The following is a 55,348-nucleotide window of genomic DNA, read 5'->3' on the forward strand; positions in this document are numbered from 1 at the left end:
GCATGATGACATTCGGCTGCTTTTTAAGCTGCGATTCCCTCAGCCTTTCAAGAACGGCCAATCCATCGAGGTGAGGCATGATAATATCCAGCACAAGCACATCGGGCTCCTTGTCTTTAAACAACGAAAGGCATTCCTGTCCGTTGTACGCGACACCAAGTACTTCCATGTCGCTTTGTCCCTCGATATATTCGCTTAATAGGCCGACAAGCTCCCTGTTATCATCAGCAACACATACTTTAATTTTCTCCACGTTTCTTCCTCCCCAATGTGTATGTTGATAAATTTCATCATTCTTTTTCTAATATGTTTAATTCGACAGCACCACTTTATTCCCTTTTTTTAAAAAGGATTTTTCCAATAATAGTGGTATCTCTCGCTTTTTCTCTGTTTTTTTCTGATTTTCTCGATTTTTCGACTCGAAATGCGACTTGACAAACCGGGGAACGTGAATTTGTCGAAAAATCTTTTCTTCTTTCATTTTAACGCACAACGCGCAAGAAAAAAAGACGAAATCAAAAACTGCCGGAGGAATCCGGCAGTCAGCTTGCTTTTTCTTTTTTATAAATATCGATTCCCGCTTCAGACAGCATCCATTCAATATGCACGCCGTATCCGCTCGTCGGATCATTGACGAAAACGTGAGTTACGGCGCCAATGATCTTTCCGTTTTGGATGATCGGGCTTCCGCTCATCCCTTGAACGATGCCTCCTGTTTTGCTCAACAGCCTCGGGTCGGTAATTTTCAGCACCATCCCTTTTGTAGCCGGAAACTTCTGAGGTGTCGTACTGACGACCTGAATATCGAATTTCTCGACTTTGTCGTTTTCGATAACCGTTAAAATTTGGGCCGGGCCTTCTTTTACTTCATCTGAAAATGCAATCGGAATGGCTTTGTCAGCGATGCGGTTTTTGATTGACTCGTGAAGCGTCCCGAAGATCCCGAATGGACTGTTTCTGTTGATATCACCAATCACTTTTCGTTCTGATGCGAAACGGGCCAGTTTCTCTCCGGGATTTCCGCCTGTTCCTTTTTCAATCGAAGTGACGGTCGATTTCACGATTTGCCCTTTTTCAACAACGATCGGTTTTTTCGTATCCATGTCTGAAATGACGTGACCAAGCGCTCCGTATTTTTTCGATTTCGGCTCGAAAAAAGTCATTGTGCCGATTCCTGCGGCAGAGTCCCTGATATATAAGCCGATTCTGTATTTATCTTCAGCCTGGTCTTTTTTCGGAATGAGCTTCGTTTTGATTTCTTGTTTATCTCTTTTAATCGACAGATGTAAGGTTTCTCCTGTTTTCCCGGCCTTTTGAATAAAAGGGGTAATGTCATTCATTTTTTCGATTTTCGTGCCGTTGATTTCGGTGATAATGTCGCCTACCGCGATTCCGGCTGCTTCACCGGGCGATTTTTTGCCTTCAGAGGTATTGATTTGATGAAAACCTACGACCAATACGCCAACGGAGTGAAGCTTTACACCAATAGACTGCCCGCCGGGGACCACTTTCAAATCAGGCAGGACATTTACTTTCGTTTTTTTAACTGGGAATCCGGCAAAATCATAGACGAGTTCTGCCTTTCCATTCTTTTCACCTTTTATTTCTACTTCACTTTGATTTTCTTTCAGTGTGAATGCTTCCGATGATCCATCTTTCGAAGCACTGACGGATAAGCTCGTTTCAACCGCACGGGTACCCGTCTCAAAAATGTTCAAGTTTTTTGGGATTACAATGTATTCTTTCACCGGTTTGTAAAACCCTACACTTATTAAAGAAACAAGGAGAATCATACCCACAACTTTTCTGATTTTTTCAACATCCACCTTTTCACTCTCCTCGCACCTAACCCACACCATATAAAATTTCTTTCGCTACATTCATTACTTTTGCCTTTCGGACAGCGATTTATAACTGCGGACGGAAGAAAATCATTGGATAAAATGATAAGAATGAGTTTGTATAAGAAAATGCCGACAAAAAAATAAGCTGTTCAGGATGAACAGCTTATCCGGTAGTTTTAACAAGCTTAGCTTGGTTCAAAAGTTCTTTCGCATGGCGCTTCGTCAGATCCGTTACTTCGACTCCGGCGATCATCCGGCCGATTTCCGCTATTTTTTCCTGTTTTGTCAACGGCGTGACGCTTGTCGTCGTTCTCCCGTCTTTCGACTGTTTCGTAATCAAAAGATGGGTGTCAGCCATCGCGGCCACCTGCGGCAAGTGGGTAATGCATAAAACTTGAGAGCCGATCGAGACGCGGTGTATTTTTTCGGCGATCGCCTGCGCGACTCTGCCGCTTACACCCGTATCCACTTCATCGAAAATGATCGATGTAACATCCTGCTGAGCAGAGAAAATGCTTTTCATGGCCAGCATGATTCTTGACAGCTCTCCTCCAGATGCAACCTTTGACAAAGATTTGAGCGGTTCTCCCGTGTTTGTTGAGATTAGGAAATGGACGGTATCAATGCCGTGCTTTGTGAGCTGAACCGGCATACCGTTGACGACGGGTGCATCATCATCCCGTTCCGCTTTTTTCACCTGGAATTCCGTATCGAATGTCGATTTTTCCATATACAGATCTTTCAGTTCCTGCTGAATCTGTTTGGCCAGTTTTTTCGCCCATTTTTTTCTGATTTCGGACACATTGGCGGCTTCAATCGCCACATCCTTGCCGATTGATTCGAGGCGGGATTTTAATGCCTGCAAGTGGCTGTCCCGGTTTTCGATCCGGTCGATCTCTTCCTCTATCTTAGCCGAATAAGCTTGGATATCTTCGACAGTAGCGCCGTATTTGCGTTTCAGCTGTTTGATTTCGTTTAATCGCGATTCGATATAATCGAGGCGCTCGGGGTCGTATTCGAGTTCATCCAGCATATTTCTGATCTGAAAAGTTGAATCTTCGAGAATGTAGTATGCGTTGGCTACGGATTCAGATACTTTATTGAGCCCTTCATTGATGCCTGAGACGTTTTCAAGCTCGCTTGAAGCCATGCCGACCCAGTCAAGCCCAGCCTGCTCGTTGCGTAGCGCATTATAGGCATTTTGCAGAGCTTCGTATATTTTTTCGAAATTAGCGATTTGACGGCGCTCTTCCTGAAGAAGTTCGTCCTCTTTCGGCTCAAGGTTTGCAGATTCGATTTCATCAAGCTGAAACTGTATTAAATCGAGTCTGTGAGCCATTTCCTGTTCGCTTTCAGAAAGCTCTTTCACCTTTCTCATGACGTCCATGTAGCGGCTGTAAACTTCCTGATACGCTTTTAGAGCATGCTCGATTTCTTCTCCTGCAAACCTGTCCAGAAGCTGAAGATGGTGCTCATCCTCCATCAGCAGCTGATTGTCGTGCTGCCCGTGTATGTCAAGCAGCAGTCTGCCGACTTCCCGCAAAGCGGCAATGGTGACAAGTTTTCCATTGACGCGGCAGATGCTCTTGCCGTTTGCGTTAATATCTCTCCTCATGACGATCATGTCATCCGAGGCTTCAATCCCGAGTTCTGTGCACAAATCAAAAACCGGATGGCCGCTGTCAAGGAGGAAAAGCCCTTCCAATTCGGCTCTTTTTTCGCCATACCTGACATATTCGGACGAGCCGCGGCCTCCGACAAGCAAAGAGACGGCGTCGATGATGATCGATTTTCCGGCCCCGGTTTCACCGGTCAGAACCGTCAGCCCTTTTTCAAAAGAAACGGTTAATTCTTCGATAATGGCAAAGTTTTTGATCGATAATTCAGCTAACAAGCTTTCATGACACCTCTTTTCAGGCCTTCGTTTATAAAAGCTCCAATATTTTCTTCTGTACGATTTTGGTATCATCATGCGTCCGGCAGATGATCAAAATGGTATCATCTCCGCAGATCGTTCCCATGATTTCTTCCCAATCCAAATTGTCCATCAGCGCCCCGATCGCCTGCGCGTTGCCCGGCATTGTTTTTAAAACGATCAGATGGCTGGCTGAGTCGATTTTGACAAATGCGTCCATCAATGATCTTTTTAATTTGGAAAGGGGATTAAAGCGCTGATCAGCAGGCAGGCTGTATTTGTAGGAACCGTTGTTTGTCGGCACCTTGACCAAATGAAGCTCTTTAATGTCCCGCGAGACGGTGGCCTGCGTCACATTATAGCCGTCTTTCTTTAAAATATCGACAAGCTCATCCTGCGTTTCAATTTCATTAGCGGTGATAATCTCCCTGATTTTAATATGCCTTTGACCTTTGTTCATTTCACACCTCGTTTTATACACAAATTGTGTATGTTTATACATTTATGTTAAATGATTTTGTCGGAAAAGTACATGTTTGCAGTAAAAAAGGAATAATAGCCCACTATTATTCCTTTTTGCGTGCCGGCCACCCTCGCATTCGCCGTACGACTCTCAAGGGTTTTTAATCACGCGGATCCGTTTTTTTCGCTTTTAATGTCTTGTGAGCTTCTTCGACAATTTGATTGATCGTTTCTTCTGCTATCGGCGTGCCAGGTTGCTCTTCTCCGTCCCAATGCAAATGGAGAAGGAATTCGATGTTGCCGTCGCCGCCGGTAATCGGCGAAAACGAGACGTTTCTGCAGTCATATCCTTCCCGAGCCGCAAACCGGCTGATGTCATCAAGCACAGCTTGATGGACGAGGGGATCGCGGACGATCCCTTTTTTCCCAACGGATTCCCGCCCTGCTTCAAACTGCGGTTTGACGAGAGCGATGCAGTCGCTTCCCGGAACTAAAATGCTCTTAAGCACAGGCAGGATGATTTTCAGTGAGATAAAAGAGACATCGATCGTCGCGAACTCCGGCAGTCCTTCCGTAAAATCGGCAGGTGTGCAATACCGGAAATTCGTGCGTTCCATCACTACAACCCGCTCATCCTGTCTCAGCTTCCAGGCGAGCTGATTATACCCGACATCAACGGCATATGAGCGGAGAGCGCCGTTTTGCAGCGCGCAGTCTGTGAAGCCGCCGGTGGAAGAGCCGATGTCAATCATCAGCTTGCCTTGAACGGAAAGCTGAAACTCTTTTAATGCTTTTTCAAGTTTTAATCCGCCTCTTGAGACGTATTTTAACGGGTTTCCTTTAACGGTCAGCGGAATCGTGCGGTCGACCTTTTCGCCCGGCTTGTCCAGTCTGTTTTCATTCGTATAGACGATGCCGGCCATGATGGCTCTTTTCGCTTTTTCCCGCGTTTCCATTAACCCTCTTTCTACTAATAAAACGTCGAGCCGTTCTTTTTTTCCTGTCATGATCCAATTCCTTTATGAGTCTTTACGGGCGTCAATAGTCTTATTCGTCTGATGACGTCTTCTTTTGTCATTCCGATCTCTTCCAGAAGCTTGGCGACGCTGCCGTGTTCAATAAATTGATCAGGTATCCCCATTCTATCAATGATCGGGCTGTATGACTGATGTTCATGGGCATACTCAAGGATCGAGCTGCCGAATCCGCCTTGGAGCACAGCCTCTTCGATCGTTAAAATCGGAAGCCCTTCGTTCAGGATTTCCATCAGCATGTTTTCGTCAAGCGGCTTGATAAAACGGGCGTTAACCACTCTGACCGAACGTCCTTCTTTCTGCAGCTCCTCCGCGGCAGCAAGCGCCATCGGAATGGTGGTGCCGAATGTTAAAATGACCGCGTCTGTCCCGGGTCTCAGCACTTCCCACGTTCCGATCGGGATCGTTTTCAATTCTTTATCCATTTTGACGCCGAGTCCGTTTCCGCGCGGAAAGCGCATGGCAATCGGGCCGTCATCGTATTTGACAGCCGTGTTGACCATGTGCTGGCCTTCGTTTTCGTCTTTCGGCATCATGAGAACCAAATTCGGAATATGCCGTAAAAAAGCAATGTCAAACACGCCCTGGTGTGTTTCCCCATCAGCGCCGACTAGGCCCGCTCTGTCAATGCCGATAAATACATTTAGGTTTTGCCGGCAAATATCATGGACAACCTGGTCATAAGCGCGCTGAAGAAATGTCGAATAGATCGCCAGAAACGGCTTCATATTCTGAGTCGCGAGACCAGCCGCCATCGTTGCCGCATGCTGTTCCGCAATGCCGACATCAAACATGCGCTCCGGAAACTCGCTCGCAAACCCTTCAAGTTTTGAACCGACAGGCATGGCCGGAGTAATGGCTACAATCCTTTCATCCTCGCGGGCAAGCTTCCTGACCGTTTCGCTTACGAGCGCGCTCCATGATGGCGCAGCGGCTTTCGGCTTAACAAAATCACCGGTATCGATTTTATATGGGCCGGTTCCGTGCCATGTGCCGGTTTTATCGGTTTCCGCAGGCTTATAGCCTTTTCCTTTTTTCGTAATAACGTGGAGGAGTACCGGGCCTTTCGTCTTTTTCGCATACTGCATGTTTTCAAACAGTTCATCATAGGAATGACCGTCTACAGGCCCTAAATACGTAAATCCGAGCTCTTCAAAGAACATCCCGGATACCAGCAGGTATTTCAGGCTGTCTTTGATCCGCTCGGCTGTAGCGGCAAGCTTCCCGCCAACAGCAGGAATCCGCTTGAACAAATACTCAAGCTCATCTTTGACCCATTGGTATTTTCCGGCTGTGCGCAGCCTTCCGAGCATGGAATGAATCGCTCCGACGTTTGGAGCGATGCTCATTTCGTTGTCATTCAAAATGACAATCATGTCTTTTTGCTCATGGCCTATATGGTTAAGCGCTTCAAGAGCCATGCCGCCGGTCAGTGCACCGTCTCCGATGATCGGGATGATATATTCGTTTGTCCCTTTCAAGTCTCTCGCAGCTGCCATCCCCATCGCACCGGAGAGAGAAGTCGAACTGTGGCCCGTTTCCCAGACATCATGTTCGCTTTCATTCCGCTTTGGAAAACCGCACAGTCCTTTATGCTGACGCAAGGTGGCGAAGTCCTTTCCGCGGCCGGTCAGCAGTTTATGGACATACGATTGATGCCCCACATCCCACAAAAACTTATCTTTCGGGCTGTTAAATTCTTTATGCAATGCAATGGTAAGCTCGACAACGCCGAGATTCGGACCAATGTGCCCTCCGGATTCAGAAAGCGTTTCAATTAAAAAACGGCGAATTTCAGCGCTCAAGCTTTCCAGTTCTTGATTTGAAAGGTTCTTCAAAAATGCAGGGTCCTTTATCGATAACAGATCCAATCGGATCAACTCACTTTCAGCATGATTTCTGCAAGTATGCGCCTTGCTTCATTTTAAGTTTCAGCTTGAATTATTATATGACGAATTCATCCCCATGCGCAAACTTGCATATGCGGACGCTTCGTTTGAAAAAACAGCCGCTAACACAACGTGATAACGGCGCGGCGTTTTAGAGTTCAACTCTTTATATTTTAGCATAATAAGCCTTTGATGCTCAAATGGAAGCCCTGTATCAATGATCCCTTGCGGCAATCATATCGCAAAACTCGTACATAAGCTCTTTTTCAAGCGGAAGCTCTGAAATCAGCCGTTTTGCTTTTTCAATATGTTCATCAAGCTTTTTGTTGGCGCCCTCAAGCGAAAGGAGCGACGGATAGGTCGATTTTCCGTTTGTCTCGTCAGATCCGATCCGTTTGCCGATTTTATCCTCTGATCCTTCAAGGTCGAGAATGTCATCTCTGATCTGGAAGCCGATGCCGATATGATGGCTGAATTCGCGGAGCTTTTCGATCTCTTTTTCAGATGCATCTGCTAGAATCGCCCCCGCGATGACGCTGAAGCTGAGGAGTTTAGCCGTTTTTCCTTCGTGAATCCGCTGCAGTTCATCAAGAGAGACAGACTTTGATTCCGCTTCCATATCTAAAATCTGACCGCCGACCATGCCTTCAGCCCCCGCTGCCGATATCAGCTCATTCACCAGTCTGATGCGTTTTTCAGCAGATACATCAGAAGGCATATTGGAAGTGATCATTTTGAAGCTTTCGGTTAATAAGGCGTCTCCGGCGAGAATGGCCGTCGCTTCCCCGTATATTTTATGGTTTGTCGGCTTTCCCCTTCTGAGGTCATCGTCATCCATACAAGGGAGATCGTCATGGATTAATGAATACGTATGGATCATTTCAACCGCGCACCCTACCGGAATTCCGGCTTCTTCGTCTTTTCCGTACGCATGAAGAAGCGCAAGTACCAAAATCGGTCTCAGCCGTTTCCCTCCGGCTTCCAATGAGTACAGCATGGATTCCTTAAGGATGGACGGCGCTCGCAGGTCTTTAATATACATCGGAAGGCGTTCTTCAATTACTGTTTTTCTCGATTTTAAAAATCCGTCAAGTTTACCGGTCACCTTTTTCCTCCTCCCGAACACTGAAAGGAGCTAATTCCCCATTTTCCCGCAAAATGTAGTCCATCTGCTTTTCGACATTTTGCAGTTTTTCGTGGCACATTTTCGAAAGAGCCATCCCTTCCTGGAAGTAGTCGATCGCCTTTTCCAAAGGCACATCCCCTTCTTCAAGCTTTGATACGATCTGTTCCAGACCTTTCATCGCCTCTTCAAATGTCAGGTCTTCCCGTTTTGTTTTGTTTTCTTCAGCCATTTGTTTCGCCTCTCTTTTGCAGTACCTCACAGGTCAGCGTCCCATCGTTTAATGTGACGCGGATCTCGTCTTTTTCATGAACCTGTTCAATACTTTTAATCAATTCGTTTTCTTTATATGTCAAACTGTACCCTCTTTCCATCACTTGGAGAGGGCTTAATGCATTCAGTTTACCAAGAACCGTTTGAAACTGCGAGTGAATCTGCTTAAGCTGCACATCCATATTCCGCTTCAGCCGGACTGTCTGCTCTTCATGCCTCTTTCTCGCTTGTTTAAGCTGCTCCTCGGGATGAAGCATCTCCAGCTTGTATGTCTGTTCGTTCAGTTTTTGTTTTTTGCGTTCAACGGTCATCGCCAGCTGTTTTTGGAAACGGTCGAATATCAGGTCGAATTCCTGTTCCTTTTGGGCATACAGCCGTTTCGGGTAGCGGAAGGCATAAGAGGACTGGAGGGTTTTCACGCGCTCCTGCCGCTTTCTTAAATCCTGCTTCATCGATTTTGCAATTCTCGCTTCGAGCGTTTTCAGACGCTCAAGCAAATCAAGCATATTAGGTACGGCCTGTTCGGCCGCTCCCGTCGGGGTCGCCGCGCGCAAATCCGCAACAAAATCGCTGATTGTAAAATCCGTTTCATGCCCGACGGCGGAAATGATCGGAATGTCGGAAGAAAAAATGGCCCTGGCGACAGCCTCTTCATTAAATGCCCACAGCTCTTCGATCGATCCCCCTCCGCGTCCGACGATTAATACATCGCATAACTCTCTGCGGTTAGCCTCTTTGATGCTGCTGACGATGGACTCGCCCGCGTTTACTCCTTGAACGAGCGTTGGAAAGACGATCACTTTTACAAGGGGGTATCTTCTTTTAATGGTGGTGATCACATCGCGTACAGCCGCTCCGGTTGGAGATGTGACAACACCGACGACGGATGGGAACGCGGGGATGGGTTTCTTATGTTTTTCATCAAACAAACCTTCTTGCGACAGCTTTTTCTTAAGTTCTTCATACGCGAGATGAAGCGCACCTATGCCGTCAGGCTGTATTTCTTTCGCATAGAGCTGATAATTGCCGCTCGGTTCATATACCGAAATGCCGCCTCTCACCAATACCTTCATCCCGTTTTCAGGGGTAAAGGCGAGATTTCTGTTTTGTCTGGCGAACATGACGGATTGAATGCGGGCGTTATCATCTTTCAGTGTAAAATAAATATGGCCTCTGCTATGTATTTTAACATTTGACAGCTCGCCCTTGATCCAAATATCTTCAAGATGGGGGTCCACGTCAAATTTGCGCTTAATATATTTTGTCAAAGCCGTGACCGTGACAAATGAAATTTCACTCATGGCACAGTCTCCTTTCTAAGAAGGCACAAGCACGTTCATCCGCCGGCGCGAGACCAGGCGGATGAACGGCTGTACATTAAAGTTAAATTGTACGCTTCGCTGATTTAACCGTGTTATGGGCCAGCATTGTAATCGTCATCGGACCGACACCGCCCGGTACGGGTGTAATATAGGAAGCTTTTTCCTTCGCTTCTTCAAAATCGACATCACCGACGAGCTTTCCGTTGTCAAGGCGGTTAACGCCGACATCAATGACAACGGCTCCCTCTTTCATTTGATCCGCTTTGATGAAATTCGCCTTTCCGACAGCGACAATCAGAATGTCGGCTTTTTTTGTGTGCGCCGTAATGTCGGCCGTTCTTGAATGGCAGTACGTAACGGTTGCGTTTTCGTTCAAGAGCAGCTGCCCTACCGGCTTTCCGACGATATTGCTTCGCCCGACGACAACAACCTCTTTTCCCGACAGATCAATCTCGGTTTTCTTTAAAAGCTCCACGATGCCCGCAGGCGTGCAAGGTAGAAATGTATCTTCGCCAAGCAGCATCTTTCCTACGTTTAATGGATGAAAACCGTCAACATCTTTGTCAGGGGATATTCTTTCAATCACCGCTTGTTCGGAAATATGATCCGGAAGAGGCAGCTGGACAAGAATTCCGTGAAAGTCGTTATTTTGGTTGTACTGGTCAATTACTTCAAGAAGTTCCTGTTCAGAGAAACTTGCATCGAAATGATCCAGCTGAAAACGAATCCCCATGGCTTCAGCTGCTTTTTTCTTTCCCCGTACATATGAAAGAGACGCCGGATCATCACCAATTAAAATAACGGCCAGTCCCGGGGTCACTCCTTGTTTTTTCAGCTCTTCAACTTCCTTGGCCAGCTGCCCGCGCTTTTCCTTTGCTGTTTCTTTCCCGTCGATGATGGTTGCTGTCATTTGCTCTCCTCCTAGATTATTCAAGATCGGATTTAATGTTAGAAAGAACACCGTTTACAAACTTCGCCGACTTGTCATCTCCAAATTGCTTGGCCAGTTCAATCGCTTCATTCATAGAGACGTTGACAGGTATGTCTTCTAAAAAAATCATTTCGTAGGCGGACAAACGCAAAATCGCGCGGTCGACATTCGCCAGCCTGTCAAGCTTCCAATTGACGAGATGCCGTTTGATCATCTCATCGATTTTCTCTTTGTTCTCTAAGACCCCGTAAACAAGCTGCTCGAAAAAAGCGTCGCTTTCCTGCCCGTCCAAGGCGTGCTGCATCGCTTCATTCGGTTCTGTATCACTGACATCAATCTGGAATAGTGACTGCAAAGCCTTTTCTCTTGCTGTTCTTCTTTTCATTCTTTCTTTTTCTCCTTTAACCCTCTTTGCTGCTTGCCGTTTAAGCCACAAAGAGATCATATCATATTTTTAGTCTTTCCGCATGCAAAAATCGCGGTTTTATCGTCAATAACCGAATAATAAGAAACAAACATTTGTTATCATTCGTTTTTCGAACTTCTTTGCAAACTTTCCGGTTCCTCTTATTTTTGGTCGATAACAGCGGAAAGATGCTTTTAAACGTCATTTTTAAAACGGAACATGAAAAAACCAAAGGGCCGTCATTCCCCTTGGTTCTTCCACTTCACCGCACTACATCTCTTGATCGACTTCCACCTCGTGCGTTTTTGAATCGAATTGAATGCCAACGATGTGAATATTGATTTCATTAATCGAAAGAGCTGTCATATTGAGAAGCGTCTGGCGGATATTATCCTGAACGGCATTTGCAACTTTAGGAATCGAAACGCCAAACATCATCACGCAATAAACATCAATGATAATTCCGTCATCTGACAAATCAACTTTGACGCCTTTGCCGTGATTCTTTTTTCCAAACCGTTCCACGACACCTGTCGCAAAATTGCCGCGCATTTCAGCTACGCCTTCAACTTCGGAAGCTGCGATTCCGGCAATGACTTCGATGACCTCCGGAGCGATTTCCACTTTTCCTAAATGATTGTCTTCATGGCTCATTTCCAATAAGCTGTTGTCGTCTTTCAATATGTTCACCTCCGTTAAAATTACGACCCCATTACATCATATATTTCTAAAAACTTCGTATTGAATTCTCCGCTTACGAATGTTTCGTGCTCGAGCAGTTTCAGATGGAACGGTATCGTCGTATGAACGCCTTCGATGACGAATTCGCTCAACGCTCTTTTCATTCTTGATACAGCTTCTTCCCTCGTCTTCCCGTATGTGATGACTTTTGCAATCATGCTGTCGTAATAAGGAGGAATCGAGTATCCCGGATAAGCCGCAGAATCCACTCTGACGCCGAGCCCGCCCGGAGGCAGATACATCTCGATTTTTCCCGGAGAAGGCATGAAGTTTTTCTCAGGGTTTTCCGCATTAATCCGGCATTCGATGGCCCAGCCGTTAAAAGTGACTTCATCTTGGGTGAGGGCTAATTTTTCACCTGACGCCACTCTGATCTGCTCTTTAATCAAATCAACGCCCGTCACCATCTCTGTTACCGGATGCTCAACCTGAATGCGCGTGTTCATTTCCATAAAGTAGAACTTCTGCTCGCGGTAATCGTAGATAAATTCAACTGTTCCCGCGCCCGTGTACTTAACGGCTTCAGCCGCTTTGACAGCCGCCTGCCCCATTTGCTCCCTGATTCCTTCATCAAGCGCAGGTGAAGGAGTTTCTTCAAGCAGCTTTTGGAGCCTTCTTTGGATTGAACAGTCGCGTTCACCCAAGTGAATCGTATTTCCGTGTGTGTCCGCAAGCACTTGGATCTCGACGTGTCTGAAGTCTTCAATGTACTTTTCAATGTACACACCCGGGTTGCCGAAAGCGGTGGCCGCTTCCTGCTGAGTGATTTTAATGCCGTTGATCAGTTCTTCTTCCGTACGGGCGACCCTGATTCCTTTTCCGCCGCCCCCGGCAGTTGCCTTTATAATGACAGGATACCCTATATCGCGCGCTAATGAAACCGCATCTTCAATATCTTCAATAATTCCTTTGGAACCCGGTACGATCGGAACGCCAGCCTGCTGCATCGTTTCCCTGGCAACATCCTTTGTCCCCATCTTAGAGATCGCGTCTGCTGTCGGACCGACGAAGGTTACGTTTACCTCTTCGCAAAGCTCGGCAAAATCGGCGTTTTCCGCCAGGAAACCGTAGCCCGGGTGAATCGCATCAGCGCCGGTCATTTTGGCGACGCTGACGATGTTCGTTATATTCAAGTAGCTGTCTTTTGATAGCTTAGGTCCGATGCAAAATGCTTCATCAGCCATCTGAACATGGAGCGCCTCTCTGTCGGCCTCGGAAAAGACGGCTACTGTATCGATCCCCAGTTCTTTACAAGCTCTGATAATTCTGACAGCAATTTCTCCCCTGTTCGCAATTAATAGCTTTTTGATCATCTTATTGCTCCTTACTCTGCTTTTACTAAAAATAAAGGTTGTCCGTATTCAACCAGCTGGCCGTTTTCAACCAATACTTCAACGATCTCGCCTTTCACTTCGGCTTCGATCTCATTAAAGAGCTTCATTGCTTCCACAATGCAGACGACAGAGGATTCTGTTACCTTCGAACCGATTGTTACGTAAGGGTCGGCTTCAGGCGAAGAAGACGCATAAAACGTTCCGACCATCGGAGAGGTGATTTTGTGGAGGTTTCCGCCGTCTTTTGCGGCTTCTTCTGCTGCAGGCGCATCCTGAACTTGCGCTTGCATCGCGGGAGCTTCCGGAGCCGGTGTTTGAACAGGCGCCGCAGCCACTTGCTGGATGGTTTGCACGGTTCCGCTTTGTTTTTTCAGTTCAACCTTCGATCCTTCGTTTTCGTATGTAAATTCATTTATCGAAGATTCATCAATTAATTTTATCAACTGTCTGATTTCATCAATGTTTAACATGCTATCGCACTCCTAATGAAAAAGATTTTACGCATTTATCAGTTAGTACTAAAAGTACATACTATATTCATCTTACAGGAGAGGAATGCCGAATTCAACTACAATCATGAGCGCCCTGCATCAACAGGGGCCTCAAGCATAAAAAAATCCCGCTTTTTGCAAGCGGGACATGTTTACTCTGCTGGCTCGAACGTCACAGCCACATCGTTTAAGTTTTTCACTTCTTTTGCGACGATGTCGATGATATCGGTGGCAGCGGCCTTCGAGTGCTCCTTCGCCTTCACCGTAATATTGACTTTATCGCCGTCGGCATTGACCAAGGCGTCTTTATAGCCTTTTGTTTTGATCAGCGTTTCAAGCGTCTTTTCCGTTCCTTCAGCTTCACTTAGCTCTGTCATCTTGTCGTAAGCTTCGCTTTTTTCTTTTGCCGTCGCTTTATCGCTTCTGACGATTTCGGTTAATTCCTCCCTCTCCCTGCTGCGCTGATCGTCCATTTCCATGCGGTATGTTGTGAATAAATCTTCATCACCGGATGATTCTTTTGTTACAACTTCTCCGTTCTGCTCACTCGCAGACGTTTCTTTATCTTTTGTGTCTTTCCCTTCAGTTTTGTCTTTAGCAGGCGCGGTGTCTTCTTTGCCATCTTTGGCAGGCTCTTCTTTCATCGGTTTTTCTTTTTCAGCAGCGACTTGTTCTTTGTCATCCACCGTGACGACATTTTCTCCTTCAGGCGACATAATGTAGTAGACACTCAGCACAACGACGAGACTTAACATGGTTAAAAGCCAAACCGTTTGTTTTTTCAGCATCATTTATGAATCCTCCTTCATTTTTTTAGGGGCAACAGCGACGCGGTGGCTCGGAACATCAAGAACCCTTGTCACTGCTTCAATGATGGTCTTTTTTATTTGAACGTTGTCGACTCCTTGAGCGACAACGAGAACACCCCTGATATCGGGCTTTTTCGTCTGAACGACGACAGGCGTCTCTTTATCTCCGTTTTTGATGATGACAATTTCTTCGTCAGAAGACATTTCAGACACCGTTCGCTTGCCTCCCTGTTTATCTGTCTCATTCGTTGAAGTCTCCTGGGTTTTTCTATTTTTCTCGAATATTTTCAATGAGGTTGCATCAACATTGACGACGATTGATACGTCTTCCACGCCGATAATCGTTTCCAATATGTCTTTGAGCTGATTCTCATATTCCTGTTCGTAATCTTGGATCGAGTCCTTCGGTTTGTCATCTGAGGCGGGTTTGAACACTTCTTTTTCACCTTCACTGCTCTGTCCGGTGCTTTCAGACGAAGCTTTTTGTGAAGCCGACGGCTGATCTGCCGCTCGATCTTGAGAAGGTTCGGAAGAGAAGATTTGACTGACGAGCATGAAGGAAACGCCGAGAACAAAAAGCAGCAGAAAATAGTGATATTTCGTCAGCTTTTTTCCGTTTTTCTCGTCTTTGGGTAGCAGGTGGCCGATCAGCTTTTCGATCCAGGTTCTTTTATTCATTGCCGCTTCGTTCTCCCCCTTCAATATGAACTGTAATCTTGTCGGGGCTTATTTCCCATATGCCTGCAAGCTGTTCTCTGACTTCCCCCGTCTCTTTCTTTTCTCTTTCTCGCATTGGCTGGTAGCCTCGATCCGTATTGATTTCGACAGGAGCGACGGCTTGGACCGTTTTTTCGGATGCCGGTTCTATGAATACCGAGACTTCCGCATGCTTACTGAGATCTTTCTCTGTTTTCAGCTGGCCGTCAGAAGAGACCGCGACTCGGTCAATCTTGTATTTGTCGCTGGTAAACCTTCCCTCTGCGCTCTTTTTCAATTGAACAGCCATCTGTTCTAAGATATATGCTTGTTGTGAGGCTTGTATTTCTTTTTTTTCTGAATTCAACTGATTTTTTATTTCGTTTGACTGAACTTGTCCGTTTTTTGTAAGCCTCTCAAAGATTACATCCGGATCGGTCCTGAATAAAGAGAAGATCGGATTCAGTATCACAACGATCAAGAGCAGGCTGATCACCATTTTCGCGTATTTTTGCATGCTCGAATTCGGCAGAAGCATATCGATGACGATCGCCATCAGAATAAATAGAATAATGTTCGTGAGCCACTCTGTCAGAAATTCCATCTCATCCCTCCCTACTTCATCATCATCGTCAAATTCCCCGCTGTAATGATCACGGTTAAGCTTAAAAAAAACATCAGCGAAACGATGGCCATGGCCGCGAAAATGTAGATGACGCTTTTGCTGATGACATCCAGGCAGCTGATCACCGGACCGCCTCCGAGAGGCTGGAGAACGGCTGCGGCAATTTTGTATATGAGCGCGAGGGAGAGGATTTTGATTGCGGGAAAGGCTGCGATGCAAATCAAGATCGCCACCCCGAGTATCCCGACGGTGTTTTTCAGCAGGAGAGACGCGCTGATCACCGTGTCCGTCGCTTCGGTAAACATGCGGCCCAATACGGGGATGAAGTTTCCGGTGATGAATTTGGCCGTCCGCAAAGTAATGCCGTCCGTCACTGCGGCTGAGGCGCCCTGAACCGAGATGACACCGAGGAACACGGTTAAAAATGCAGCCAGCGTGCCGATCGCCGCGTTTCTGAGGAGCTGAGCCAGCTGTGTGACTTTATACTGGTCCGTCATCGTGCTGACAATGCTTAAAATCGCTGATAAAAACAAAAGCGGCAGCACGATATATTGGATAAACAAGCCGCTCGTGTTCATGAGAAAGAGAATGACCGGATGAAAAAATGCGGCTGAGGCGGCTCCTCCCGAAGTCGCCATCAGCGCTAGAAGCAAAGGTACGAGCGACAGAATAAAGCTTGTCATCGTCTGGATCGCTTCATTCGCATATGTGACGGCAACCCGAAAGCTGTTGAGCGCAAGAATGATCAGCACCATGTAGACAATTGCATACGCCACTTTGCTGACGGTGCTTTGCTGAAACGCGTTTTGCAAAAGCTGAAGCAGCACGCAGAAGATGGTCAACAGGATCAGCGTCCCGAGCAGTTTCCCGTTAGCCAGCACTTCATGAAACAAGTAAGAAAACAGCGCTTTGCTCCATTCCTCAGGCGAAAAGTGCTTTTCACCTTTGACAAATTCAAGCAGGCTTCCTTTTTGACTTTCGGGAAGGTGTCCTCCATACTCAGTCAAAATGTTGTTCCAGAACTCCCCGACCCGGTCAAGCTCCAAACCTTCAGCCTGCTCTCTGGCCATCGCTTCAGCCGATTCTTCCGCGGCGGGTTCCCCAGCCGGCTCCGCTTCTTGTGGCGAAGCTTGTACATCATGCGCTCCAAAGCATACGATTCCTATGACCAAGAGCCAGAACAGAAAACGCTTCACTCAGGAAATCCTCCTTTCTGACTAAGACATGGAAGGGATGAGTCCGATGATCGTTTCGATAATGACGGTTAAAATAGGCACGGCCATGACTAAGATGAGGATCTTGCCTGCCAATTCGATTTTTGAAGCAATCGCACCCTGTCCGGCATCTTTCGTCAGCTGGGCGCCAAACTCCGCTATATAAGCAATCCCGATAATTTTCAAAATCGTTTCGACATACATCATGTTGATGTTGGCATTGGCAGCTATTTTTTCAATCATCCGAATGATTTCGTAGACTTGATCGACTAAGAATAAAAAAATCGTGCATCCGGCAAAAACGACAATCATAAAAGCAAACGTCGGTTTTTGCTCTTTCACAATCAAGCTGAGGAAGGTGGCGATCATTCCCAATCCTACGATTTGTACGATTTCAATGAGTGAGCCCCCCTATCCTTGAAATAGAAAGACAGCTTTTATCTTTTGGAATAGATCATCGACAACAGTAGCCACCATGAACAATATATAAATGAATCCTAAAAGCGTGACCCATTGGGCATATTCCTTCTTCCCCATTTGATCCAGTATGGTGTGAAGAAAAGCGACGACGATCCCGACGCCGGCAATTTGAAAAATAATATTTACGTCTACTCCCATTTCGTGTATGCTCCCCTCTTCATTACATCAATAGAAGAATCAGCAGCAGTCCCGACAAGAACCCAAGGCTCTTCACCATTTTTTCATTTTTCGCCTGGGCGAGATTTGCTTCAGCTTCCTCTGTCTCTAAATGGGTTAACGCCAGTTTGATATGTTTTTGCTGAGAAATCAGATCATGACGGCCAAGCGTTTCGCCGAATTGCCGTAAAATCTCGTATTCTTTCTTTTTGAGAGCCGTTTCGGGCCATACTTTCTCCAAGCTGTCTTCCCATGCCGTCCCCGCTGAAGCGCTGCCTTTTTCCAGCTGTTCTGCAAATGTCTGAAACAAAGAAGCTATCGGCCCGGAAAGCTGGTGTGCGATCTGCTTTGACGCCTGAAGGAGCGGTGTGTGCCCGTACATGATTTCAGCCTCTAAAGACTGCAAAGCGGCCAACAGCTGGCGGATTTGCTTCGGTCTATCCCTGAAAGGCTTCGCCATTTCAAATCCTGTCCATGTGGCTGCTGCCAAAATAAGCACGGCACCTAAAAGCTTCAGCATGATAACATCCTCTTCGCCGCACCGAGCGGCTCTCCATTCCCGTTCAAGATGCGGCTCAGGCTGCCGGGACCGTTCTTTCTGGATAGTTCCACGATTCTCTCAAAAACCCGGTGCTCCTGAAGCATTTTCAATGATGGACGCCTGGCGATATCGGCATATGAGGAGCCGTGAGCCGAAACGATGACAGACACCCCCGCATGGACCGCTTCCAAGAGCGCTTCTGCGTCTTCCATTCTTCCGATCTCATCGGCGATCATAACCTCCGGACTCATCGATCTGATCATCATCATCAGGCCTTCCGCTTTTGGACAGGCGTCAAGGATGTCTGCCCGGTCGCCGAGCCGATATTGCGGGATGCCGTTTACACAACCTGCGATTTCAGACCTTTCGTCGACGATTCCCACCTTTTTGGCAGACACGTTGCCGCTCCCTGAGCTGATCAGCCTGGCGAGATCTCTGAGCAGTGTTGTTTTTCCGGTTTGCGGCGGACCGATGATCAGCGTGTTCAGCCACGAGTTTTGAAATAAATGAGGGACATACGGTTCGGAAATGCCGATTTTTTCTTTGGCAATGCGGATATTAAATGATGATATTTCTCTGATTCCTTTGACTGCTCCGTTTTCGACGACAACCCGGCCGGCAAGCCCCACGCGGTGTCCGCCTCTGATCGTGACATATCCTTTTTTCAATTCCTCTTCCAGTGTATACATGCTGTAATTTCCCAGCCTGTTTAAAAGAAGCGCCGAGTCTTCAGGCGTCGCCGCATAAGGGAGAAAGCGTGGCTTTCCTTTGTTCACCAGTTCGAGCGGACGACTTGTCCGAATCCGAATTTCTTCTATCTGATTGATTTCATGGTCGCCAAGACCGTTGAGCGCGCGTTTGATCGTATCGGGGAGAATCTCTGTGATGTGATGCAAAAACACTCCCTCCTCTTTTTGCTTGTCTTCTATAAAAATGTATGATCAACGGAAGACATTATGACAAGTCGGTCTCTCTTATCATGTGTCACTATTTATAGATCCCCGCGATGATCAACACCACTCCCATAAAGATCAAAATCAGCTTTGCGTAAGAAAGCTGCCCTGCAATCTGATAGATGCCGATTGTCATTGTAATAATAAAGATGAGCGGTCCGACCATCGCAAGCACACTGTTGACCGCCACGGCTTTTCTGACGTCGTTTGTCAAAAGCATTACGACAGCCGCCGTCAGTTCGATCAAAGATGATACCACTCTTAACGCAGCCATTGTCAAAACCGTCGGATTGACTTGTCCAAAGAAAAGCTTCATGATCTTAAACCTCCAGTAACACATCCTCTTTTTTTACAATCTATGCTCCTCATTGAAAAAGTAGTCTTCCGATTTTTCTATTTGGCCTGTGAGAGGTAAAAGATTTCAGACAGCAAAAAAAGAGCCGGCTTCAATGAAGCCGGCTCTTTCCCGCTGTTACTCTTATGCTCTTGATACGTAAGATCCGTCAGAAGTATTGACAACAAGCGTATCTCCTTCGTTTACGAAGAACGGTACGTTGACAACAAGGCCTGTTTCTGTTTTTGCCGGTTTTGTTCCGCCTGAGGCTGTGTCGCCTTTAATGCCCGGTTCTGTTTCCACAACTTTCAGTTCAACTGTATTCGGAAGTTCGATTCCGATCGTCTCTGTCTGATACATCATGATGTGGACAGACATATTTTCAAGCAGGAATTTGAGCTCGTGTTCGATTTGCTTCTCGTTCAGCTCAAGCTGCTCGTAAGATGTCGTATCCATAAAAACGTGCTGGTCGCCGTTGGCATACAAGTACTGCATCGTTTTTGTTTCAATTTGGGCGCGTGCCACTTTTTCACCTGCGCGGAATGTTTTTTCCTGAATCGCGCCTGTGCGAAGATTTCTCAGTTTGGAGCGGACAAATGCCGCACCTTTTCCCGGCTTAACGTGCTGGAAGTCAACAACGCGCCAGATGCCTCCATCTACTTCAATCGTTAATCCTGTACGAAAATCGTTTACTGAAATCATGATTATCCTCCTATTGCTCCAATCAAACGGATTATAAAATAATTAATTCTTTCGCGGAATGGGTAAGGGATTCGTTTCCTTCCTCTGTCAGGACAATATCATCTTCTATCCTGACCCCGCCTTTTCCCGGTATGTAAATTCCCGGTTCAACCGTTACAACCATGCCTTTTTCAAGCATCTGGTCCGAACGTGCTGAAAGCGCCGGACTTTCATGAACTTCCATGCCGAGGCCGTGGCCTGTTGAATGGCCGAAATACTCGCCGTAGCCTTGTGAAGATATGTAGTCCCTTGTATAAGCGTCAGCCTGTTTCCCGGTGATTCCCGGCTTGATGCTCCGCATGCCGATAGCCTGCGCCTCAAACACGGTTTGATAAATGCGTTTCAGCTCATCATCCGGCTCTCCTACCGCGACCGTACGCGTTATGTCCGAGCAGTAACCTTTATAGTAAGCCCCGAAGTCCAATGTCACAAGGTCGCCTTTCTCAATCGCTTTGCCGCTTGCCACTCCGTGCGGCAGACTTGAGCGTACGCCTGATGCCACGATCATATCGAAGGACGAATGATCCGCTCCCTGGCTCCGCATGTAAAACTCGAGCTCATTGGCGACTTCAATTTCGGTGATGCCGGGCTTTATGACCGTCAGAATATGGCTGAATGCATCATCTGCAATCTTTGCAGCTTCCTTTAATATCTTAATCTCTTCACTAGACTTAATCAAGCGCAACTTTTCCACAGATTGAGAAACAGGAACGAGTTCAGCTGCGCCAAGCTGCTCTTTGTAGGCGGCATACGTTCCGTATGTCATTTTATCCTGTTCAAAACCGATTTTGTTTATCCCCATCTCTTTGATCACTTCGGCGGCCTTTTGAACGATTCCGCCGGCATGCTGAACAATGTCAAAGCCTTTGACTTGATCTTTCGCCTGTTCTGTATAGCGGAAATCTGTAATAAAGACCGCTTGGTCGCCGGAGATGACCGCCAGCCCTGAAGATCCGGTAAATCCGGTGATGTACCGCAGATTAACGCTGCTCGTCACCAAAATCCCGTCAATACCCAAACCGCCGAAAAGCTCTCTCAATTTGTTTAGTTTCATTGTCCACTAGTCCCCCTATTTGTTATTTGCGTTCATAAAATAACAGATGGCCAGCTTATAACCTTCAAAGCCGAGTCCCGTGATCTGGCCTCTTGCAACCGGAGCGATGACCGAGCGGTGCCGGAACTCTTCCCTCGCATGAGGGTTTGAAAGATGGACCTCAATCACCGGTATGCTGATTGCTGCCACCGCATCGCGGATGGCATAGCTGTAATGGGAGAAAGCCCCCGGATTCAGGACAATTCCATCGTATTGTTCCTCTGCCTCATGAAGAGCATCAATCAGGTCCCCTTCGTGGTTTGATTGAAAAAAAGTCAATTCAATCTGAATGCCTTCGGCAAATTGAAAAAGTTTTTGTTCCAAATCAGTTAATGTGTCTGTACCGTATACATCGGGTTCGCGTTTTCCAAGCCGGTTTAAATTCGGTCCGTTCAATATTAAAATATGCGGCAACTCTGCCTCCCCCTTCTCATCACGCAAAAAAATGTCCACTTACAGTGAACATTTTATCATATTGCTTCCTGATCAGGCACTATTCTCTTGTTTCTCCAAGGGCCCGCGTCAACTTTTCAGAATTGAGCTCATTGTATTCAAACGAAATGGAATAGCCGACGAATAAACCGTAAAGCAGGTAAATGCAAAGCGTCGTCACAACCGTTTCCCTCTTTAATTCAGCCACAGTCTGAACATCTGGGAACATCGGATTGAACAGGTAAAACACGACAGCCCACAAAACGGCTCCATATACAATGCCTGCCCACATGCCTTTGACCTGCTTCAAAGTGCCGTAGTAAAGCAGGGCAGCTCCGATGGAAATAACACCGATCAGCAGGATGCTGATAAACGTCCCGAGAAATCCGTTTTTCCAATCGCCGATGACAAAAGGCTGGAGAATCATGTTTGCATTGACTTCGGAGAACTTAAAAAGGTACGCAAGCTCACCGAGTGCACTCCAAAGCACTCCGCCGACAAAGCCAGTCGTGATCACCCTTCCGATGAAAGTCATCGGAGTTTCACGCTTATTTTGCTCAAGCTCTTCCGGCTGTTTTTGATTGTCTTCATTACCCATACAGTCCAGATCACCTCCATTTCCAGTATGTCCAAAAACAGCCTCGCCAACATCAGCTTTCCCGGATTTTTAAGATCCGAGTGTAAAAAGCATGAAAAAGGGTATACTTTAATTAGATTTGGCTTTGTAATAGGTTCGAATTTCTTAAATTTTTGAGCCCGTCAATCTAGAGGTTTCAGCGTTTTTCCTGTACAATAGGTGTAAGGAAATGGTTAATGTACTCATAGATTGATACAGATAGGTTGATGCAAATGTCAAATCAAACAAAACAGCCCGCATACGGAGGGCAGGCTGTCGTCGAAGGCGTTATGTTCGGCGGCAGGCGCCATTATGTAACCGCGATCCGCAGAAAAGACGGAAGCCTTGAATTTTTTAAGCTGCCTCGGAAAACCAATCCGGCGCTTGAAAAATTTAAAAAAATTCCTTTTCTCAGAGGGATTATCGCGATTATTGAAGCAAGCGCGAACGGCACCAAGCACTTGAATTTTTCGAGCGAACGCTATGACCTCGATCCTTCTTTAGACGATCAATTGAAAGAAGAGAAGCCGTCCAAGCTGACGATGATTTTTGGCCTCGCCGCAGTCGGCGTCCTGTCTTTTTTGTTCAGCAAGTTTATTTTTACGCTCGTGCCCGTTTTTTTAGCGGAGCTCACCCGTCCGGTCTTTCAGTCGGACGTCGCGCAGATTATGATCGAAAGCTTTTTTAAGCTGCTCCTTCTCTTAAGCTATATTTACGCCATATCATGCACTCCTTTTATTAAAAGAGTTTTTCAATATCACGGAGCAGAACACAAGGTCATAAACTGTTACGAGCAAAATCTGCCGGTCACGGTTGAAAACGTTCAGCGGCAGTCAAGACTGCACTACCGATGCGGAAGCAGCTTTATTTTATTCACCGTCATCGTGGGCATGTTTGTTTACTTGCTCGTTCCTACTGACCCTCTCTGGGTCCGTATTTTGAATAGACTCGCACTGATACCCGTCGTTCTCGGCATTTCATTTGAAGTTCTGCAGCTGACAAACAAACTGAGAGACATCCCCGTATTGAAGGTGCTCGGCTATCCGGGTTTGTGGCTGCAGCTTTTAACAACGAAAGAGCCGTCTGACGATCAGGTGGAAGTCGCCATCGCAAGCTTCAATGAGCTTCTTCATATGGAGACCAAAGCAGAGGACGAACAGAAGGAACCTTCTAATATCGTAATGTAATGCAACGAATTGGTTAATTTTTTGGGAGGTGGACAGTTATGAAGCAACGCGTACATCCTGTCTCAGCTTTAATTATTGCGTTTGGAATTTTTGGGTTTGTCTATTTCGCCGTCACAAGTCCGGGCCGCCTGCTCCAATACTTGGTTGTTTTTGCAGCGGTCGGCGCCATCATTTATTTCGTGATCAGGCGCATTTCCAATCGCGATATGGGCAGTGAAGGAGCCGCTTTTAAGAAAGCAGCCAAGCAATCCAACAAGCGTTTTCAAGATCACAAAAAACGCTCTATAAAAGGCAAGGTTAATCATCTGAGAAGCGTACCGTCTATTAATAAATCGAAGCCGGTATTGGTGAAGAAAAAAAGCCAGACTCAGCTGACAGTGATTGAAGGCAAAAAAAGCAAAAAGAAAAACAGGGCTTTCTTTTAAAACGTCCACTGTTTCAAAAATAATTCTGTTCGTTTTTTTCCTAGCTCGATTAGAGCTAGTTTTTTTTCTGCCGACATCGCGAATTCAGTCGACAGGACTTCCTCAACAGGTAAAAAAATGATGTTGCGCTCATGTTTTGTGGCAATGTGCCTGGCGTCATGCGCCTCTTTCATCGTCTCAAACAGCGCCCCGAACAGTTCGAACGCATTTTTAATCGTTTTCTTCGGCCTCTCTTTTTCGTTGGGCATCAGCGTGATCCCCAATACCGGCCGTTTTTTTTCTGTTGTAAACAGCCACATCGGAAAATTGCTCAGAACTCCGCCGTCTACGACAACGCTGATGCCGCTGGAGGACTTGAGCTTCACCGGCTCAAAAAAATAAGGAATGCTGCAGCTCATCCGGACCGCCCTGGCGACGGAAAAACGCCTTGGGTTTAAGCCGTATCTGTTTAAATCGTCAGGCAGCACAAGCATCTTGCCATTCGATAAGTCGGAGGCGATCAACTTCAGTTTTCCCTGTTCAAGATCCCCGAAAACTGAAATGCCTTTCGCTTTCAGCTTTTCGGAAATCCAGTTTTCCAGTTTATCTCCTTTATATAAACCGAGCCGCCAATAAATCGATGCCCATTGCAGCATTTTCAAAGGCAAGAGTGAAAATCTCGGGTCAAGGAGCTCGCTTTCATTTAATTCTTCCATCATTTGACGGATCTCCGCGCTTGTATAACCTGCCGCGATAAACGAGGCAATAATCGAACCGGCGCTCGTTCCGGCCAGCCTTTTAAATCGGAAGCCCCGTTTCTCAAGCGCCTCGTATGCCCCCACAAGTGCAATCCCTTTCATACCGCCGCCTGAAAAAACCCCGTCGATGTACATCGCGATCTCCCTCCCTTAAAAGATGGCTTTACACCATTTTAAGAAACGGACAGAAAAAAAAGACCATGAGACAAAGCGGCAGCTGGAAAAACTGATACGGAAAGAGAAAAGCCGCCGTTACCCGGCGGCTTCAGCGTGTCGACAAACCCTCGCATTCGTTGTCAGGCCTGCGCGTCGGTGCTCACGAATTCCAACATTCGCTCCGCTCCGATGCTCGGCCTTCCTAGACTGCAAGGGTTTTCAATCACGCTGATAGGATGACAAAATCCCAAAACCAAAAGTCGTTTTGGGATTTTGTCAACAATCTGGAGCCGCCGTTCCCCGGCGGCTTTTATTGATTTTCCTGTTCGTTTCTTTTTTGGACGCTTCTCAAATCGTCGATTCTTTTGCTGTCGTCTTCAAAATACTGCACAAGATCTCCGACACGGTCAATGCTGTTCCAGCTTAAATGATGCTCGATTCCTTCGACATCATCATAAATTTTCTCTTCGTCAACACCAATGATTCGTAAAAACTGCTCCAATAATTCATGTCTGTATACTAAACGTTTGCCTATTTTCTTCCCTTTAGGCGTCAGCACGAGGCCGCGATACTTTTCATAAATCAAATATTCGTCTTTATCGAGTTTTTGAACCATTTTTGTAACCGAGGAGGGATGGACGGCCAGAGCTTCGGCTATATCTGAGACCCTTGCATATCCTTTTTCTTCAATCAGCATATAAATTTGTTCTATGTAATCTTCCATACTCGGTGTTGTCATCAAATCCCTCCAAATCACACCTATTCAAATCATAACAAGTTTACACTATGTGCATGTAAAAAACAAGCAACGGGATAACGTTTTCACCCGATTACCTTCTATAATTCCATTCATCTGCCGCATACTTCGTTCTGGCGAGATCGGCGACAAATTCCGTTTCCTCTTCTGTCAGTTCATAAGGCTCCAAATGAATGTTAAGCCCCTTTTCGAACCCTTTTTTAAAAGCTTTGCTCGCTTCTTCAATCGTGATTTTTTCTTTTGCGAGCTCATTGATGGGGACCGCTTTTTGTTTGAAGTTTCTCTGCATGCGCTCTCTGAGGCGATCATTTTTGTAAATAAACAAATCAAAGAGCTTGTCCTCATCCAGATCAAGAAGGATCGAACCGTGCTGGAGAATGACTCCTTTCTGCCTCGTCTGGGCGCTTCCTGCGACCTTTCTGCCTTCGACAACGAGCTCATACCACGACGGCGCGTCAAAACAGACGGAAGATCTCGGGTTTTTCAGGCTCTGTTTCTCTTTTTCCGTTCTTGGTATGGCGAAATACGCATCAAGTCCCAGCTCTCTGAAGCCTTCAAGAATACCTTCTGAGATGACGCGGTACGCTTCCGTCACCGTCTTGGGCATTTCCGGGTGTTCTTCAGACACAATAACACTGTAGGTCAGCTCTTGATCATGGAGCACGCCTCTTCCGCCGGTCGGCCTTCTCACAAAGCCTAAACCGTGTTTTTTGACGGCATCCAGATTGATTTCCTTTTCGATATTTTGGAAATAGCCGACTGAAAGCGTTGGCGGATTCCAGCCGTAAAAGCGGATGGTCGGCGGAATCTTATTTTCGCTGTGCCAATAAAGGAGCGCCTCGTCGAGCGCCATATTAAAAGCGGGATCCTGTCGTCCCGAATCGATAAAACGCCATATTTCTTTTTCCATAACCTACCCTCTTTTTCTTTGGTATAAAATAAGTCTACCATTCCCTCTTAAAATTGAAAATAAATTCGGCGAATCAGATGACAGATTTCTGAGGCTTTACTATAATAGTATTTGTCTTAACATATCGTTAAAAATCTCCCGATTATCAGACGGGATGAATTCAAAAAGGAGTCGGATCAGATTGTCTACCAGCAGCATTATCATTCTCTTGATTTGCGCCGCGCTCATCATCTACGCGGTCGTTTCATACATCTATCAGCAGCGCATTATGAAAACCTTGACAGAAGAAGAATTCCGGGCCGGCTATCGCAAAGCACAGCTCATCGATGTGCGCGAGCCGAACGAGTATGAAGGCGGCCACATTTTGGGTGCGAGAAACATTCCGCTTTCACAGCTTAAGCAAAGAAAAAGCGAAATCCGTCCTGACAAACCGGTTTACCTGTACTGCCAAAACAACGTCAGAAGCGGAAGAGCCGCCCAAACGCTCCGCAAACACGGCTGTAAGGAGATTTACAACCTGAAAGGCGGGTTCAAAAAATGGGGCGGAAAAATTAAAACGAAAAATTAATAACCGCAGCTGTCTCCAGTTGCGGCCAACATCCTAAAGCGTCTTTGCGTTTTAGGATTTTTTTTAGCATATCCTGCAGACAATCAAAACAGGCGGAGCAGATGATCCTTCAAATAAAAATAAGCCGGCGAAATGGGTTCGCCGGCTTTGTTCGTTATTTTTTCAAGTCTTCGATTGAATTGACATCTTTCATGTAGGTCGGAACGACAAGGCCAATTTTTACGCCTGTCATGCTTGTACCGATATCTTCGTATTTGCCTTTGTATTTTTCAGCATATGTTTTATGCGTTTGCGGCAGCCATGCAGCAAGTGAAGCATCGACGCTTCCATTTGCAATTCCAGTCCACATCGGGCCTGCTTCTACTTGGCTGAGCGTCACGTTGTAGCCTAAGTCTTCAAGAACTTTTGCGATGACATTTGTGCTCGCAATTTCACTGTCCCATGCCACATAGCCGAGCTTAATTTTTTCGCCGTCCGCTTTATCGACGCCTTTTGTCCATTTCTTAACAAGGTCTTGATGTTTTTTAACGAAATCTGCTGCAGCTTCTTCCGCTTTTTTGCCTTCCTGAACGGCAAGCATGACTTCTCCCATATCATCCTCTGTCCAGCTGAATTGGCTGAGCAGCTTGTGTGCGCCCGGATGATCGTCCTTGAATCCTTTGCGCGTAACAGTATGGATTTCTTCGGCATCGCCGTAAGAACCTTTTGGATCTTTCAAATATTTGAGATCGTATTTTGCAAACATCCAATGCGGTGTCCAACCCGTAATAATGATCGGATCTTTTTTATCGTAAGCTTTTTTCAATGCGGCTGTCATCGCTGAGCTTGAGCCTGATGTTACAGCCCACTTGCTGAGATCGTAATCCTTGAGCGCCTTGTCCGTTGCATTCATAATGCCCGCTCCAGGATCAATGCCGGTAATTTTATAACTGACTTGATCGCCTACAGACGCGTTTTCATTATTATTGCTGCTTCCGCAGGCAGCCAGACCCAATGTCAGTACTGCTGCAGTGCCGATTCCCGCTATCTTTTTCCACATTATGCATTCCCCCTGCTTTTTTTCAATTTTATATTTTGTGTAACCCGGTCAAGTACGATCGCAATAATAACAATCGCAAGCCCGGTTTCTACACCAGTACCCGTTTGCAGCTGGGTAACAGCCCGGTAAACTTCTTCTCCAAGTCCAGGCGCACCTACCATGGATGCAATAACGACCATTGACAACGCAAGCATGATGCTTTGATTGATACCGGCCAGAATGGTTTTCGTCGCAAGCGGCAGCTGCACTTTAAAGAGCCGCTGGCTTGTCGTTGAACCAAATGCTTCTGTAGCTTCAATCAGATCTTCCGGCACCTGCTGAATTCCTAAGATTGTCATCCGGATTGTCGGAGGCATCGCAAAGATAACGGAAGCGACAACACCCGGCACAACCCCAATATTGAAAAAGAAGATGGCCGGAAGCAAATAAACGAATGCCGGCATCGTCTGCATTAAGTCAAGAATGGGCGTAACGATTCTCCGAACCGTTTTCTTTTGGGAGCCCCAGATTCCGACCGGAATGCCGATAATGACAGAAATCAGAACGGATGTGACGACAAGCGCCAATGTCTGGAGCATGGCGTCCCAATATCCTAAATAATCAATGATAAAAAATCCGATTAAAGTAAACAGCGCAATGCCTCTTTTGCTGATCAGCCAGACGAGCGCGGCAAAGATAACGGTCAAAATAACCGGCGGAACAAAACCCAGGCCTTGGACAATCGCATCAACAAACGATTCCACTCCGCTGGCAATTCCGTTAAATACCCCGCCGAACGACACCGTCAGCCAGTCAACAAACTGATCGATCCAATCGGCTAAAGGAATGCGGGGAAGCGATGATAAAGTAAACATTATCTCACCTCCTGAACAACAGTTTCATGAGCTGGTTCATGATCTGAATGTGCATTAATATACCGGTCATTTCCGGCAAGCGCTCCGATTAACGCGCCTTTGACGATGATCCCTTTCATCCGCTGTTTTTCATCGACGACAGCAATCGGGATGCTGGCATCAGAGACCAATTCAAAAATATCCGTCAGGACCGCATTCTCTTCCACGGTTGTAATGTCTCTCGAGATGACGCTCTCCAGCGTCTGGCTTTTTTCGGCTGCTTTTTTAGCTGTTTCAGCATCAACAGAACCAAGAAGCCTATTGTGTTTGTCAACGGCATAAATCGAGGAAATCCCGAGGTTTTTCATCAGCGTCAGAGCGACGCGCGGCCCTTTGTCTGCGCGTACGGTTTCAGCGCGTTTCATAATATGACCGGCTGTCAGCACTTTAGACAAGTCGACATCTTCAACGAATTTTTCAACATATTCATTTGACGGGTTCATTAAGATCTCTTCCGGCGTACCGATTTGAACGATGTTTCCGTCTTTCATCAATGCGATTCGATCGCCGATTCTCAGCGCTTCATCAAGATCATGGGTAATGAAAATAATCGTTTTGCCTACTGATTCATGCAAATCGAGGAGTTCATCCTGCATATCTTTGCGAATCAGCGGGTCAAGCGCGCTGAACGCTTCGTCCATCAGCAGAATGTCCGGATCATTCGTCAATGCGCGGGCAAGCCCGACGCGCTGCTGCATCCCGCCGCTCAGCTGATCCGGATATTGCTGTTCATATCCTTCAAGACCGACAAGCTTTAATGATTCCATAGCTCTTATCCGGCGTTTACTTTTATCGACTTTTTGCAGTTCCAATCCGTACTCTGTGTTTTCAAGAATCGTTTTGTGCGGAAACAGAGCGAACTTTTGAAAGACCATGCTGATTTTTTTCCGGCGGATTTCCCGAAGCTGGTCTTTAGACATATTTGTTATCATGTCACCATCTATGTACACATGTCCTGCAGTCGGTTCAATCAGCCGGTTTAAAAGCCGCACCAAGGTTGATTTACCGCTCCCTGATAGACCCATGATGACAAATATCTCACCTTCATACACGCTAAAATCCGCTTGGTTCACCCCGACGGTCGCCCCGGTTTCTTTCAGAATTTCTTTTTTGGTTTTGCCATCGGCAAGCAGCTGCGTTGCTTTCTTTGTATTTTTCCCAAAAACTTTAGACACTTTTTCTACTTTTATCTTGATTGGCTTTTCGTCTGAATTCATATTTCTCCTCCCGTATGAAGCAATCTAATATACCGTAACATTTATGTAACATATGAGACAAACGGCATATTCACTGTCATTTTGTATCAAACCTTCATATTCATCGTTGTCACTCTCTACCCTTGTGAATCCTTTTAAATACTCCATAATCCTCTTCTTTTAAGGCAAATTAAACCATTATATTTGATAAAAACATTGAAACTATCACGTTTTACAATGTAATTTTTATTTTTAATTTTAAATTTGATGAATTTACTATTTAATACGAGAGAAATCCTTATCATTCAGTACATAAACCGTTTACATAAAGATGTTTTTTTTACAAAAAAACCGGCGAAATCGATCCGCCGGCTTCTTATCATTTTTCATAACGCAGCACGGGCTTCCGCGCAGCTTTTGTTTCATCCATGCGTTTCACAACGGTTGAATGCGGTGCTTCCTGAACGACTTCAGGCGTTTCCTCCGCTTCTTTTGCAATCTGGATCATCGTATCGATAAACGCATCGAGCGTTTCTTTAGACTCTGTTTCTGTCGGTTCAATCATGATGCATTCCTCGACATTGAGCGGGAAATAGATAGTCGGCGGATGGAAGCCGAAGTCCAAAAGCCGCTTTGCGATGTCAAGCGTCCTGACTCCCAGCTTTTTCTGGCGCCTTCCCGACAGCACAAATTCGTGCTTACAGTGCCGGTCAAACGGCAGATCGTAGTATGGAGCAAGCTTTCTCATCATATAATTCGCATTTAAAACGGCGTTTTCCGTTACTTCTTTGAGCCCGTCCGGCCCCATTGAACGAATGTACGTATAAGCTCTCACATTGATGCCGAAGTTTCCGTAGTAAGGTTTCACCCTGCCGATCGAATGCGGACGGTCATGGTCAAAGGTATAACGGCCATCTTTTTTCACCAGCACCGGCTTCGGCAAATACGGAATCAATTCCTTCTTGACGCCGACAGGGCCTGATCCAGGTCCTCCGCCTCCATGCGGTCCTGTAAAGGTTTTGTGAAGGTTCAAATGGACGACGTCAAATCCCATGTCACCCGGCCTTGCTTTGCTGAGAACGGCGTTCAGGTTCGCTCCGTCATAGTACAGCTTTCCTCCGGCTTTATGGACGATTTCAGCCATTTCTAAAATATTTTCTTCAAAAAGGCCGAGCGTATTTGGATTAGTCAGCATTAACGCGGCTGTTTCTTCATCTACGACACGCTTTAAATCTTCGAGATCAACAAGACCGTCGTCATTCGATTTGACGGTGACCGTTTCAAATCCGGCAACAGTCGCAGACGCCGGGTTTGTACCGTGGGCCGAATCAGGTACAATGACCTTCGTCCTTTTATGATCGCCGTTTGCCTCATGGAACGCGCGGATCATCATCAGCCCGGTCCACTCGCCGTGCGCACCCGCAGCCGGCTGAAGAGTGACCTCATCCATCCCCGTGATCTCTTCCAAATGCTCGCTCAAGTCGTACAAGAGCTCCAGCGCACCCTGCACGGTCCGTTCATCCTGGAGCGGATGGATCGCAGAAAGTCCTGGGATTCTCGCGATTTTTTCGTTAATCTTCGGGTTGTACTTCATCGTGCATGAACCGAGCGGATAAAAGCCCGAATCCACTCCGTGGTTGCGCCTCGATAAAGCCGTATAATGGCGCATAATATCAAGCTCAGACACTTCGGGGAGATCTGCCGGTTCATCTCTGAGATACGCTTCGTCAAGGACGTCTGTCACATCTGTTTCAGGGACGTCAAGCTCAGGAAGGCTGTAGCCGACCCGCCCTTCTTTTGATACTTCAAAAATAAGCGATTGATCCTGATTATTCATGGCGATCCCCCAATTCATTCATGAGTGTATCGATTTCCTCTCTTGTTCTGAGCTCTGTCACGGCGATCAGCATGTGCTGTTTTAAATCCCGATATGAAGCGCCGAGATCGTAGCCTCCGATAATATTTTTCTCAAGCAGGCGTTCATTCGCTTTTTCGACAGGTTCATTGAGCCTGACGACAAACTCATTGAACATCGGCCCGTCAAACACGACTTCAAGACCGGCCCGTTTAGCTGCTTCTTTTGCGTAAGCCGCTTTTTGCAGGTTCTGCCATGCGATTTCCTTGACGCCTTTTTTGCCGAGCGCCGTCATGGCGACTGATGCGGCAAGCGCATTGAGCGCCTGGTTGGAGCATATATTTGATGTTGCTTTATCCCGTCTGATATGCTGCTCGCGCGCCTGCAAGGTGAGAACGAATCCCCTTTTCCCGTTTTCATCTTCCGTCTGACCGACGAGACGGCCAGGCACTTTTCTCATCAATTTTTTCGTGACGGCAAAGAATCCACAGTGCGGCCCGCCGAAAGCGGCCGGTATTCCGAACGGCTGGGCATCCCCGACAACGATGTCAGCTCCCAGTGCCCCGGGCGGTGTTAAAAGCCCGAGAGCCAGCGGATTGGCGGACACGATGAACATGCTTTTCCCTTTATGGGCGATCGGTTCAATGTCTTTCAGCGGCTCAATTCGCCCGAAAAAGTTAGGGTATTGGACGATCACTGCTGCTGTATCTTCGCAGACGGCTTCATCAAGAGCCGCAAGATCTGTTGTTCCGTTTTTGGCAGGGACTTCTACCACGTCGATGTACTGTCCTTTCGCATACGTTACTAAAACCTCGCGCGATTCGGGATGGACGGTTTCCGAAACGACGATTTTTTTCTTTTTTGTATGTCCTGAAGCAAGCATTGCCGCTTCGGCTAATGCCGTTCCCCCGTCATACATCGACGAGTTGCTGATATCCATGCCCGTCAGCTCGCAAATCATCGTTTGAAATTCAAAGATCGCCTGGAGCTCCCCTTGAGAAATTTCAGGCTGATACGGTGTATAAGCCGTGTAAAATTCCGACCGCGAAATCACGTGGTCCACGATGACGGGCTGGTAATGATCGTATACGCCCGCTCCCAAAAAAGAGGCGTGCATCACTGTATCTTTATTTTTAGCCGCGAGTTTCGTCAGCTCTTTTGTGAGCTCAGTCTCGGACTTTGCCTTTTTAATTTGGTATTCCCCTTTAAATTTGACGCTTTCGGGTATATCGGAGAATAGCTCTTCGATCTTCTCGACTCCAATTGCCTCAAGCATTTCTTTTTTATCCTGATCTGTAGCTGGCAGGTAACGGTGCTTCATCTTCAGTCTCCTTTCACGGCCTTGGCAAACTTACGGCTGCCGTTTGTAAAATGGGGTTTTCACGATTTTGGCTTTCAAGCGCTTATTTCTGATTTCCACTTCAACGACGGTGTCGAGGGCGCAGGCTTCTTTTTTCAGCAATGCGAGGCCGACGTTTTTCTTTAAGGTCGGCGACTGTGTGCCGGTTGTCACCTCGCCTGCTTGTTCGCCTTGATAATAGACGGCGTAGCCGTGCCTTGGAATGCCTTTATCGATCATTTCAAGGCCGACGAGCTTTCTGTCCGCTCCATGTTCCTTTTGGCTTGCCAGGACGGCTTTTCCGAAGAAGTCCGAGGCTTTGTTTGTTTTGACGGCGAATCCGATGCCGGCTTCGATCGGTGTAATATCTTTTGAGAGCTCTTGTCCGTACAGCGGCAGCTTCGCTTCAAACCTCAGCGTATCTCTGGCCCCGAGGCCGCACGGCACTAATCCCGAATCCTTGCCCGTTTCAAGAAGCAGCTTCCAAATGTAGGCTGCATCTTCACTCCGGCAGTAAATCTCAAAGCCGTCCTCTCCCGTGTATCCCGTTCTGGACACAAGCGCCTGCACGCTGCCAATCGCCGCATCATCCCTGAACGTAAACGGCTTTAACCCGGCAAGATCGCTATCTGCGACCTGTTTTAAAATCGATTCGGCCTTCGGTCCTTGAAGGGCAAGCAGCGCAATCTCGCCAGACACGTTTCGAACCGAAACGTCTCCTTCTTGGTGCTTGTTCATCCAATCGACGTCTTTGTCGATATTGGCTGCGTTAATGACGAGCATGTAGACATTGGCCGCTTTTTTATAGACGAGGAGATCGTCGATCGTTCCGCCGTCTTCATAGCACATGGCCGTATACTGGGCACCGCCTTCTTTCAGTGTCGAAACATCGTTTGTCAACAGTTTTTGCAAAAACGGAAGGCTGTCTGTTCCTGTGATTTCGACCTCCCCCATGTGTGAGACGTCAAAAAGCCCCGCTTTCGTCCTGACGGCTTCATGCTCCTCTTTAATTGAAGAAAATTGAACAGGCAGTTCCCAGCCGCCAAAATCAATCGTTTTTCCGCCATATTCCTTATAAAGGTCAAATAAAGGCGTTCGTTTAAGCATTCTGCTTCCCCCTTCGCTTTTCAAACTAAAAACAAGTTTGCCAATCATCAGAAAACAAGAAAGATTCCAACATCACCTGGATGGTTCCGCCGCTTTGGACGGCACAAAAAAGGACAGAGAAGCCCCTTTGTCAGTTCTGAGGCTCTCTGTCCTGGCACCTGAAAGTTTACTTTGCATCAAAAGCAAAGATGTCCCCTTTGGTGGTTTGTTAAAACATCATATGATACAAACTCTCTCCAGAGTTGCGTCAAGCAAGAGTTCTTTTGCCTGAGAGATTCACTGTTTCCCCAGCTTGCTCCTTCGGCGCCGCTTTAAGGTTTCCCGCTATCGGTCTCTCCCCTTGCTGTCATTCGCTCATATTCATTTCTTTTCATGGACATACTATATAAAGCTTATGATTTTTTTACTGATGATCTACAAATATCCTACCATCATCACAACAATTGGGCAACAGGAAAAATCATTAACAATTTATTATTTTAAAATAAGAATGTTCGTGTTTTGTTTATTTGTTAGTAAAATCCGTTTTTTTCACGCAAGATTTTCTTTTAAAAAAGAACATTTGAATCTCAGAAGAGAAAGGCGGCATTAGTGATGAGACCAGACATTCATTTCGACAACGAGTGGCCGGAACAGTTCAAAAAGCACCTTGATGAAGACGGACCATGGGCGAATTGGGAGCTTTACAAGCTTTCCTGTGAAGTGCAGAAAAGGCTTGCGATTCCGACGTTTGAAGGCTTGCAGGCCCCTTATCACCTCCCAGGCTTCACCCCGCTTCCCCATCAGCTCGAAGTCGCCCGGAAGGTAGTCGAGCAGATGAACGGAAAAGCCATCTTGGCGGATGAAGTGGGCCTCGGCAAAACGGTCGAGGCTGGGCTGATATTAAAAGAATACATGATTCGCGGGCTGGCCAAGAAAATCTTAATCCTCGTCCCCGCCTCGCTCGTCTCGCAATGGGTGAAGGAACTGCGGGAAAAGTTTTTAATTCCGGCCGTGGAACAGAAAAAAAGCTATGTCTGGGAGCAGTGCGATGTTGTCGTCTCCTCCCTTGACACGGCAAAGCGGTCGCCGCACAGGGAGACGGTTTTGTCGATCCAGTATGATGTGGTGATTATTGATGAAGCTCACAAACTGAAAAACAATAAAACAAAAAATTACGAGTTTGTCCGCAGCTTAAAGAAAAAATATTGCCTGATGCTGACGGCGACGCCCATCCAAAACAAGATCGACGAAATATTTAATCTCGTTTCCCTGCTAAAACCCGGACACTTGGGAAATGAAAGCAACTTCAACAAAGATTATACAAAACAGATCAATTCAGCTGAAGCGCATGAACGCTTAAAGTCCCTTATCAATAAAGTCATGATCAGAAACAGACGGCATGATACCGGCATCACCTGGACGAAGCGCCATGTCGAAACCGTGCCCATTTCCTTTTCTCCTACAGAACAGGCTTTGTATGACGAGATTAAAAAGCTGAAGACAAGTCATCAGCATTCATCAAGCATGTTCTCAATCATGACATTGGAGCGCGAATGCTGTTCAAGCAGAGAAGCTGTCTATATGACGCTGAAAAACATGCTTGACCGAAAGGATCGCGAAGCGCCGGTGATCTCCGAACCTGTCATCCACCATTTGATCGAAAAGGTCAACGAGGTCGCGCAAAATTCAAAAGCGCTGAAAGTTGTTGAGCTCATTCAAGAACTCGATGACAAAGTCATCATCTTTACTGAATACAGGGCGACGCAGATTTATCTGCAATGGTTCCTCCAGCAGAACGGCATCAGTTCTGTACCGTTCAGAGGCGGATTTAAAAGAGGAAAGAAAGACTGGATGAAAGATTTGTTCAGGGGCAAAGTTCAAGTTCTGATCGCGACTGAAGCAGGCGGTGAAGGGATCAACCTTCAATTTTGCAATAAAATCATCAACTATGACCTTCCGTGGAACCCGATGCGTCTCGAACAAAGGATCGGCCGGATTCACCGGCTCGGCCAGGAACGCGATGTTTACATTTACAACATGGCAACAAAGCATACCGTAGAAGAGCATATTTTAAAACTTCTCTATGAAAAGATCCATTTGTTCGAAAAAGTCGTCGGAGACTTGGATGATATTTTAACAAAAATCGAGGTCGGCAATTTTGAAGACCACCTTCATGACATTCTCTTTTACTCCGCGACAGACGAGGAAATGAAGATTAAAATGGAAAACTTAACCTCTTTCATTTCATACGGAAATGAAGCCGTTTCAAACCAAGAACAGATCGGAGGCTAAAATCAAATGCGTCAGGAAGAAATATACCTGTTTTTAGAACGCTTTTTCATCGCAAACGGCTGCACGATCACCGACAAAAGTTCAGGCCACATGACTGTGCAGCTGACGGTTGAAGTCGATAAACAGATTATGAACAGGCCGTTTTACTGGCACTGGCTCGAAAAGACGGGCGGAGAACCTAATCCGATGAAAATCACGCTGATCACGAATGAAGACGAGGCCCCTTCCGATATCGAAGGTGAGTTTATTCATTTTGGATCACCAAGACTTTTTCAAATTTTCCAGGCCGTGCAAAAAAAACGGCAAATTTATTCGCCTTTATGAGAAAATCCGTTCTGATGGAGCCCATATTTCCCTGGAACCGTGGCTCGGCATGAATGTGACGATCTCGTACCAATCCGACATGAAAAAAGATAAGCTTTTGTCTCTCGGCCTTCACTTAATCAGCGGTCAGCTGGTCGAATCGTTTCAAGAACAAATGGAGGCCCGCGATCTCTCTTCACAGATCTCTGACTACTGCTACACGATGTCGCCGTTGATTAAGCCGGAAAGCGGCATTAAACGGCTTGAGCGCTATATCGAACAGGCGGCCAGAAGCGAGCCGCTTGATTGGGCTGAAGCTTCCCTGAAACGCTGGAATAACGACCTGTCACTTTTAAACCAATTTTACGAGGATACTGAAGAAAAACCGGAGGAATACGAAATTGAGAAAAAGGCTCTCCAAACGCTTTACGAGCCTAAAATCGATATTAAAGTTCAAAACGGGGGATTATTTTATTTGCACAAAAAAAATTCAGGATAATTTTTCCGATTCGACAACATTCTTGTTTTTATTCAGTGAGCTGGACTTATAATAGAACTAAAGAGATAGGAGGAACTTTCGTAACACCATTTGGACAAGCTTGGTAAAGTGTTGAGTCTCGGGGTTTATCTTTGTTTATCACAACACGGTTGTCTGAAATACATAATGAAGTATTTTGGGGGGGAAATGTATGAATAAAGATAAAAATGAGAAAGAAGAATTGGATGAGGAGTGGACAGAACTGATTAAACACGCTCTTGAACAAGGCATTAGTCCAGACGATATACGTATTTTTCTCAATTTGGGTAAGAAGTCTTCAAAACCTTCCGCATCAATTGAAAGAAGTCATTCAATAAATCCTTTCTGAATGTGCTATAATATCGAAAGGAAGGTGATGACATTGATTGGCCAGCGTATTAAACAATATCGAAAAGAAAAAGGCTACTCACTATCTGAACTAGCTGAAAAGGCTGGGGTAGCGAAGTCTTATTTAAGTTCAATAGAAAGAAACTTGCAAACAAACCCCTCCATTCAATTTCTAGAAAAAGTCTCCGCTGTTCTGGACGTCTCGGTTCATACCCTGCTCAATGAGAAAGATGAAACCGAATACGATGGTCAATTAGATAGTGAATGGGAAAATCTAGTTCGTGACGCTATGGCATCAGGGGTTTCTAAAAAACAATTTCGAGAATTTTTAGATTATCAAAAGTGGAAGAAAAGACAGGAAAAGGAGTAAGGGAAACATATCTTACTCCCTTTGGCATTTTTTACGCTGAATAAGCCGATTCCTCATGAACATAAAAAAACGGATCATACAGATCCGTTTTTTAAATTGCACCATTATTTATCTTCACTGTGCGCTCTTTCGTTCTCTTTTACATAACCTTTTTCATCGGCATGTTTTTTGCCGTCGATTGTCAAGCCGTTCCATTGAGTACCTTCGAATGAGAAGTCAAGCTGCACAGAATCTCCTTGATATTTGTTCTGTACCATTCTGCCGCTGGCGTCTGTTGTTTTGTCATTGACGAACTCAATCACCAATTGAACTTTGTCAAAGTCATATGGATCTTTCGGAATGCCGTCGTATTCAGGCGCCGTTTTTCCGTTGATTGTCGCTACATTGATTTTGCCATTGTCATGCAGGAACTCTGGCTCGATTGCTTTCTTCACTTTTTCGTACGCGGCCTTATCTTTTTTCGCGGACATATTGTACAGATCATAAAGGTTGGCTTCATCTAAAATGATGTTTTTAGGATAGCCGTTTCCGCCTTCAACTCCGACAGTCAGAACGCTGACTTTAAATTGTTTCAGGAAGTCTTCCGCTGTGCTTTTTCCGCCGTTTTTCGCGTTTCCGTCAACGAAATTGCTGTAGCCAACCTGCATCAGCACTTCTTTAATCGCAAGTGATCCGTCATTTTTGAATTCGAAATCTTTAGTGAATTTGTCGCCAGGTTTTAAGTTGGACAAGTTCACTCTTGCAGATGTATCTTTCGCATTCAGGTCAAGCGTACCTGCTGCATAAGTTGCTTGAGTTGTTTCGATGTCGTTAAACGCAGCCCAAGTTCCTCCTCCTACTAATGCCAGTCCAAGCGCAGCAGACGCAACGCCTAATCCGAGTTTTTTCTTTGTACCCATTGATAACTCCTCCTTTTATAATAAGAAAATCTGTATATATGGAGACCTGAATGTTCAGGTGACCAACGAAGATTACATGGAAACTGATTGATCTTTCCCGGCGGCTTCAATTGCCTTAGTTTTTTGGTCAATCTCTCTTAAAGCCGCGGATACAGTAATCACTGCATAAAGAATCAACAAGAGTCCCGGCACGATCAGCAATATGGCTGTGCCGATCGGTTTACTTGCAAAATCCAGAAAATACCCGGCATACGGAACCGTAATGCCCGAATACTTAGCGACAACATTTTCCGCCAGCACCGGATCGGAATCAGGGTTTTGGTTATTGTCACCCTTTGTTTTAAACATGAGGTTTGATTTATTTTTTGTTATACCGATAATTCGGTGGGTAACCATGGTGTTTTCGTCTTGCATGAATGTAATGACATCTCCCTTTTTCAAAGACCCGGGATTTTCAATCTTTTGAACGGCTATCACAGAACCTGTTTTAAACTCCGGCTCCATCGAACCGGATAAAACCGTTTTCAATTGATAGCCGAAGAGCTGCGGCTCTCCGCCGGACGACTTTGTCGAAATCACGACGATGACCGCGGCGATGATGAGTGTGAAAATAATCACATATAAGATATTGCTGACCCATTTGATCACATGTTTCATGACGCTTCCCCGCTTTCTAATGAATTTTCTTCTTTTCTATTTTCTTTATCTACGGATTCACTGCTCTTTGGTGTTTTCTCTATGTCCTGTTCAGACTTTTCCCGTGTTTCTGTCTGTTCTGTTTGCTTCGGCTTTTCTGATGCTTTTTTAGGCGGCTTCGGTGTTTCTTCTTTACAGTCTTGAAGCTTCATCACATTTGACCAAATAAAAGGTTTGCCCTTTTTCACATCGGGATGGCCTTCAGGCTTAATCAATTTAAATGCGTAGAGCCCTCCTTTTGCCGCCCGCTTTGACTCTATCCGGTAGATGTTCTTTTCGGCTTCTTTTTTGAACGCGCCTTTATCGATCACAGTCCCGTCCTCTAACGGTTTTTTGGCATTACCGAGTTTATGCAGCTCCCACTTCCATTCAGAGTCGGCGATTTGGCTGCCGCGGTTTTTATATTCTGCAAACAATGTCAGCGGTGCACAGACCGTTCCTTTCGTCTTTGTCTGTTTTTGAAGCTTCAAATTGCTCCCGTCCCACTGTTTCCCATCTTGAGGAAATGAAGAGGCCGCTTTCATTGTCATGCTGTATGTTTCCACATCGTGAAATGATGCGTTTGTATGCTGTGACAGCTGACTCCCCAATCCAATTAAAAGATAAATGATCAGCAGCGTTTGAAAAACGATGATGTTTTTTCCGGCTCTTTTTCGGGATCTCCTAGTTCGAGATAATCGGATCATGACTACCCTCCTAGCGAGTATGTAATGGCTTTTTTCGCTCGTTCGTTTTAAAGAACTTGATAGTTAGAGTATAAAGAACAAATGTGCCATTTGAAAACTATCAAAATAGTCGATTAAGTTCGTTTTACAGAACGTTTTCGTTTAATTCCTCAAAAAATCTCTCAAATTCTCATCTTTTTGAAAAGTTTGAAGTTCTTTATAAAGTACATAATTTCTTCTTCATTTTTGTATAAACACTGTTGACAAGGAAAAAATAGGATAGAAAGGATGATGCCCCGTGCTGAAAAATGCTATGTTATGCTCTTTTTTACTGCTTGCAAGCATTGGGCCGCTCAATGCCCATGCGGCAGCTTACGAAACAGCCCGCATGTCTAAGTGGGAAGAAAAAGCGGTTGAGGAAGCAAAAAAGAGGTATCCGGAAGCAGAAGTGCGTCTCACGAAAAAAGTATGGGATCGAAAGCGGGCGGATGAAGCGGTCAAACAATACCATGTCACATTGAGTGAAGGAAATAAAAATTTCGGAGTATTTGTTACAATTTCATTTGAACCTGCGACACACAAAATCAACAAAGTCGTCGTTGTAGAAGAATATAAATAAGCCGCTTTGCAGTAGAAAGCGGCTTGTCTTTATTTATGCCTTTTAAAAAACATGATACAGCCAAGAGGAAGAATGCCGAACCATTGATATATCCTGGACGGCGGCTTTGATTCTTTACGTTTTTCTTTCATTTCTTTTCTTTCCTGCTTAGGCGTGTCCATATATTTTACGAGCTGTTCCGTCATATATTTAACATAATCGTTCGTTTTCATCACATCACCTCTTGGGGAGTTCTGTCAGTTGAAGTGTTGTCATACGAATCTTTTTTTATACATTCTTCATGATTCCGACACACAATTTTTAATATTCTTTCCACTGTGTGATTTTCTTAGTGCTCAAATCATATTGAAATTCAGCGCTCGTTCCTGTGCCGGAAGCTGTCGTTACCTCTATCTTCACTCGCTTGAGCCGCTGATGAGCCGGATTGACAGTATACGATATCAAGCCATGCTGTTTTTGAATTTTCTCTTTTGTCTCTTCGTGAATATGAGACAAGGCATGGAGCATTCCATTTTGGAGAAGGTTTTGCTGAATATGAAATTCTTTTGTTTGCTGTGCAAACATTCGTTGATTCGTTAATAAAACGGCTGAATGACCCGCGCAGAGCATGCAAATCACAGCTGTGAAAACAGCAGCCGGATAAATGAATCCTTTTGAATTTTTCACGTGATCACCTTTTACATATGATAGAGCGGAATGGACTTACGGTATGACTTGCCGCTTAAACTTGTCGCTTCAAGGATCAGCAGATGATCTTCAATCACAAACCTCATGTGTTTGACATGTTGCAAAAGCGGCACATGACCTTTTCCATTGACTCTTTTTCGGATAACTGTCTGATATTTCTCATAGCGAACGGCGGCACCTTGGCGATTTGTCATTTCCAATGACTGATGATCGTCGCCCGCTCTTATATCAACCGAGTTCCTGCACTCCTTCAATATTTGCTCGGCAGTAATCGTCCATTCGCGCGGGTGAATATCCGCACCGTTTCTTTCCGGGGATAAAAACAGATGAAATATCGAGGCCATCGTTCCTGCAATGAACATATACACCATTAAGGAAACCAGTACATTAAGAAGGGTAAATCCCTTTTGACCGCAAAATGGTGAAGCAACGCCTTTGACTGTCTCTTTTTTTAATGGAGATGCATACTTCATAATCATCTCCCTGCTCCTTCCATTCAATAAAGTAAGATGTGTTTCGGTAAAGCACAGTTTCTTTAGGCTGAAACCGTCCGGTCAGTGTGTAGCGGCTGATCTTTTCATCCAATATGCGATATGCCTCTTCTTCTTTTTCAGATGCCCCGCGCTGCAAAGACAGCTGATGAACCATAGGAATCAATAACATGGTGATCATGACCCAAATGCCGAATGCGGAAACAGCTTCAACTGTTGTAAAGCCTCTATTTTTTTTGCACATTAATCTTTCCGCTTCCTAAATAGATCGTCAGTGCAAAAGAGGCGTGCTGTGTATCGATCACGATTTTTCCCCCTTGATTCGGAACTCCGCTTGGGTTAAAAGTAAGAGTTCGTTTGAGCGTCGCTTTTTTGAACGCAATATGGCAACTGTATGTCCTGACCAGCTTAGGCGATGAGCCTTCGTCCGCGTGCTTAATAATATAGCGGCAGCCGGCAAAGTCAAACTGCACCTTAACCGTCGCATGGCGGACGAGAGCTGTCTGCTGTGCGTAAAGCAGATCCTCTTCAAGCTGTGAGACAAAGTGCTGAACAACTCTTTTTTCATAAACGGGAGGCAGTGCGGCAAAGAGAAGAGAGAGCATAATGGAACCGATCATCAATACAGTTAGGCTTTCCAAAAGCGTAAATCCTTTTTGATTCATAACCGTCAATCAGCCTGTGCTTTGCCGTTTGAAATTTTAATTGCTTTCCCATTCGGGCACTTTAAGTTCTTCTTCACGTAACCTTCAGATTCAAGGTCCGCCCTACTCGGCGTTTTCCCGTCATGATCCATTTGATAAGCCGTGATTTGCGCTTGAACCATATTAATTAACCCTTCGCATCCTTTCTTTTGAATACTTTGATTATGCTTGGTCACATTCGGTATGGTGATCAACAGCAGGATGGAGATGACGAGCATGACGACTAACATTTCTATCAGTGTAAATCCCTTTTCATTCACAGTTCCGTCCTCCTTATAACTGGTTCATCATTTGATACATTGGCAAAAGCATAGACAAATAAAGAATTAATATCATCGCCGCTGTTAGCCCGTAAATCAATGGCTGGATCAAACCTGTCCATTTTTCTGCTTTCCGTTCAAGCCGTTCAATCAAAAATTGACTGTATGAATACAGCTCTCTGTATAAGTGTCCGTTTAATTGGCCGTGAGCAACAGCCTTCGCCAGATCATTTTCATAAAACGGATGCCCGGCCAGCATCTGCTCCAGACTCTCCCCTTGTTTCAGCCGCTCGATCAGGCGCTTCGCTTCATTTTTATGAAATGTTAAAAACGGCTGGCTTTCAAATGCTTTTAAACTGTCATATACAGACAGACCAGCTTGCAAAAGATTGCTCAATTGGAGCGATAAAAAATAACTGTTGAATAGTTTGAAGGTTTGGCCCAGCAAGGGAATTCTAATGAGAAAGGTCATTTTGTCTTCTGGAGGTTTATGGCGAAATGAACACAGATAATAGAGGGATAAAGCGGCGGCAATCAACATCATTCCTGCGATAAAAAGATAAAAATGATCAAAAACCGAAAAGATGAGGGTCGTTGCAAAAGACGTTTCAACGTTCATTGATTCATAGATCGCGGAAAATTGCGGGATGATTGCCGATTTCATAATAGAGATAATGACGCAGACCGTTAAAACTAAAAACAAGGGATATCTGGCGGCTTTCTTTAGTTTTTCGGTTTGAGCGATCTTGCGGTGAAGCAGCTCTCCGCTCTGCCGAAAGGCATATGGCAAATTCCCGTGCTGTTCGGCAAAGTAAACAATGGTAACAGCATCCTTATGAAATGAAATCATTTCAAGCACTTGAAACACAGGTCGCCCTTCTGTCAGCTTCTCCATCGCAAATGTCAGATCTGCACTTCGCCTTTCATTCAATTGCAGTTTCAGCATACTTAAAGCATCCAAAATCGTATATCCGCTCTTCATCATGTCTCCGAGTTTTTTCAGAATGTCCGCCTGTTCCCGGACGGGCCACTTCATTTTAATCTTCATGGCCTATCCAGCGTTCATAAGTATTCGACGGCAGATATCCGAGTGCTATTCCCTTCTGGATCAGCGTTTTCAATGTTTCTGTTTTTATGTCACCGCACCTGCCTTTTGCTTCTTCGATGCAGAGATTGAGGCTTTTTCCGTACAAAAGCTCGAAGACGCTTGCTCTTCTCACAGGCCTCGACAATCTGCAATATAAAGAGCAGCTGTCGCCGCAAAACGGGCAGACGAGACCGACGAGGCGCTGGGCGCTGATTGCGACCAGTGTTTGTTCAATTTCTGTCATATCAACGCCGAACTCGAGCAGCCTGTATATTGCGCCTTTGGCATTTTTCGCATGCATGCTCGATAAAACAAGGTGTCCTGTCAAAGCTGCCCTGACTGCGATTTGGGCTGTTTCGGCATCGCGAATTTCCCCGAGGATGATCATGTCCGGATCGTGGCGAAGCACCGCCTTCAACCCCGCAGAATAAGTCATGCCAGCTTTTTCGTTTACTTGCACTTGCAAAATGTTTTCGCTTCTTGATTCAACAGGGTCTTCCAAGGTAATGATATTTCGCTTAAAATGCCGCTTGGCGTATTCAATTAAAGAATAGAGTGTTGTCGTTTTCCCCGAGCCTGTCGGACCGGTGAACAGAATTAATCCGTGGGAATGCTTCAGAAAAGACAGCAGCTTGAATGTTGCACTCGGAAACAATGAGAGCTTTGTGAGCGGCTTGCTGCTCATCTTGGGAAGAAGCCTGATGACCAAGCTTTCATCATGGATGGTGGGCAGAGTAGACATTCTTAAATGAACGGGCTGACGGTTGATATAAAGAGTTAAAGCTCCGCTTTGCGGCAGCCGTCTTTCCCCAATATCCATCGAAGAAAGGAATTTAAAGTGAGAAATGAGCCTTGAGCACTCATTTCTCGTTAATCTGTCTTTTTGAAAAAGTTCATCATCAATCCTGAAGCGAACCACCGCCTCTTTTTCACCGGGAACAATATGAATGTCTGACGCCTTCATTCTATATGCCTCGTCAATTAATCTTCCGCTTAATGATTCAATCGTGTACAAACCATTGCGCCTCCTTTCTAAGCGCAGTTTATACGAAAAACATCGGAAGCATCAAATCCTTAAAAATCGCAAATCAAGCTGAATACGAAGCAAAAACGGAATTTCCGAATACCGATTTGACTATTTTATTCAGCTTCCAACTGCTGAAATGAGAAATTTAAACCTTCTCTTCAGCCTTGCCGTTTTCACGGATGCAAAAGCCTTTATTGCAAAGCGCCTTAGCAAGGCTCTGTTCTGTGTTAATATGCGAAAAATCCATCCCAAGCTTCACAACTGTTTGGGCAATCTCCGGTCTCAAGCCCGAAAGAACCGTCTCAACGCCAAGTAGTTTTGTGCTGTCTACGACTTTGAACAACTGGTAGGCAACCATCGTATCGACGACAGGAACACCGGAAATATCAATAAACAGATGCGAGAGATGAAGCTCAGCACACTGCTTAAGCGCAGATTCAATGATCACCGTTGCCCTGTGAGTATCAATTTCGCCAATGAGCGGCAGCACACCGATGTGTTCTGATACCGGTATAACAGGTGCGCTCAGTTCGCGTATCATCTCGGTCTGCGCCTTCAATTGTCTCTTTGTCGTATGCTCATATTCAAGAATAAACTGTTCAATAACCTCATCCATCATTGAGTGAAGCTGTTTATTCCAGATAAAAAAGTCTTTTTTCGAACAGTCCGGTGCATGTTTATCCGAAAAATGCTCGATTTCATCTATTAAAAGTTCACGGCACACTTTAAACCCCTTTATGCTTTCAGTCACCGGAATTTGGCTGACAGCCCTGTCGTAGGCAATTTCCTTGGCGCATCCGGAGGCTTTATCCCAGCATAGCGCCTGTTCATCCTTGGCAAATACCCTTGAAACAGCCAGTAAAAAGTCCTTATATTGCTGTGCCGTTTTTTCTTTTTCAGACGCTGTTCGGGACAGCCATTCATCGGTGATTCTGTCCGCCTGTTTGACCAAATACTCATAAAGGGCTGCATGCTTGTTTTCCATGTCAATCCTCCTCATTGTTTTCCTTTAAAATCAATCGGCTATATGACCAACATTTTGATCACTATGTATAAAACGAAATCGATTGTCTACACTATACGTAAGCGCATTGGGCTATAGCCAAGCGGTAAGGCAACGGACTTTGACTCCGTGACGCGCTGGTTCGAATCCAGCTAGCCCAGTTACACAGGCGAAAAAACGAAGATATGCTGAACATGCAATGTGTCAGCAATCTTCGTTTTTTTCAGGAAACAGAACGGTGTAAGGTGTGTTTTTTTAATTTTAAGAGTTCGCCGGGATTATATCCGACAACCAGCTTATCGCCGTTTACGATAATCGGGCGTCTCAGCAGCTTTGGTTTTTGAATTAACAATTCCAGCACTTCGCTGACCGTTAATTCTTCGATATCAAGATTTAACTCTTTAAATGCCTGGCTTCTTGTCGCCAATATCTCATCAATTCCTTCGGTCGTGAGAGACAAAATATGTTTCAGCTCGTCCTGATTCGGCGTTTCCCTGAAAAGATGCCGCTCTGTAAAATCAACCTGGTTCGCTTTCAGCCAATGTTTCGTTTTCCGGCATGATGTGCAGCTCGGGTATGAATAAAAGGTCAGCTCTTCCATGAATGATTCCTCCTTAACATGTACTGACTTTGTCTTTGTATGTTTTAGTACCCGTGATATTTTCCGTTTAAACACGTGACAGGTGATTTTTTAAAAATGCTTATCACAAAATTGTAAAAAATGAATTGATTTTCCCAAAATGAAAATGTTTACATTTCAAGATAAATTGGCTTATAATAAAATCAAAGGGGCTTTTTGGGAGGGATATAAATGAATCGCATGTTCCGTGTGTTAGGATTCTGGACAGGTATCTTTGCGGTCATGTTTTATTTAGGAAATATGAAAGATGCATCACTGCTGTTCTTCGGTCAAACTGTATTTTTTGTGTTCTTATCGTATCTCAACTTGACCGAGCGGATGTACATTTATATTTTCGGTGCTTACTTGACAGTCTTTTTTGCCGCATTTACATATTATTCTGTGTTTATTATGGTTCCCGGTCAGGGAGGCCATTAAAAAAGACGATCCATCAGGATCGTCTTTTTTATGTTTTACAAAGTAAATCCGTTGATGAACGGGTTTTGTTCCTGTTCTGTTGCAATGTCCGTCTCGGGGCCGTGACCGCTTAACACAAGCGTCTCTTCCGGAAGCGTCAGCAGTTTTTGATGAATACTGTCCATCAGCACCTTTTGATTTCCTCCCGGCAGGTCTGTACGCCCGACTCCCCCTTTAAATAAAACATCCCCGGAAACGATCAGGTTTTCTTCTTCCGCATAATACGAGACGCTGCCCGGAGAATGTCCAGGCGTAAAGAGCATGCGGAGCGTAAAAGAGCCGATTTTAAGATCCCCCTCTTCTTCGATCAGATGATCTGCTTTTTCTGCTGTGATCGTCTGTCCCGTAAGCAGCGCTGAACCATTTAATGAAGGATCAGTCAGCCATTCAGCTTCATTTTTATGTACGTATACAGGAATGTTCCATTCTTTTCTGACATTGTCCACGGCTCCGATATGATCAAAATGAGCGTGAGTGAGCAATACTGCAAGAGGCTTCAAACCGTTTTCTTTTATGTATGCATTCAGTTTCCCTGATTCGCTGCCGGGATCAATTATTAAACAGGTACCGTCATCATGGGATAAAATATAAGCGTTCGTCTGGATAGGCCCTAAAGGCATTCTTCTCCATTTCATTTTCTTCACCTCAGATTCATCTTTCTTTGTTCCATTATGAAGGTTTTGCGGGAAACTTTCAATGAATCATGTTGTCCTCGACAAATTTGATGAAAACGGTTAAAATAAAATTGGAAATATACTGCAGGGGATCCAAACGAAGGGGGTTTATATTGATGTTGCTCGTGATCATTTTCGGTCTAGTCACGATATTATCTGCTCTTGGAGTTCTTCGTTCTCTTAAACAAATCAACGTTCTTGGCATCTTATTTGGCGGGGCGGCTTTTTTAGTGTTTGGATGGTTTACCGTCATGACAATCATTAACAGCGGGTATCCGACAGTCCACTAAACCCGGTGCCTTTAGACAAAAACAGCCTTATTCCGTTATTCCGGAATAAGGCTGTTTTTCTTATTGGCTGAAATGACGCTGGACGCTTGCAAGCTTGCCTTCCATCGTCGTTTTCTTGTCGCGGCGGTCGTCAATCCTGATATTCGTCGCCACTCTGTGGATGCCTTTTTGGAAAGGCGCTTCGTGAATCGTCTGAATCACCTCAAATAAATCGCTTAATTCCCCTTCAATCAAAGTATTCATCGGTGTCAGCTGATATTGGATTTTGCCTTCTTTTTTAAATCCTTCTAAAATGGTTTGAATCTCCGCTACATACGCGCTTACGCTCGGAGTTTCGGTACCGATCGGTATGATGGTAACGTCTGCTATGGCCACTGTCCATTCTCCTTTCTATTCTTTTGTCACAAGGGGTGCTGCAGTTTTTGAGTTGAATGAAATGATTTGATCCTGGGTATAACCGTACAATGCATAATCCCCGTCAGGAGATACGGTAATCGGAAGCATTTCCACTTTTTCACGAATGACTTCCCGTTTGCCGGTTTTGAGACTGACGGAAATCAGATCATACAAGGAGCCCGACTCATTCGGCTGATACGTATAAAACAGCTCATGCCGAGGGTCGTAGCTGTATTCCATCGGTGACAGGCTGCCATATTCCGAGAACAGCGGCAATTTGAAAGAAATTTTCTTTTCCGAAGAAGAAACGTCTGAAAATATGTAGGTGCCCTGGCGATGACTGGATGAAGGCGCTACAATCAGCCGCATATCCCCCAGAACATCGAGCAGTACGGCATCACCGGCGAGCTTCTTTTCCCGTCCGTCCGCTGTCTTGAAGGAATAAACAGGAGCCGGTTTTTCCCGGTTCCGTTCATTCCATTTGATATATTCAAAAGTGTCGGCGGAAGTCCAATGAACAAAGGCGGCCTGTGCGATGTCTTTTTCGGTTTGCTGTTCTTTCGCATCAATCAGGCGAGATTCATAATTCCAATCTTTCGTAAATGTTGTGACGTATAAAAGATAAGGGTCAAACCGATTCCAGTCCACTTGCAGTTCATGCGTGCGAAATTTTTTTGTGTATAGTTGTTTTCCCTGTAAATTAAGCAAAGTTAACTTCATTTCAGAGCCGTTTCCGGCGGTTTGGATGAGAATCATGCCTTTTTCCCTGTTTACTTCCGCCGCTATCAGCCTGTCATCCGTCTTGTAGATCGTTTCGCCCGTCCCTTTAAATATATCATATGATTTGACTTCACTTCCTGCGACCGGATCGGTTGCGGTGTATATAACGGTTTCATCATCAAGCCATCCTGCCGCCTCATCAAAGTGCCGGTCCTTCAGCGCTATCACTTTTTTATCTTTTACTGCTGCACTGCTTTTCTTTTTCCCTTCCGGCTCCTCATGATGAACGCTTTTCGTTCCTTCCTGATGCTGCGGTGTGCAACCAGCCGCAGCCACGGTCATCACAGCGGCAATAAGCCATAACGAAACTCTCAAACCGGCCATTCTCCCTCCATAAATGATTGGCTGTATAATTTACGATTTTCACCGTGAAAAGTTTCAGCTTTCAAAAAAGCAGGATGCCCAAAGTATGCCTCTGCTTTTACAATATATATCGTCAAATTGTTTCATTGGTAAAGGATTTTTTCCTTTGCCGAGTTCAACAGTATATCCTTCTCTTCCGAAAAAATGAATAAACCAATCTCTAAATCCTGCATAGCTGTCTATATATCTGACGCCCTTATAACCGCTCAGGCGCTCAAATGTTTGGATCACATCGGCTGATTCAGGAGGCTCCAGCCCCTTGTACCCCCAATAAATTTCCTCTCCCTGTGTGTGAAGCGCCACAAGCCGATCAGGCGGCTCGTTTGCGATTAAATCCCTCATCGCTGCCGCTTCCGGTTCTGTCAGCGGTTCATCTCCGGGGTAGTCCCTGTAGGAAGGGGATTTGGGCGGTTTTCTCTGTTTTTCGATCTCCCAAAAAGACGGAAACTGATTATTTAAATCCACTCCGTTTATATTGGCTTTCCATTCCCGGAAATCCGGTTGATGCTCATTCATCTCATCCAGTGCTTCCCGCGCTATCCCAAGATGACCGGGACCGTTAAGCACAAGATCAACCCCGTCGGGATTAACGATCGGCACGACGGAAAGCTTTGTTGATGAAAAAATGTCAAGCGGTGAAAAACCTAAAGCGGACCGGCCTGTACATAAATGATAACAATATTCTTTGAGCCATTTCATCAAAACAGAAGTGGTGATCCATTCATTGGCATGAAAAGAAGCATTCATATGCGTTTTTTTTTCGGCATTTTCAGCTCCGAGAAGCAGTTCGTATATAGGCTGGCCCATGCTTGAGCGACCGATGATGCGGGAAGTAACAAACGGAAAGCACTCCGTCAATCTGTCAATTTCCTTTTTCAGTACTGCTGAATCGTAAGCGACTGTTTTTGTCAGCCACTGTTCATCTTCAAGTGTGTATTGATTCACCAATAATTGCAGCTGTTCATATGTTTCGGCTGCTGGAACGTTTTTTCCTGCTTGAAAAGACGCTCCCGGAAAATAAAATTCGTCCGCGGCTGCATTCGCGTTTGCGCTGATTAAAAGCAGTTCGGGTATGTTCAGGATATTAGACAATCTTTCCATATTCTGCTTTAACTCCGGTTTGATGTTGATGAATGCCATCAATGATCCCTCCCACAATAGCATATGATGAAGGCTCGTTTAAAAACTCTCCCGGTTCGCTTAAAAAACGCTTTTTCAATAAGGTTTCAGCCCGCAAAAAAACTTCCGCCCAAATAGGCGGAAGTTCATCTATTATTTCGCTAAGCTTTCTGTAATAAAGTCAAGCTGGCCCTCTAATGAAATCGGATCGGAAAAGTAGAAGCCGACAGGGTCGATTTTATAGACATGTTGATTTTTGACCGCGCCAAGGTTCTTCCAAATGGAGGTATTAAGCACGGCGCTGTCGTCTCCGCTTGATTCCCAGGGCCCTATAAATATATAGTCTCCGGCGAATTCAGGCAGCTTTTCTAATGAAATGCTCGTGTAGCCCGGCCCTTCGTCGATTGCTTTTTCCTTCGTCAGCTTTGTCGCCTTTAAGCCGAGATCTTGATAAACAATGCTTCCTCCCCTTCCGAATTGATCGCCGAATACAAAGATTTCTTTGCCATTCGTTTGCATAATGGAAACCGTTTTGTCCCCGACCGCTTTTTGAATTTTTGATTTTGCCGCGGCAACTTTTTTGTCCCATTCAGCCAGCCATTTCTCCGCTCGATCTTCAGTACCTGTCATTTTTGCGAAATCCTTCAGCCGTTCAGTGTTATTCAAGCTGTCATATTTCAAAGCGACCGTCGGAGCGATTTTTTCCAGCTTTTCGATATCAGCGCCTTGGGTCGTCCATACGACAATCAGGTCCGGTTTTAATTGAATAACCTTTTCAGCGGAATTTCCTTCACCAATGTTTGTCACACCCTCGGTTTTCCCCTTGAAATAAGGATTTTTGAATACCCTGTCAGGGGCACCCACTACATTGAGACCGAGTGTCTTGAAATAGCCGAAATAATCGTCAGCCATGACAACCACCCGTTTCGGATGCTTCGGAACTTTAACCGTTCCGTTTTCAGCCTTGTATGTAATCGTTTCTTCGCTTTTTGATTGAGAAGACGAATCTTTGCTCTCCGTTTGATTACCGCATGCTGTCAATGCTGCGATCAATAATAGTACAAAGCATGCTCCAGCGAGCGTCTTTCCTTTCATATTCACCTTTCATACCTTCTTTCTGGTTTGAATATCGATAAAGAGAATCATTATCAATTATATCATAACCGGCATCGGCTTGGATCATGATTTTTATGACGGACTCTTGTCATTAAAAACAGGCCGGAACGATATCCGGCCTGCTGCATCAGCTTTCTCCGCCAAAAGAAAAGCTTACTCGTCTTTCGGCTTGGCGTCAGATTGCTTTTTTAAGCGCTCGCTGTCATAAAACCTCAGCAAGTCGCCATAAATGATTTGATCTGAATATGAAAGCTCCTGTTTCGCTTTTTCAATGTACGGCTCACAGCCTTTTTTATCTTTAGACGGCTCTCCTATCGATTTATCATAGCATATGCCGTCTGTGTATACTTTGTCTTTCGTAATAAAGCTGCCGTCGCGAAGCACTGTAAACTCCGTTTTGTCTTTGGCAAACAGGTCGTTTCCAAACTGGATCTGATCGCTCGAATCGATTCCGAGAAGGTTCAGTACAGTCGGCCGAATATCGATTTGGCCGCCGACGGTGTCAATGGCTTTCGGCTCTTTATCCGTCACTCCCGGAATGTGGATCACAAGCGGGACTCTTTGAAGCTGCACTTCCTCAAACGGGGTTACTTCTCTGCCGAGGAATTGGCTCATCGCTTCGTTATGGTTTTCGGAAATCCCGTAATGGTCACCGTATAACACGATAACAGAATTATCGTAGAGGCCGTCTTCTTTCAGCTTTTCAATAAAACGTTTAAGCGCTTCATCCTGATAGCGGACGGTCGGGAAATATCTGTTTAACGTACGGCTTTTTGAATCAAATTCATCGATCAGTTTATCTTCCTCATCCAGCTCAAACGGAAAATGGTTTGTCAGCGTGATCAGGCGGGTATAAAACGGCTGAGGCATTTCTTTCATCAGCTCTGATGTTTGTTCAAAGAATTCCTTATCTTTCAGTCCCCAGCCCACTGAGTTTTCTTCGTTTACATCATAGGAATTGATATCGTAAAACTTATCGTATTTAAACGTATCGTACATAATATCCCGATTCCAGAAGCTTTTGTTGTTCGCATGGAAAATCGAGGAATAATAGCCGTGGTTTTTCAATATTTCAGGCATTGCCGTATATTCGTTTCCTGCATTCGTAAAGAAGACCGCTCCTCTTCCAAGAGGATAGAGAGAGTTGTCAACGATGAATTCGGAATCTGCCGTTTTGCCTTGGCCTGTCTGATGATAGAAATTCTCGAAGCTGTAGCTTTTCTTTATCAGGTCGTTTAAATAAGGCGTAATCTCTTTGCCGTTTAACTTTTGGTTCACGACAAAGCTTTGGGTGGATTCCAGGGAAACGAGGATCACATTTCGACCCTTGGCGATCCCGGCCAGGTTCTGATTGGTGTCCGTGCGGTTTGCGTTGACATAGTTTTCAATCTCCGTGAGGCTGTTGCTGTCGGCCAGCGCACGCTGTGCAGACTGCTTTGACTGGATCAGCCCGTCATAGATATGGAAGTTGTAAAGACTGATATTCTTCACAAGAACTTCCCTGTCAAACGATCTTGTCAAAAGCTGCGGTCTTTCTGTTTCAGAAATCCCTAAATTGAAAAAGAAAACGGCAGCGACAAATAGATAGTAAGCCGCGCGTTCCTTTCTTGTCGCCTTTCCGCCTGTTTTGGCAGGCTGGCGCTTGTACAGCCAAATTAAAATGGCAATGTCGACGACGAGGAGCAAATCGGTCGGCATAAACAAAGAGTTGATACTGCTTCCCAAATCACCCATATTATTCGTCTGGAACAATACAGGAATCGTTAAAAAGTCGTTGTAAAAACGGTAGAAGATCATATTCGCAAGCAAGACAAACGTCAGGACGATACTTGCCCCGATAATAAACCGGTTCCTGTTTTTTTCTTTGAAAAACAGGCCGATTCCGAATATAAACAGCAAAAAGCTTAAAGGATTGATGAACAATATAAACTCTTGCATGAAGTTTTCAATTTTAATGTTGAAGCTTGTTTTGTAGACGACATACGTTTTCAGCCACATCAGCAATGTCGCAATTAACAAAAACGAAATTTTTGAAAAAAATGACTTTCGCATTCGAAACCTCCCTATGCAGCAAGACGCATGTTTCCGCAAACTGAATTTCCACATATTGTTTTATTTTAGAAAAATCGCTAAAATTACTAAATCATATCTTAACCTGTCTGTACAAAAAAATCAATCATTTTTCACATTGGCTTAAAAGTGTTAACAATGCTGCAAAGCGGTCCGAAAATGCTTATAAAACAGGCTCCGCCTGGCTTTTCAGCCATTGGTTTTTGGCGATCCATGCGCCGCCGATCACGCCTGCGTCGTTTCCAAGTGAAGCGATTACGATCTCAGCCGCCTCGCCGGCCCGCGGGAATACGAAGCGGTTGAAAGATTGTTCAACTTTGGAGCGCAGGATTTCTCCTGCTTTTGAGACGCCTCCGCCAATTACGATTTTCGAAGGATTGAGCGAGCTCGCCAAGTTGCCGAGGACCATTCCTAAATGACCCGCCACATAATCGACGACTTCGCAAGCAACCGGATCATTTTCCCGGGCCGCTTCAAAAATATCGCGCGCCGTGATATCCGGACATGCACGCAAGTCTGTATCTAGATGACCGGATTCTATTTTTTCTTTGGCAATCCTGACGATGCCCGTAGCCGAAGCGATCGTTTCGATACAGCCGCTTTTCCCGCAGTTGCACGGCGCTCCTCCTTCAGGAACTGAACAGATGTGGCCGATTTCTCCGCCTGCACCGTTTTGCCCGCGGACGATTTCTCCGTTTACAATAATGCCGCCTCCGACACCCGTTCCCAACGTGACAAGAATCAAATCCTTTGCGCCGTCTCCCGCTCCTTTCCACATTTCGCCGAGAGCCGCGATGTTCGCGTCATTTTCAATGACCGCCGCTAATCCTGTCTCTGCTTCAAGGTGGTCTTTTAACGGATAGTTCTCCC

Annotated in this window: 65 protein-coding genes, 1 tRNA gene, 1 pseudogene and 1 riboswitch (2 of these 68 running past the window's edge); of the genes and pseudogenes, 11 read left to right on the forward strand and 56 right to left on the reverse strand. The window is 45.4% G+C overall.

Annotation, left to right across the window (positions count from 1 at the left end; all coding sequences use genetic code 11):
• From spo0A to M1D67_RS13690, 27 genes are all read right to left on the reverse strand, one after another.
• On the reverse strand, nt 1-253 hold the beginning of the coding sequence (gene spo0A, locus M1D67_RS13560; protein WP_003183361.1) for a sporulation transcription factor Spo0A. Its footprint begins 548 nt before the window's first position; 253 of the gene's 801 nt are visible here — the first part of the coding sequence; the start codon lies at nt 251-253; its stop codon lies off the left edge, out of view.
• 289 nt (nt 254-542) lie between these two features.
• A complete protein-coding gene (spoIVB, locus tag M1D67_RS13565; protein ID WP_031304732.1) occupies nt 543-1,793 on the reverse strand; it encodes a SpoIVB peptidase in 1,251 nt (416 codons plus the stop codon).
• A 214-nt stretch (nt 1,794-2,007) separates the two neighbouring features.
• A complete protein-coding gene (gene recN / locus M1D67_RS13570; RefSeq protein ID WP_020452128.1) occupies nt 2,008-3,738 on the reverse strand; it encodes a DNA repair protein RecN in 1,731 nt (576 codons plus the stop codon).
• Nucleotides 3,739-3,769: 31 nt separating this feature from the next.
• The gene (gene ahrC, locus M1D67_RS13575) at nt 3,770-4,219 is read right to left on the reverse strand and encodes a transcriptional regulator AhrC/ArgR (RefSeq protein WP_020452129.1); all 450 of its coding nucleotides are present in this window, start codon (nt 4,217-4,219) and stop codon (nt 3,770-3,772) included.
• A gap of 163 nt (nt 4,220-4,382) precedes the next feature.
• Nucleotides 4,383-5,228: a TlyA family RNA methyltransferase gene (locus tag M1D67_RS13580; protein WP_020452130.1), complete on the reverse strand. Its 846-nt coding sequence runs from the start codon at nt 5,226-5,228 to the stop codon at nt 4,383-4,385.
• Entirely contained in the window at nt 5,225-7,126 is a 1,902-nt protein-coding gene (gene dxs, locus M1D67_RS13585) for a 1-deoxy-D-xylulose-5-phosphate synthase (protein WP_023855166.1), read from the reverse strand. The genes M1D67_RS13580 and dxs overlap by 4 nt, the downstream gene beginning before the upstream one ends.
• A gap of 232 nt (nt 7,127-7,358) precedes the next feature.
• Nucleotides 7,359-8,249: a polyprenyl synthetase family protein gene (locus tag M1D67_RS13590; RefSeq protein ID WP_023855167.1), complete on the reverse strand. Its 891-nt coding sequence runs from the start codon at nt 8,247-8,249 to the stop codon at nt 7,359-7,361.
• Nucleotides 8,239-8,499, reverse strand: a complete 261-nt coding sequence (locus M1D67_RS13595) for an exodeoxyribonuclease VII small subunit (RefSeq protein WP_023855168.1) — start codon at nt 8,497-8,499, stop codon at nt 8,239-8,241. The genes M1D67_RS13590 and M1D67_RS13595 overlap by 11 nt, the downstream gene beginning before the upstream one ends.
• Nucleotides 8,492-9,841, reverse strand: coding sequence for an exodeoxyribonuclease VII large subunit (gene xseA / locus M1D67_RS13600; RefSeq protein ID WP_020452134.1), 1,350 nt, complete (start codon nt 9,839-9,841; stop codon nt 8,492-8,494). Before xseA ends, M1D67_RS13595 begins: the two co-directional genes overlap by 8 nt.
• A gap of 82 nt (nt 9,842-9,923) precedes the next feature.
• A complete protein-coding gene (gene folD / locus M1D67_RS13605) occupies nt 9,924-10,772 on the reverse strand; it encodes a bifunctional methylenetetrahydrofolate dehydrogenase/methenyltetrahydrofolate cyclohydrolase FolD (RefSeq protein ID WP_020452135.1) in 849 nt (282 codons plus the stop codon).
• Nucleotides 10,773-10,788: 16 nt separating this feature from the next.
• Complete coding sequence (nusB, locus tag M1D67_RS13610; RefSeq protein WP_020452136.1) at nt 10,789-11,178, reverse strand: transcription antitermination factor NusB; 390 nt, start codon at nt 11,176-11,178, stop codon at nt 10,789-10,791.
• A gap of 291 nt (nt 11,179-11,469) precedes the next feature.
• Nucleotides 11,470-11,853 (reverse strand): Asp23/Gls24 family envelope stress response protein, encoded by a 384-nt coding sequence (locus M1D67_RS13615; protein WP_031304734.1) that lies wholly within the window; start codon nt 11,851-11,853, stop codon nt 11,470-11,472.
• Nucleotides 11,854-11,900: 47 nt separating this feature from the next.
• Nucleotides 11,901-13,253 (reverse strand): acetyl-CoA carboxylase biotin carboxylase subunit, encoded by a 1,353-nt coding sequence (gene accC, locus M1D67_RS13620; RefSeq protein ID WP_020452138.1) that lies wholly within the window; start codon nt 13,251-13,253, stop codon nt 11,901-11,903.
• Nucleotides 13,254-13,264: 11 nt separating this feature from the next.
• Nucleotides 13,265-13,744: an acetyl-CoA carboxylase biotin carboxyl carrier protein gene (accB, locus tag M1D67_RS13625; RefSeq protein ID WP_023855170.1), complete on the reverse strand. Its 480-nt coding sequence runs from the start codon at nt 13,742-13,744 to the stop codon at nt 13,265-13,267.
• A 173-nt stretch (nt 13,745-13,917) separates the two neighbouring features.
• The gene (locus M1D67_RS13630; protein ID WP_035338363.1) at nt 13,918-14,556 is read right to left on the reverse strand and encodes a SpoIIIAH-like family protein; all 639 of its coding nucleotides are present in this window, start codon (nt 14,554-14,556) and stop codon (nt 13,918-13,920) included.
• Entirely contained in the window at nt 14,557-15,252 is a 696-nt protein-coding gene (spoIIIAG, locus tag M1D67_RS13635; RefSeq protein ID WP_023855172.1) for a stage III sporulation protein AG, read from the reverse strand.
• Entirely contained in the window at nt 15,245-15,874 is a 630-nt protein-coding gene (spoIIIAF, locus tag M1D67_RS13640; protein WP_020452142.1) for a stage III sporulation protein AF, read from the reverse strand. Before spoIIIAF ends, spoIIIAG begins: the two co-directional genes overlap by 8 nt.
• An 11-nt stretch (nt 15,875-15,885) precedes the next feature.
• Complete coding sequence (gene spoIIIAE / locus M1D67_RS13645) at nt 15,886-17,091, reverse strand: stage III sporulation protein AE (RefSeq protein WP_023855173.1); 1,206 nt, start codon at nt 17,089-17,091, stop codon at nt 15,886-15,888.
• Between the two features lie 21 nt (nt 17,092-17,112).
• Nucleotides 17,113-17,478 carry a stage III sporulation protein AD gene (spoIIIAD, locus tag M1D67_RS13650; protein WP_020452144.1) on the reverse strand — a complete coding sequence of 122 codons (366 nt, stop codon included), beginning with the start codon at nt 17,476-17,478 and terminating at the stop codon, nt 17,113-17,115.
• A 42-nt stretch (nt 17,479-17,520) separates the two neighbouring features.
• Complete coding sequence (spoIIIAC, locus tag M1D67_RS13655) at nt 17,521-17,727, reverse strand: stage III sporulation protein AC (protein WP_003183409.1); 207 nt, start codon at nt 17,725-17,727, stop codon at nt 17,521-17,523.
• 22 nt (nt 17,728-17,749) lie between these two features.
• Nucleotides 17,750-18,265, reverse strand: coding sequence for a stage III sporulation protein SpoIIIAB (gene spoIIIAB, locus M1D67_RS13660; RefSeq protein WP_020452145.1), 516 nt, complete (start codon nt 18,263-18,265; stop codon nt 17,750-17,752).
• On the reverse strand, nt 18,259-19,182 hold the full coding sequence (gene spoIIIAA, locus M1D67_RS13665) for a stage III sporulation protein AA (protein WP_020452146.1): 924 nt from the start codon (nt 19,180-19,182) through the stop codon (nt 18,259-18,261). The genes spoIIIAB and spoIIIAA overlap by 7 nt, the downstream gene beginning before the upstream one ends.
• Before the next feature lie 91 nt (nt 19,183-19,273).
• Nucleotides 19,274-19,555, reverse strand: coding sequence for a YqhV family protein (locus M1D67_RS13670; RefSeq protein ID WP_003183412.1), 282 nt, complete (start codon nt 19,553-19,555; stop codon nt 19,274-19,276).
• A gap of 162 nt (nt 19,556-19,717) precedes the next feature.
• Nucleotides 19,718-20,275 carry an elongation factor P gene (gene efp / locus M1D67_RS13675; protein WP_020452147.1) on the reverse strand — a complete coding sequence of 186 codons (558 nt, stop codon included), beginning with the start codon at nt 20,273-20,275 and terminating at the stop codon, nt 19,718-19,720.
• Between the two features lie 31 nt (nt 20,276-20,306).
• Entirely contained in the window at nt 20,307-21,368 is a 1,062-nt protein-coding gene (locus tag M1D67_RS13680; RefSeq protein WP_020452148.1) for a M24 family metallopeptidase, read from the reverse strand.
• Nucleotides 21,369-21,383: 15 nt separating this feature from the next.
• Nucleotides 21,384-21,821, reverse strand: a complete 438-nt coding sequence (gene aroQ, locus M1D67_RS13685) for a type II 3-dehydroquinate dehydratase (RefSeq protein ID WP_020452149.1) — start codon at nt 21,819-21,821, stop codon at nt 21,384-21,386.
• A 79-nt stretch (nt 21,822-21,900) separates the two neighbouring features.
• Nucleotides 21,901-22,437, reverse strand: a complete 537-nt coding sequence (locus tag M1D67_RS13690) for a YqhR family membrane protein (protein ID WP_020452150.1) — start codon at nt 22,435-22,437, stop codon at nt 21,901-21,903.
• 251 nt (nt 22,438-22,688) lie between these two features.
• Between M1D67_RS13690 and M1D67_RS13695 the strand changes: the two genes are divergently transcribed.
• Both M1D67_RS13695 and M1D67_RS13700 read left to right on the forward strand, forming a co-directional pair.
• Nucleotides 22,689-23,642, forward strand: a complete 954-nt coding sequence (locus M1D67_RS13695; protein ID WP_020452151.1) for a DUF1385 domain-containing protein — start codon at nt 22,689-22,691, stop codon at nt 23,640-23,642.
• Between the two features lie 38 nt (nt 23,643-23,680).
• Nucleotides 23,681-24,067 carry an SA1362 family protein gene (locus tag M1D67_RS13700; protein WP_020452152.1) on the forward strand — a complete coding sequence of 129 codons (387 nt, stop codon included), beginning with the start codon at nt 23,681-23,683 and terminating at the stop codon, nt 24,065-24,067.
• On the opposite strand, the gene M1D67_RS13705 is transcribed toward M1D67_RS13700, so the two are convergent.
• The 3 genes from M1D67_RS13705 to M1D67_RS13715 form a co-directional block, all read right to left on the reverse strand.
• On the reverse strand, nt 24,064-24,939 hold the full coding sequence (locus M1D67_RS13705) for a patatin-like phospholipase family protein (protein ID WP_020452153.1): 876 nt from the start codon (nt 24,937-24,939) through the stop codon (nt 24,064-24,066). The two genes, M1D67_RS13700 and M1D67_RS13705, sit on opposite strands and share 4 nt — an antisense overlap.
• Nucleotides 24,940-25,270: 331 nt before the next feature.
• Nucleotides 25,271-25,699: a transcriptional regulator MntR gene (gene mntR, locus M1D67_RS13710; RefSeq protein WP_020452154.1), complete on the reverse strand. Its 429-nt coding sequence runs from the start codon at nt 25,697-25,699 to the stop codon at nt 25,271-25,273.
• A 91-nt stretch (nt 25,700-25,790) separates the two neighbouring features.
• Nucleotides 25,791-26,627 carry a lipoate--protein ligase family protein gene (locus M1D67_RS13715; RefSeq protein WP_458117464.1) on the reverse strand — a complete coding sequence of 279 codons (837 nt, stop codon included), beginning with the start codon at nt 26,625-26,627 and terminating at the stop codon, nt 25,791-25,793.
• 154 nt (nt 26,628-26,781) lie between these two features.
• On the opposite strand from M1D67_RS13715, the gene M1D67_RS13720 reads away from it, so the two are divergent.
• A complete protein-coding gene (locus M1D67_RS13720; RefSeq protein WP_043054396.1) occupies nt 26,782-27,195 on the forward strand; it encodes a rhodanese-like domain-containing protein in 414 nt (137 codons plus the stop codon).
• Between the two features lie 154 nt (nt 27,196-27,349).
• Here the strand turns inward: M1D67_RS13720 and M1D67_RS13725 are convergent, their stop codons facing one another.
• The 6 genes from M1D67_RS13725 to gcvT all read right to left on the reverse strand — a co-directional run bounded on the left by M1D67_RS13725 (nt 27,350) and on the right by gcvT (nt 34,624).
• Entirely contained in the window at nt 27,350-28,234 is an 885-nt protein-coding gene (locus M1D67_RS13725; RefSeq protein ID WP_023855178.1) for a glycine betaine ABC transporter substrate-binding protein, read from the reverse strand.
• On the reverse strand, nt 28,234-29,088 hold the full coding sequence (opuAB, locus tag M1D67_RS13730) for a glycine/proline betaine ABC transporter permease subunit OpuAB (RefSeq protein WP_023855179.1): 855 nt from the start codon (nt 29,086-29,088) through the stop codon (nt 28,234-28,236). The genes M1D67_RS13725 and opuAB overlap by 1 nt, the downstream gene beginning before the upstream one ends.
• On the reverse strand, nt 29,088-30,344 hold the full coding sequence (gene opuAA / locus M1D67_RS13735; RefSeq protein ID WP_023855180.1) for a glycine/proline betaine ABC transporter ATP-binding protein OpuAA: 1,257 nt from the start codon (nt 30,342-30,344) through the stop codon (nt 29,088-29,090). Before opuAA ends, opuAB begins: the two co-directional genes overlap by 1 nt.
• Nucleotides 30,345-30,702: 358 nt before the next feature.
• Complete coding sequence (gcvPB, locus tag M1D67_RS13740) at nt 30,703-32,160, reverse strand: aminomethyl-transferring glycine dehydrogenase subunit GcvPB (protein WP_020452160.1); 1,458 nt, start codon at nt 32,158-32,160, stop codon at nt 30,703-30,705.
• Nucleotides 32,153-33,499 (reverse strand): aminomethyl-transferring glycine dehydrogenase subunit GcvPA, encoded by a 1,347-nt coding sequence (gcvPA, locus tag M1D67_RS13745; protein WP_020452161.1) that lies wholly within the window; start codon nt 33,497-33,499, stop codon nt 32,153-32,155. Before gcvPA ends, gcvPB begins: the two co-directional genes overlap by 8 nt.
• 30 nt (nt 33,500-33,529) lie before the next feature.
• Nucleotides 33,530-34,624: a glycine cleavage system aminomethyltransferase GcvT gene (gene gcvT / locus M1D67_RS13750; RefSeq protein WP_023855182.1), complete on the reverse strand. Its 1,095-nt coding sequence runs from the start codon at nt 34,622-34,624 to the stop codon at nt 33,530-33,532.
• Between the two features lie 245 nt (nt 34,625-34,869).
• Nucleotides 34,870-34,974: riboswitch (glycine riboswitch) on the reverse strand.
• Nucleotides 34,975-35,218: 244 nt separating this feature from the next.
• Here gcvT and M1D67_RS13755 point away from each other — a divergent pair.
• From M1D67_RS13755 to sinR, 4 genes and pseudogenes are all read left to right on the forward strand, one after another.
• Entirely contained in the window at nt 35,219-36,898 is a 1,680-nt protein-coding gene (locus M1D67_RS13755; protein ID WP_020452163.1) for a DEAD/DEAH box helicase, read from the forward strand.
• Between the two features lie 6 nt (nt 36,899-36,904).
• Nucleotides 36,905-37,700: pseudogene (locus M1D67_RS13760) on the forward strand (YqhG family protein).
• A gap of 190 nt (nt 37,701-37,890) precedes the next feature.
• The gene (gene sinI / locus M1D67_RS13765) at nt 37,891-38,067 is read left to right on the forward strand and encodes an anti-repressor SinI (protein WP_020452165.1); all 177 of its coding nucleotides are present in this window, start codon (nt 37,891-37,893) and stop codon (nt 38,065-38,067) included.
• 33 nt (nt 38,068-38,100) lie between these two features.
• The gene (sinR, locus tag M1D67_RS13770) at nt 38,101-38,436 is read left to right on the forward strand and encodes a transcriptional regulator SinR (protein ID WP_023855185.1); all 336 of its coding nucleotides are present in this window, start codon (nt 38,101-38,103) and stop codon (nt 38,434-38,436) included.
• A gap of 104 nt (nt 38,437-38,540) precedes the next feature.
• Here sinR and tasA read toward each other — a convergent pair whose 3' ends face one another.
• The 3 genes from tasA to tapA form a co-directional block, all read right to left on the reverse strand.
• The gene (gene tasA, locus M1D67_RS13775; protein WP_020452167.1) at nt 38,541-39,335 is read right to left on the reverse strand and encodes a biofilm matrix protein TasA; all 795 of its coding nucleotides are present in this window, start codon (nt 39,333-39,335) and stop codon (nt 38,541-38,543) included.
• 72 nt (nt 39,336-39,407) lie between these two features.
• Nucleotides 39,408-39,992 carry a signal peptidase I SipW gene (gene sipW / locus M1D67_RS13780; RefSeq protein WP_023855186.1) on the reverse strand — a complete coding sequence of 195 codons (585 nt, stop codon included), beginning with the start codon at nt 39,990-39,992 and terminating at the stop codon, nt 39,408-39,410.
• Nucleotides 39,989-40,717, reverse strand: coding sequence for an amyloid fiber anchoring/assembly protein TapA (tapA, locus tag M1D67_RS13785; protein ID WP_020452169.1), 729 nt, complete (start codon nt 40,715-40,717; stop codon nt 39,989-39,991). Before tapA ends, sipW begins: the two co-directional genes overlap by 4 nt.
• A 277-nt stretch (nt 40,718-40,994) precedes the next feature.
• Here tapA and M1D67_RS13790 point away from each other — a divergent pair, with 277 nt between their 5' ends.
• The gene (locus M1D67_RS13790) at nt 40,995-41,315 is read left to right on the forward strand and encodes a YqzG/YhdC family protein (protein WP_023855188.1); all 321 of its coding nucleotides are present in this window, start codon (nt 40,995-40,997) and stop codon (nt 41,313-41,315) included.
• Nucleotides 41,316-41,344: 29 nt separating this feature from the next.
• Here M1D67_RS13790 and M1D67_RS13795 read toward each other — a convergent pair whose 3' ends face one another.
• From M1D67_RS13795 to M1D67_RS13835, 9 genes are all read right to left on the reverse strand, one after another.
• On the reverse strand, nt 41,345-41,527 hold the full coding sequence (locus M1D67_RS13795) for a YqzE family protein (protein WP_020452171.1): 183 nt from the start codon (nt 41,525-41,527) through the stop codon (nt 41,345-41,347).
• Nucleotides 41,528-41,615: 88 nt separating this feature from the next.
• The gene (gene comGG / locus M1D67_RS13800; protein WP_025811163.1) at nt 41,616-41,981 is read right to left on the reverse strand and encodes a competence type IV pilus minor pilin ComGG; all 366 of its coding nucleotides are present in this window, start codon (nt 41,979-41,981) and stop codon (nt 41,616-41,618) included.
• A gap of 11 nt (nt 41,982-41,992) precedes the next feature.
• Nucleotides 41,993-42,481 (reverse strand): competence type IV pilus minor pilin ComGF, encoded by a 489-nt coding sequence (comGF, locus tag M1D67_RS13805; protein ID WP_229128989.1) that lies wholly within the window; start codon nt 42,479-42,481, stop codon nt 41,993-41,995.
• The gene (gene comGE / locus M1D67_RS13810) at nt 42,390-42,737 is read right to left on the reverse strand and encodes a competence type IV pilus minor pilin ComGE (RefSeq protein WP_025811161.1); all 348 of its coding nucleotides are present in this window, start codon (nt 42,735-42,737) and stop codon (nt 42,390-42,392) included. Before comGE ends, comGF begins: the two co-directional genes overlap by 92 nt.
• Nucleotides 42,721-43,158 (reverse strand): competence type IV pilus minor pilin ComGD, encoded by a 438-nt coding sequence (gene comGD / locus M1D67_RS13815; RefSeq protein WP_020452175.1) that lies wholly within the window; start codon nt 43,156-43,158, stop codon nt 42,721-42,723. Before comGD ends, comGE begins: the two co-directional genes overlap by 17 nt.
• A gap of 5 nt (nt 43,159-43,163) precedes the next feature.
• Nucleotides 43,164-43,457: a competence type IV pilus major pilin ComGC gene (comGC, locus tag M1D67_RS13820; RefSeq protein WP_020452176.1), complete on the reverse strand. Its 294-nt coding sequence runs from the start codon at nt 43,455-43,457 to the stop codon at nt 43,164-43,166.
• Nucleotides 43,458-43,470: 13 nt separating this feature from the next.
• Nucleotides 43,471-44,505, reverse strand: a complete 1,035-nt coding sequence (comGB, locus tag M1D67_RS13825; protein WP_479831340.1) for a competence type IV pilus assembly protein ComGB — start codon at nt 44,503-44,505, stop codon at nt 43,471-43,473.
• A complete protein-coding gene (gene comGA / locus M1D67_RS13830; RefSeq protein ID WP_025811157.1) occupies nt 44,495-45,559 on the reverse strand; it encodes a competence type IV pilus ATPase ComGA in 1,065 nt (354 codons plus the stop codon). Before comGA ends, comGB begins: the two co-directional genes overlap by 11 nt.
• 157 nt (nt 45,560-45,716) lie before the next feature.
• Nucleotides 45,717-46,556 carry an STAS domain-containing protein gene (locus M1D67_RS13835; protein ID WP_020452179.1) on the reverse strand — a complete coding sequence of 280 codons (840 nt, stop codon included), beginning with the start codon at nt 46,554-46,556 and terminating at the stop codon, nt 45,717-45,719.
• Between the two features lie 107 nt (nt 46,557-46,663).
• Between M1D67_RS13835 and M1D67_RS13840 the strand changes: the two genes are divergently transcribed.
• Nucleotides 46,664-46,735: transfer RNA gene (locus tag M1D67_RS13840), tRNA-Gln, on the forward strand.
• 62 nt (nt 46,736-46,797) lie between these two features.
• Here the strand turns inward: M1D67_RS13840 and M1D67_RS13845 are convergent.
• Nucleotides 46,798-47,175 carry a Spx/MgsR family RNA polymerase-binding regulatory protein gene (locus tag M1D67_RS13845; protein WP_003183482.1) on the reverse strand — a complete coding sequence of 126 codons (378 nt, stop codon included), beginning with the start codon at nt 47,173-47,175 and terminating at the stop codon, nt 46,798-46,800.
• Between the two features lie 210 nt (nt 47,176-47,385).
• Here M1D67_RS13845 and M1D67_RS13850 point away from each other — a divergent pair, with 210 nt between their 5' ends.
• Nucleotides 47,386-47,631: a DUF2626 domain-containing protein gene (locus M1D67_RS13850; RefSeq protein ID WP_020452180.1), complete on the forward strand. Its 246-nt coding sequence runs from the start codon at nt 47,386-47,388 to the stop codon at nt 47,629-47,631.
• Between the two features lie 35 nt (nt 47,632-47,666).
• Here M1D67_RS13850 and M1D67_RS13855 read toward each other — a convergent pair whose 3' ends face one another.
• Nucleotides 47,667-48,305: an MBL fold metallo-hydrolase gene (locus M1D67_RS13855; protein ID WP_020452181.1), complete on the reverse strand. Its 639-nt coding sequence runs from the start codon at nt 48,303-48,305 to the stop codon at nt 47,667-47,669.
• Nucleotides 48,306-48,460: 155 nt separating this feature from the next.
• On the opposite strand from M1D67_RS13855, the gene M1D67_RS13860 reads away from it, so the two are divergent.
• Nucleotides 48,461-48,634 (forward strand): DUF2759 domain-containing protein, encoded by a 174-nt coding sequence (locus M1D67_RS13860; RefSeq protein WP_003183486.1) that lies wholly within the window; start codon nt 48,461-48,463, stop codon nt 48,632-48,634.
• Between the two features lie 60 nt (nt 48,635-48,694).
• On the opposite strand, the gene M1D67_RS13865 is transcribed toward M1D67_RS13860, so the two are convergent.
• The 6 genes from M1D67_RS13865 to M1D67_RS13890 form a co-directional block, all read right to left on the reverse strand.
• A complete protein-coding gene (locus tag M1D67_RS13865) occupies nt 48,695-49,009 on the reverse strand; it encodes an MTH1187 family thiamine-binding protein (protein ID WP_020452182.1) in 315 nt (104 codons plus the stop codon).
• 15 nt (nt 49,010-49,024) lie between these two features.
• Complete coding sequence (locus M1D67_RS13870) at nt 49,025-50,125, reverse strand: YqgU-like beta propeller domain-containing protein (RefSeq protein WP_445604454.1); 1,101 nt, start codon at nt 50,123-50,125, stop codon at nt 49,025-49,027.
• A gap of 63 nt (nt 50,126-50,188) precedes the next feature.
• Nucleotides 50,189-51,313 (reverse strand): M14 family metallopeptidase, encoded by a 1,125-nt coding sequence (locus M1D67_RS13875; protein ID WP_479831341.1) that lies wholly within the window; start codon nt 51,311-51,313, stop codon nt 50,189-50,191.
• 132 nt (nt 51,314-51,445) lie between these two features.
• On the reverse strand, nt 51,446-52,387 hold the full coding sequence (locus M1D67_RS13880) for an iron-hydroxamate ABC transporter substrate-binding protein (RefSeq protein WP_033155114.1): 942 nt from the start codon (nt 52,385-52,387) through the stop codon (nt 51,446-51,448).
• A gap of 174 nt (nt 52,388-52,561) precedes the next feature.
• Nucleotides 52,562-54,460 (reverse strand): LTA synthase family protein, encoded by a 1,899-nt coding sequence (locus M1D67_RS13885; RefSeq protein WP_479831342.1) that lies wholly within the window; start codon nt 54,458-54,460, stop codon nt 52,562-52,564.
• 181 nt (nt 54,461-54,641) lie between these two features.
• Nucleotides 54,642-55,348 carry the 3' portion of an ROK family glucokinase gene (locus M1D67_RS13890; RefSeq protein ID WP_020452187.1) on the reverse strand. 268 nt of this gene lie beyond the right edge of the window, so 707 of the gene's 975 nt are visible here — the last part of the coding sequence; its start codon lies beyond the right edge, outside the window; the stop codon is at nt 54,642-54,644.

The organism is Bacillus sp. PK6-025 (genome assembly GCF_056530265.1).

Coding starts and splice junctions, on each gene's coding strand:
- M1D67_RS13795 (WP_020452171.1), bottom strand. CDS start 41,527: ATGAAAACGAACGATTATGTTAAATATATGACGGAACAGCTCGTAAAA.
- M1D67_RS13700 (WP_020452152.1), top strand. CDS start 23,681: ATGAAGCAACGCGTACATCCTGTCTCAGCTTTAATTATTGCGTTTGGA.
- xseA (WP_020452134.1), bottom strand. CDS start 9,841: ATGAGTGAAATTTCATTTGTCACGGTCACGGCTTTGACAAAATATATT.
- nusB (WP_020452136.1), bottom strand. CDS start 11,178: ATGAAAAGAAGAACAGCAAGAGAAAAGGCTTTGCAGTCACTATTCCAG.
- spoIVB (WP_031304732.1), bottom strand. CDS start 1,793: ATGATTCTCCTTGTTTCTTTAATAAGTGTAGGGTTTTACAAACCGGTG.
- sipW (WP_023855186.1), bottom strand. CDS start 39,992: ATGAAACATGTGATCAAATGGGTCAGCAATATCTTATATGTGATTATT.
- M1D67_RS13670 (WP_003183412.1), bottom strand. CDS start 19,555: ATGAAGCTTTTCTTTGGACAAGTCAATCCGACGGTTTTGACAATGGCT.
- gcvPB (WP_020452160.1), bottom strand. CDS start 32,160: ATGAATAATCAGGATCAATCGCTTATTTTTGAAGTATCAAAAGAAGGG.
- spoIIIAF (WP_020452142.1), bottom strand. CDS start 15,874: ATGGAATTTCTGACAGAGTGGCTCACGAACATTATTCTATTTATTCTG.
- mntR (WP_020452154.1), bottom strand. CDS start 25,699: ATGACAACACCGAGTATGGAAGATTACATAGAACAAATTTATATGCTG.
- ahrC (WP_020452129.1), bottom strand. CDS start 4,219: ATGAACAAAGGTCAAAGGCATATTAAAATCAGGGAGATTATCACCGCT.
- M1D67_RS13630 (WP_035338363.1), bottom strand. CDS start 14,556: ATGATGCTGAAAAAACAAACGGTTTGGCTTTTAACCATGTTAAGTCTC.
- M1D67_RS13615 (WP_031304734.1), bottom strand. CDS start 11,853: ATGAGCCATGAAGACAATCATTTAGGAAAAGTGGAAATCGCTCCGGAG.
- M1D67_RS13720 (WP_043054396.1), top strand. CDS start 26,782: ATGAATTCAAAAAGGAGTCGGATCAGATTGTCTACCAGCAGCATTATC.
- M1D67_RS13835 (WP_020452179.1), bottom strand. CDS start 46,556: ATGGAAAACAAGCATGCAGCCCTTTATGAGTATTTGGTCAAACAGGCG.
- M1D67_RS13755 (WP_020452163.1), top strand. CDS start 35,219: ATGAGACCAGACATTCATTTCGACAACGAGTGGCCGGAACAGTTCAAA.
- M1D67_RS13580 (WP_020452130.1), bottom strand. CDS start 5,228: ATGACAGGAAAAAAAGAACGGCTCGACGTTTTATTAGTAGAAAGAGGG.
- M1D67_RS13880 (WP_033155114.1), bottom strand. CDS start 52,387: ATGAAAGGAAAGACGCTCGCTGGAGCATGCTTTGTACTATTATTGATC.
- M1D67_RS13845 (WP_003183482.1), bottom strand. CDS start 47,175: ATGGAAGAGCTGACCTTTTATTCATACCCGAGCTGCACATCATGCCGG.
- M1D67_RS13860 (WP_003183486.1), top strand. CDS start 48,461: ATGTTGCTCGTGATCATTTTCGGTCTAGTCACGATATTATCTGCTCTT.
- tapA (WP_020452169.1), bottom strand. CDS start 40,717: ATGATCCGATTATCTCGAACTAGGAGATCCCGAAAAAGAGCCGGAAAA.
- folD (WP_020452135.1), bottom strand. CDS start 10,772: ATGACAGCAACCATCATCGACGGGAAAGAAACAGCAAAGGAAAAGCGC.
- M1D67_RS13715 (WP_458117464.1), bottom strand. CDS start 26,627: ATGGAAAAAGAAATATGGCGTTTTATCGATTCGGGACGACAGGATCCC.
- accB (WP_023855170.1), bottom strand. CDS start 13,744: ATGTTAAACATTGATGAAATCAGACAGTTGATAAAATTAATTGATGAA.
- accC (WP_020452138.1), bottom strand. CDS start 13,253: ATGATCAAAAAGCTATTAATTGCGAACAGGGGAGAAATTGCTGTCAGA.
- M1D67_RS13850 (WP_020452180.1), top strand. CDS start 47,386: ATGAATCGCATGTTCCGTGTGTTAGGATTCTGGACAGGTATCTTTGCG.
- comGF (WP_229128989.1), bottom strand. CDS start 42,481: ATGATTATGAAGTATGCATCTCCATTAAAAAAAGAGACAGTCAAAGGC.
- M1D67_RS13595 (WP_023855168.1), bottom strand. CDS start 8,499: ATGGCTGAAGAAAACAAAACAAAACGGGAAGACCTGACATTTGAAGAG.
- M1D67_RS13690 (WP_020452150.1), bottom strand. CDS start 22,437: ATGGGTAATGAAGACAATCAAAAACAGCCGGAAGAGCTTGAGCAAAAT.
- tasA (WP_020452167.1), bottom strand. CDS start 39,335: ATGGGTACAAAGAAAAAACTCGGATTAGGCGTTGCGTCTGCTGCGCTT.
- M1D67_RS13695 (WP_020452151.1), top strand. CDS start 22,689: ATGTCAAATCAAACAAAACAGCCCGCATACGGAGGGCAGGCTGTCGTC.
- M1D67_RS13875 (WP_479831341.1), bottom strand. CDS start 51,313: ATGGCATTCATCAACATCAAACCGGAGTTAAAGCAGAATATGGAAAGA.
- M1D67_RS13885 (WP_479831342.1), bottom strand. CDS start 54,460: ATGCGAAAGTCATTTTTTTCAAAAATTTCGTTTTTGTTAATTGCGACA.
- sinI (WP_020452165.1), top strand. CDS start 37,891: ATGAATAAAGATAAAAATGAGAAAGAAGAATTGGATGAGGAGTGGACA.
- gcvPA (WP_020452161.1), bottom strand. CDS start 33,499: ATGAAGCACCGTTACCTGCCAGCTACAGATCAGGATAAAAAAGAAATG.
- M1D67_RS13680 (WP_020452148.1), bottom strand. CDS start 21,368: ATGAAACTAAACAAATTGAGAGAGCTTTTCGGCGGTTTGGGTATTGAC.
- M1D67_RS13855 (WP_020452181.1), bottom strand. CDS start 48,305: ATGAAATGGAGAAGAATGCCTTTAGGGCCTATCCAGACGAACGCTTAT.
- spoIIIAD (WP_020452144.1), bottom strand. CDS start 17,478: ATGATCGCCACCTTCCTCAGCTTGATTGTGAAAGAGCAAAAACCGACG.
- opuAA (WP_023855180.1), bottom strand. CDS start 30,344: ATGAATTCAGACGAAAAGCCAATCAAGATAAAAGTAGAAAAAGTGTCT.
- spoIIIAC (WP_003183409.1), bottom strand. CDS start 17,727: ATGGGAGTAGACGTAAATATTATTTTTCAAATTGCCGGCGTCGGGATC.
- gcvT (WP_023855182.1), bottom strand. CDS start 34,624: ATGCTTAAACGAACGCCTTTATTTGACCTTTATAAGGAATATGGCGGA.
- M1D67_RS13725 (WP_023855178.1), bottom strand. CDS start 28,234: ATGTGGAAAAAGATAGCGGGAATCGGCACTGCAGCAGTACTGACATTG.
- spoIIIAG (WP_023855172.1), bottom strand. CDS start 15,252: ATGAATAAAAGAACCTGGATCGAAAAGCTGATCGGCCACCTGCTACCC.
- comGE (WP_025811161.1), bottom strand. CDS start 42,737: ATGTGCAAAAAAAATAGAGGCTTTACAACAGTTGAAGCTGTTTCCGCA.
- comGB (WP_479831340.1), bottom strand. CDS start 44,505: ATGAAGATTAAAATGAAGTGGCCCGTCCGGGAACAGGCGGACATTCTG.
- comGD (WP_020452175.1), bottom strand. CDS start 43,158: ATGAATCAAAAAGGATTTACGCTTTTGGAAAGCCTAACTGTATTGATG.
- efp (WP_020452147.1), bottom strand. CDS start 20,275: ATGATTTCAGTAAACGATTTTCGTACAGGATTAACGATTGAAGTAGAT.
- opuAB (WP_023855179.1), bottom strand. CDS start 29,088: ATGTTTACTTTATCATCGCTTCCCCGCATTCCTTTAGCCGATTGGATC.
- M1D67_RS13705 (WP_020452153.1), bottom strand. CDS start 24,939: ATGTACATCGACGGGGTTTTTTCAGGCGGCGGTATGAAAGGGATTGCA.
- spoIIIAB (WP_020452145.1), bottom strand. CDS start 18,265: ATGCTGAAGCTTTTAGGTGCCGTGCTTATTTTGGCAGCAGCCACATGG.